This window comes from Acinetobacter sp. SFA, assembly GCF_001647535.1.
In the GTDB taxonomy this organism is placed as follows: Bacteria; Pseudomonadota; Gammaproteobacteria; order Pseudomonadales; family Moraxellaceae; genus Acinetobacter; species Acinetobacter pecorum.
The window spans coordinates 1-57,671 of the sequence record NZ_LSZI01000016.1; the positions used below are offsets into that span (position 1 = coordinate 1).

General features: G+C 44.8%; 45 protein-coding genes and 1 tRNA gene (1 of these 46 running past the window's edge). 24 read left to right on the forward strand and 22 right to left on the reverse strand.

What is annotated here, in order from left to right:
• The 8 genes from tuf to rplL all read left to right on the forward strand — a co-directional run.
• Positions 1–888 (forward strand): elongation factor Tu (gene tuf, locus AY607_RS06840; RefSeq protein WP_064102176.1); only part of this gene is annotated, 888 nt, incomplete at its 5' end.
• A 52-nt stretch (positions 889–940) separates the two neighbouring features.
• A tRNA-Trp gene (locus tag AY607_RS06845) sits at positions 941–1,016 on the forward strand.
• 74 nt (positions 1,017–1,090) lie between these two features.
• Positions 1,091–1,531 carry a preprotein translocase subunit SecE gene (gene secE, locus AY607_RS06850; RefSeq protein ID WP_064094976.1) on the forward strand — a complete coding sequence of 147 codons (441 nt, stop codon included), beginning with the start codon at positions 1,091–1,093 and terminating at the stop codon, positions 1,529–1,531.
• Between the two features lie 7 nt (positions 1,532–1,538).
• On the forward strand, positions 1,539–2,072 hold the full coding sequence (nusG, locus tag AY607_RS06855; RefSeq protein WP_064102177.1) for a transcription termination/antitermination protein NusG: 534 nt from the start codon (positions 1,539–1,541) through the stop codon (positions 2,070–2,072).
• A 119-nt stretch (positions 2,073–2,191) separates the two neighbouring features.
• Positions 2,192–2,620, forward strand: a complete 429-nt coding sequence (gene rplK / locus AY607_RS06860) for a 50S ribosomal protein L11 (RefSeq protein WP_004813566.1) — start codon at positions 2,192–2,194, stop codon at positions 2,618–2,620.
• A 3-nt stretch (positions 2,621–2,623) separates the two neighbouring features.
• Positions 2,624–3,319, forward strand: a complete 696-nt coding sequence (gene rplA / locus AY607_RS06865; RefSeq protein WP_064094974.1) for a 50S ribosomal protein L1 — start codon at positions 2,624–2,626, stop codon at positions 3,317–3,319.
• A 324-nt stretch (positions 3,320–3,643) separates the two neighbouring features.
• Entirely contained in the window at positions 3,644–4,150 is a 507-nt protein-coding gene (gene rplJ, locus AY607_RS06870; RefSeq protein ID WP_064094973.1) for a 50S ribosomal protein L10, read from the forward strand.
• Between the two features lie 48 nt (positions 4,151–4,198).
• Positions 4,199–4,564: a 50S ribosomal protein L7/L12 gene (rplL, locus tag AY607_RS06875; RefSeq protein WP_064094972.1), complete on the forward strand. Its 366-nt coding sequence runs from the start codon at positions 4,199–4,201 to the stop codon at positions 4,562–4,564.
• Positions 4,565–4,626: 62 nt separating this feature from the next.
• On the opposite strand, the gene AY607_RS06880 is transcribed toward rplL, so the two are convergent.
• Entirely contained in the window at positions 4,627–4,878 is a 252-nt protein-coding gene (locus tag AY607_RS06880; protein WP_064102178.1) for a hypothetical protein, read from the reverse strand.
• Here AY607_RS06880 and rpoB point away from each other — a divergent pair.
• The 3 genes from rpoB (at position 4,872) to AY607_RS06895 (ending at position 13,898) form a co-directional block, all read left to right on the forward strand.
• Entirely contained in the window at positions 4,872–8,960 is a 4,089-nt protein-coding gene (gene rpoB / locus AY607_RS06885) for a DNA-directed RNA polymerase subunit beta (RefSeq protein ID WP_064094971.1), read from the forward strand. The two genes, AY607_RS06880 and rpoB, sit on opposite strands and share 7 nt — an antisense overlap.
• A gap of 175 nt (positions 8,961–9,135) precedes the next feature.
• Entirely contained in the window at positions 9,136–13,326 is a 4,191-nt protein-coding gene (gene rpoC / locus AY607_RS06890; RefSeq protein WP_064094970.1) for a DNA-directed RNA polymerase subunit beta', read from the forward strand.
• Between the two features lie 206 nt (positions 13,327–13,532).
• Complete coding sequence (locus AY607_RS06895) at positions 13,533–13,898, forward strand: hypothetical protein (RefSeq protein WP_064094969.1); 366 nt, start codon at positions 13,533–13,535, stop codon at positions 13,896–13,898.
• A 58-nt stretch (positions 13,899–13,956) separates the two neighbouring features.
• Here the strand turns inward: AY607_RS06895 and AY607_RS06900 are convergent, their stop codons facing one another.
• Positions 13,957–14,451, reverse strand: coding sequence for a DUF4442 domain-containing protein (locus AY607_RS06900; RefSeq protein WP_191730312.1), 495 nt, complete (start codon positions 14,449–14,451; stop codon positions 13,957–13,959).
• Between the two features lie 117 nt (positions 14,452–14,568).
• Here AY607_RS06900 and AY607_RS06905 point away from each other — a divergent pair, with 117 nt between their 5' ends.
• The 5 genes from AY607_RS06905 (at position 14,569) to htpG (ending at position 20,459) form a co-directional block, all read left to right on the forward strand.
• Entirely contained in the window at positions 14,569–15,450 is an 882-nt protein-coding gene (locus AY607_RS06905) for an alpha/beta fold hydrolase (protein WP_064094967.1), read from the forward strand.
• Between the two features lie 101 nt (positions 15,451–15,551).
• Positions 15,552–16,916: a Na+/H+ antiporter family protein gene (locus AY607_RS06910; RefSeq protein ID WP_064094966.1), complete on the forward strand. Its 1,365-nt coding sequence runs from the start codon at positions 15,552–15,554 to the stop codon at positions 16,914–16,916.
• 330 nt (positions 16,917–17,246) lie between these two features.
• A complete protein-coding gene (locus AY607_RS06915; RefSeq protein WP_064102179.1) occupies positions 17,247–17,852 on the forward strand; it encodes an OmpW/AlkL family protein in 606 nt (201 codons plus the stop codon).
• Positions 17,853–18,043: 191 nt separating this feature from the next.
• The gene (locus tag AY607_RS06920) at positions 18,044–18,388 is read left to right on the forward strand and encodes a lysozyme inhibitor LprI family protein (protein ID WP_064094964.1); all 345 of its coding nucleotides are present in this window, start codon (positions 18,044–18,046) and stop codon (positions 18,386–18,388) included.
• A gap of 151 nt (positions 18,389–18,539) precedes the next feature.
• Positions 18,540–20,459: a molecular chaperone HtpG gene (htpG, locus tag AY607_RS06925; protein ID WP_064102180.1), complete on the forward strand. Its 1,920-nt coding sequence runs from the start codon at positions 18,540–18,542 to the stop codon at positions 20,457–20,459.
• A gap of 544 nt (positions 20,460–21,003) precedes the next feature.
• On the opposite strand, the gene AY607_RS06930 is transcribed toward htpG, so the two are convergent.
• From AY607_RS06930 to ompR, 9 genes are all read right to left on the reverse strand, one after another.
• Positions 21,004–22,113, reverse strand: a complete 1,110-nt coding sequence (locus AY607_RS06930) for a hypothetical protein (RefSeq protein ID WP_064102181.1) — start codon at positions 22,111–22,113, stop codon at positions 21,004–21,006.
• Between the two features lie 92 nt (positions 22,114–22,205).
• Entirely contained in the window at positions 22,206–23,606 is a 1,401-nt protein-coding gene (locus AY607_RS06935; RefSeq protein WP_064102182.1) for a hypothetical protein, read from the reverse strand.
• Between the two features lie 10 nt (positions 23,607–23,616).
• A complete protein-coding gene (locus AY607_RS06940) occupies positions 23,617–23,796 on the reverse strand; it encodes a hypothetical protein (protein ID WP_064094960.1) in 180 nt (59 codons plus the stop codon).
• 248 nt (positions 23,797–24,044) lie between these two features.
• On the reverse strand, positions 24,045–24,308 hold the full coding sequence (locus tag AY607_RS06945) for a hypothetical protein (RefSeq protein ID WP_064094959.1): 264 nt from the start codon (positions 24,306–24,308) through the stop codon (positions 24,045–24,047).
• 605 nt (positions 24,309–24,913) lie between these two features.
• Complete coding sequence (locus AY607_RS06950) at positions 24,914–25,609, reverse strand: DsbA family oxidoreductase (protein WP_064102183.1); 696 nt, start codon at positions 25,607–25,609, stop codon at positions 24,914–24,916.
• Positions 25,610–25,808: 199 nt separating this feature from the next.
• Positions 25,809–26,228, reverse strand: coding sequence for a GNAT family acetyltransferase (locus AY607_RS06955; protein ID WP_064102184.1), 420 nt, complete (start codon positions 26,226–26,228; stop codon positions 25,809–25,811).
• A gap of 125 nt (positions 26,229–26,353) precedes the next feature.
• Complete coding sequence (locus AY607_RS06960) at positions 26,354–27,871, reverse strand: acetyl-CoA hydrolase/transferase family protein (protein ID WP_064094957.1); 1,518 nt, start codon at positions 27,869–27,871, stop codon at positions 26,354–26,356.
• A 205-nt stretch (positions 27,872–28,076) separates the two neighbouring features.
• Complete coding sequence (locus AY607_RS06965; protein ID WP_064094956.1) at positions 28,077–29,537, reverse strand: ATP-binding protein; 1,461 nt, start codon at positions 29,535–29,537, stop codon at positions 28,077–28,079.
• A gap of 245 nt (positions 29,538–29,782) precedes the next feature.
• Positions 29,783–30,547 carry a two-component system response regulator OmpR gene (gene ompR, locus AY607_RS06970; RefSeq protein ID WP_064094955.1) on the reverse strand — a complete coding sequence of 255 codons (765 nt, stop codon included), beginning with the start codon at positions 30,545–30,547 and terminating at the stop codon, positions 29,783–29,785.
• Positions 30,548–30,882: 335 nt separating this feature from the next.
• Here ompR and AY607_RS06975 point away from each other — a divergent pair, with 335 nt between their 5' ends.
• Positions 30,883–33,237: a Tex family protein gene (locus AY607_RS06975; RefSeq protein WP_064102185.1), complete on the forward strand. Its 2,355-nt coding sequence runs from the start codon at positions 30,883–30,885 to the stop codon at positions 33,235–33,237.
• A 55-nt stretch (positions 33,238–33,292) separates the two neighbouring features.
• On the opposite strand, the gene AY607_RS06980 is transcribed toward AY607_RS06975, so the two are convergent.
• From AY607_RS06980 to AY607_RS07005, 6 genes are all read right to left on the reverse strand, one after another.
• On the reverse strand, positions 33,293–33,610 hold the full coding sequence (locus AY607_RS06980) for a hypothetical protein (protein WP_064094953.1): 318 nt from the start codon (positions 33,608–33,610) through the stop codon (positions 33,293–33,295).
• A 60-nt stretch (positions 33,611–33,670) separates the two neighbouring features.
• Entirely contained in the window at positions 33,671–34,747 is a 1,077-nt protein-coding gene (locus AY607_RS06985; RefSeq protein WP_064094952.1) for a patatin-like phospholipase family protein, read from the reverse strand.
• A gap of 154 nt (positions 34,748–34,901) precedes the next feature.
• Positions 34,902–36,521: an ABC1 kinase family protein gene (locus tag AY607_RS06990; protein ID WP_064094951.1), complete on the reverse strand. Its 1,620-nt coding sequence runs from the start codon at positions 36,519–36,521 to the stop codon at positions 34,902–34,904.
• A gap of 12 nt (positions 36,522–36,533) precedes the next feature.
• Positions 36,534–37,211 (reverse strand): SCP2 domain-containing protein, encoded by a 678-nt coding sequence (locus AY607_RS06995; protein WP_064094950.1) that lies wholly within the window; start codon positions 37,209–37,211, stop codon positions 36,534–36,536.
• Between the two features lie 12 nt (positions 37,212–37,223).
• On the reverse strand, positions 37,224–38,168 hold the full coding sequence (gene ubiE / locus AY607_RS07000; RefSeq protein WP_064094949.1) for a bifunctional demethylmenaquinone methyltransferase/2-methoxy-6-polyprenyl-1,4-benzoquinol methylase UbiE: 945 nt from the start codon (positions 38,166–38,168) through the stop codon (positions 37,224–37,226).
• A gap of 260 nt (positions 38,169–38,428) precedes the next feature.
• Positions 38,429–39,133, reverse strand: coding sequence for an FFLEELY motif protein (locus AY607_RS07005; protein WP_064094948.1), 705 nt, complete (start codon positions 39,131–39,133; stop codon positions 38,429–38,431).
• Between the two features lie 207 nt (positions 39,134–39,340).
• Here AY607_RS07005 and AY607_RS07010 point away from each other — a divergent pair, with 207 nt between their 5' ends.
• Positions 39,341–40,759, forward strand: coding sequence for a phosphate--AMP phosphotransferase (locus tag AY607_RS07010; protein WP_081406322.1), 1,419 nt, complete (start codon positions 39,341–39,343; stop codon positions 40,757–40,759).
• A gap of 53 nt (positions 40,760–40,812) precedes the next feature.
• Here the strand turns inward: AY607_RS07010 and AY607_RS07015 are convergent, their stop codons facing one another.
• Complete coding sequence (locus tag AY607_RS07015) at positions 40,813–41,313, reverse strand: hypothetical protein (RefSeq protein WP_064094946.1); 501 nt, start codon at positions 41,311–41,313, stop codon at positions 40,813–40,815.
• 177 nt (positions 41,314–41,490) lie between these two features.
• Between AY607_RS07015 and AY607_RS07020 the strand changes: the two genes are divergently transcribed.
• From AY607_RS07020 to AY607_RS07045, 6 genes are all read left to right on the forward strand, one after another.
• Complete coding sequence (locus AY607_RS07020) at positions 41,491–45,195, forward strand: exodeoxyribonuclease V subunit gamma (RefSeq protein WP_064102186.1); 3,705 nt, start codon at positions 41,491–41,493, stop codon at positions 45,193–45,195.
• A gap of 4 nt (positions 45,196–45,199) precedes the next feature.
• The gene (locus tag AY607_RS07025) at positions 45,200–49,324 is read left to right on the forward strand and encodes a UvrD-helicase domain-containing protein (RefSeq protein WP_064102187.1); all 4,125 of its coding nucleotides are present in this window, start codon (positions 45,200–45,202) and stop codon (positions 49,322–49,324) included.
• Positions 49,325–49,440: 116 nt separating this feature from the next.
• Positions 49,441–51,165, forward strand: coding sequence for an exodeoxyribonuclease V subunit alpha (gene recD, locus AY607_RS07030; protein WP_225215686.1), 1,725 nt, complete (start codon positions 49,441–49,443; stop codon positions 51,163–51,165).
• Positions 51,166–52,075: 910 nt separating this feature from the next.
• Positions 52,076–52,345: a 30S ribosomal protein S15 gene (rpsO, locus tag AY607_RS07035; RefSeq protein WP_004637724.1), complete on the forward strand. Its 270-nt coding sequence runs from the start codon at positions 52,076–52,078 to the stop codon at positions 52,343–52,345.
• Positions 52,346–52,594: 249 nt separating this feature from the next.
• Positions 52,595–54,682, forward strand: a complete 2,088-nt coding sequence (gene pnp / locus AY607_RS07040; protein ID WP_171254907.1) for a polyribonucleotide nucleotidyltransferase — start codon at positions 52,595–52,597, stop codon at positions 54,680–54,682.
• A gap of 264 nt (positions 54,683–54,946) precedes the next feature.
• Positions 54,947–56,179, forward strand: a complete 1,233-nt coding sequence (locus AY607_RS07045) for a magnesium transporter CorA family protein (protein WP_064102189.1) — start codon at positions 54,947–54,949, stop codon at positions 56,177–56,179.
• Between the two features lie 114 nt (positions 56,180–56,293).
• On the opposite strand, the gene AY607_RS07050 is transcribed toward AY607_RS07045, so the two are convergent.
• The 4 genes from AY607_RS07050 to AY607_RS07065 all read right to left on the reverse strand — a co-directional run.
• Positions 56,294–56,560, reverse strand: a complete 267-nt coding sequence (locus AY607_RS07050; protein ID WP_064094940.1) for a YdcH family protein — start codon at positions 56,558–56,560, stop codon at positions 56,294–56,296.
• Between the two features lie 86 nt (positions 56,561–56,646).
• Complete coding sequence (locus tag AY607_RS07055; protein ID WP_064094939.1) at positions 56,647–56,976, reverse strand: chaperone modulator CbpM; 330 nt, start codon at positions 56,974–56,976, stop codon at positions 56,647–56,649.
• 20 nt (positions 56,977–56,996) lie between these two features.
• Positions 56,997–57,332 carry a hypothetical protein gene (locus AY607_RS07060; protein WP_171255292.1) on the reverse strand — a complete coding sequence of 112 codons (336 nt, stop codon included), beginning with the start codon at positions 57,330–57,332 and terminating at the stop codon, positions 56,997–56,999.
• 149 nt (positions 57,333–57,481) lie between these two features.
• A protein-coding gene (locus AY607_RS07065; RefSeq protein ID WP_064094937.1) for a DUF2147 domain-containing protein crosses the window boundary here: on the reverse strand, positions 57,482–57,671 show its end. Its footprint extends 272 nt past the window's final position; the window shows 190 of its 462 coding nt (coding positions 273–462); its start codon lies beyond the right edge, outside the window; it ends in the stop codon at positions 57,482–57,484.

Here is a 57,671-nt window from a genome sequence, read left to right on the forward strand (position 1 = left end):
GCGATCCTTGTATGTGCTGCGACTGATGGTCCAATGCCACAAACTCGTGAACACATCCTTCTTTCTCGTCAGGTAGGCGTACCTTACATCGTTGTATTCTTGAACAAATGCGACCTTGTAGACGACGAAGAGCTTCTTGAGCTGGTTGAAATGGAAGTTCGTGAACTTCTTTCTACTTATGACTTCCCCGGTGATGACACTCCAGTGATCCGTGGTTCTGCTCTTCTTGCACTTAACGGTGATGACAGCCAATACGGCGAGCCAGCGGTAGTTGCGCTTGTTGAAGCTCTTGACTCTTACATCCCAGAGCCAGAGCGTGCAATTGACCTTCCGTTCCTTATGCCGATTGAAGACGTATTCTCAATCTCTGGTCGTGGTACAGTAGTAACTGGCCGTGTAGAGACTGGTATCGTTAAAGTAGGCGAATCAGTTGAAATCGTTGGTATCCGTGATACACAAACAACGACTGTTACTGGCGTTGAAATGTTCCGTAAACTTCTAGACGAAGGTCGTGCGGGCGAGAACTGTGGTGTTCTTCTTCGTGGTACTAAGCGTGAAGACGTACAGCGTGGTCAAGTATTGACTAAACCAGGTGCGATCAAGCCACATACTAAATTCGATGCGGAAGTATACGTACTTTCTAAAGAAGAAGGTGGTCGTCACACTCCATTCCTTAACGGTTACCGTCCACAGTTCTACTTCCGTACTACGGACGTAACTGGTGCGATCTCGCTTAAAGAAGGCGTGGAAATGGTTATGCCTGGTGACAACGTTGAGATGTCAGTAGAGCTAATCCACCCGATCGCAATGGACCCAGGTCTACGTTTTGCGATCCGTGAAGGCGGTCGTACAGTTGGTGCTGGTGTAGTTGCTAAAGTAACTGCATAATCATAGAATAAGACAGGCGAGTTGGGGTTTAGGCTCCAACTTGTTGTTTTGCAGGTCAGTAGTTCAATTGGTAGAGCGTCGGTCTCCAAAACCGAATGTTGGGGGTTCGAGTCCCTCCTGACCTGCCAAGTTTTTAAAAAGACGCTTGATGTCGGCAAAATTGGTCATATAATAAGTCGCGAAACCTACGACGAGTACAAAAATGTCGAATGAAAAATCACGCGACGCATTAGGCGAAGCGGCAATTCCTCAAAGAAATAATCCTGCAGTAGATGTAAATTCTGGTTCTCCATTAGACATAATTCTATGGGTTATCGCCTTGATTTTATTGGTGGGTGCAATGATGGTAAACCAATATTTACCAGCGTACTGGGCACCCGCAAATGATATTTGGGTGCGCGTTGGGGTGATTTTGGCTTGTATCGTTGCGGCATTCGGTTTATTATACGCCACCCATCAAGGCAAAGGCTTTATTCGCTTGCTGAAAGACGCGCGAATCGAGTTACGTCGAGTGACCTGGCCTACTAAACAAGAGACCATGACCACATCTTGGCATGTCCTTGTCGTTGTTGTCATTGCATCTATATTACTGTGGTGTTTTGATTATATTTTAGGCTGGTTAATCAAGTTTATTATCGGGTAAGAGAGCTATGAAACGTTGGTACATTATTCATGCCTATTCAGGCTATGAAAAACAAGTGATGCGTTCGCTTAATGATCGAATCCAGCGTAGCGCTGTAGCCGATAGCTTTGGTGAAGTCCTGGTTCCTACCGAAGAAGTGGTGGAAATGAAGGATGGCAAAAAGCGTAAATCAGAGCGTAAGTTCTTTCCTGGCTATGTTCTAGTCGAAATGGAAATGAACGATGATACTTGGCACATTGTTAAAGAATGTCCAAAAGTTTTAGGCTTTATTGGTGGGACGGCTGAAAAACCGGCACCGATTACGCAAAAAGAAGTAGATGCGATTCTTGCGCGTGTACGCAATACTGGTGAAGCACCTCGTCCTAAGACGATGTTTGAACCAGGCGAAGAATTACTCGTTATTGACGGTCCATTCACAGACTTTAAAGGTGTGGTGGAAGAGGTTCAGTACGAAAAGTCACGCTTAACGCTGACAATTAATGTATTTAACCGACCAACTCAAGTTGAATTGGAATTTCGCCAAGTCGAAAAATCAGTCTAATTTGTATGGGTTGAAAACGCCTGGCTTATTTATAAGTCAGGCATTGTTGTTGTAACGGTATCGTTACTTGAAATCATTGGGGAGCCTTCACCGGCGTTTGCACCCAGAGGTAATTTGAAATGGCTAAGAAGATTGACGGCTATATCAAGCTGCAAGTTCCAGCTGGTAAAGCGAATCCATCTCCACCGATTGGTCCTGCACTAGGTCAACGTGGTGTGAACATCATGGCATTCTGTAAAGAATTCAATGCTGCTACACAAAAACTTGAAGCTGGTCTGCCAATTCCAGTCGTGATCACTGTGTACAACGACAAGTCGTTCACATTCATCATGAAAACTCCACCTGCTGCTATTCTTCTTAAGAAAGCTGCTGGTATTCAAAAGGGTTCAGCTGTACCTAACAAAACTAAAGTTGGTAAGTTGACTCGTGCTCAGTTAGAAGAGATCGCGACTACTAAAGAACCAGATTTAACTGGTGCTGACTTAGACGCGCGTGTGCGTACCATTGCTGGTTCTGCACGTTCTATGGGCTTGGAAGTGGAGCTTTAAGACATGGCTAAATTAACTAAACGTCAAAAAGCGATTGCGTCTGCTGTAGAAGCGCACAAAGTTTACACACTAGAAGAAGCTGTTGCAGTTTTAGAGAGCCTTCCAGCTCCTAAATTCAAAGAGTCTCTAGACATCGCGGTAAATCTGGGTGTTGATCCTCGTAAATCTGACCAAGTTGTTCGTGGCGCGACTACACTTCCTGCAGGTACTGGTAAAACTGTACGTGTAGCTGTATTCGCTCAAGGCGCTGCTGCTGAAGCTGCTAAAGCTGAAGGCGCAGATGTTGTTGGTTTCGACGATCTTGCTGAAAGCATCCAAGCGGGTAACCTTGACTTTGATGTTGTAATTGCTGCTCCAGATGCAATGCGCGTTGTAGGTAAACTTGGTACAATCCTTGGTCCACGTGGCTTAATGCCAAACCCTAAAGTGGGTACTGTAACTCCTGACGTAGCAACTGCAGTTAAAAATGCAAAAGCTGGTCAAGCACGTTACCGTGTAGACAAAGCGGGTATCATCCACGCTGCGATCGGTCAAGTAGGTTTTACTGCTGAAGCTGTTCGTCAAAACGTTGAAGCACTTGTGGCTGACTTGAAAAAGTTAAAGCCTGCTACTTCTAAAGGCGTATACATTCAAAAGATCACTTTGAGCTCAACTATGGGTCCTGGTTTGATCGTTGATGTAGCAAACGTATCTAAGTAAGTCTCGACTTATTACAGAATTTTAAAGCCCTGAAGATGTCTCCTTCTCCCTCTGGGAGAAGGTCGGGAAGAGGGTTAAACCTCTCCCTAGCCCTCTCCTATAAGGAGAGGGGATAATTTAGGCAAACTTTGAATTGATAAATGAAAATTTATCAGCGTCAAAGACCGCAGGCGAGGGGAGTTTTATGCTTCGCTCTTAATAGCTCAGCCTGCGTAGACGCGGTGGTGTGATTTGTTCATCCTCCGCGTGTGAGTCCAGTGATGGTCTCGCGAATTGGGAGTGTACTTCGCGTAAGTACATAAATCACCATTAGGAGGTTTTACAATGGCTCTTCTTATCGAAGGCAAAAAACAGATCGTAGCTGAAGTAACTGAAGTTGCTTCTACTGCATTTGCTGCTGTTGTTGCTGACTATCAAGGTTTAACTGTTGAGCAATTGACTGCTCTTCGTGTTGAAGCTCGTAAACTAGGTGTTCACACACGTATCGTGCGTAATACTTTGGCTAAACGCGCTCTTCAAGATACTCCATTCAATATCTTGAACGACAACCTTGTTGGCCCAACAATCTTAGCTTTCTCGACTTCTGAAGACGACATGGGCGCTGCTGCTCGTGTGTTCGAAGAATTTGCGAAAACTAATAAAGCATTTGAACTTAAAGCTGCTGCATTTGATGGCAAAGTGTATCAAGGTGCTGAAGTTAGCGTTATCGCGAACCTTCCGAACCAAGAGAAAGCACTTACTATGCTTGCAAATGTACTTCAAGCACCTATTTCGAAATTGGGTCGCTTGCTTACAGCGCTTCAAGAGAAAAACGGTTCAGAAGCTGCATAAGCTCAAACTTACACACACATCATTCAATACCCATTTGGAGTTACTCTCATGGCTTTAACAAACGAAGAAATCCTAAACGCAGTTGCTGAAAAAACTGTTCTTGAACTTGTTGAACTTATTTCTGCTTTTGAAGAGAAATTCAACGTTTCTGCTGCTGCTGTAGCTGTAGCTGCTGGTCCTGCTGCTGCTGCCGCTGAAGAGCAATCTGAATTCAACGTTGAGTTGACTTCATTCGGCGCGAACAAAGTTGCTGTAATTAAAGCAGTTCGTGAAGTAACTGGTCTTGGCTTAAAAGAAGCTAAAGATATGGTTGAAGGCGCTCCAGCGATCCTTAAAGAAGGCGTTTCTAAAGAAGAAGCTGAAGAACTTAAAGCTAAGCTTGAAACTTCTGGTGCAACAATTACTGTTAAGTAATTTTGCCGGGAGCCGGTTTTTTTATAATCGGCTCCAAAAATTGGCTGATGGCTCTTGGGTCATCAGCCTTTTTGCGTTACAATAATCGGCTCGATTTTTGTTTGCATGATATAAAATTCATACAAATTAAAAATAAACATAATGAACAAACGCTTACCAATATTTTTCATTAAAAAAATATTGATAAGCGTTTTAATACCACTAAAAATTGCAGCATTTGTAAAGAGTGGTGGCCATATCGGCCAGCGTAATTCCTTCTGAGCCCGTTCTGCAGGCGGGCTTGGTTTACACTTTCCGAGGACTCCAGATGGCATACTCATATACCGAAAAGAAACGGATCCGTAAGAATTTTGGTAAATTGCCTAGCGTCATGGATGCTCCGTACTTGCTCGCGATTCAAGTCGACTCGTACAGAACATTCTTACAAGATGGCAAATCACCAAAAAACCGCGAAGATATCGGTCTCCAAGCCGCATTTCGTTCAGTTTTTCCTATTGAAAGTTATTCTGGCAATGCTGCTTTAGAATTTGTTGAGTATAGTCTTGGTAAGCCTGAGTTTGATGTACGCGAATGTATCCTTCGTGGCTCAACTTATGCAGCACCAATGCGTGTAAAAATTCGTTTGATCCTGAAAGATCGTGAAACGAAGTCAATTAAAGACGTACGTGAACAAGAAGTCTATATGGGCGAAATGCCATTGATGACGGATAACGGTACCTTTGTGATTAACGGTACCGAGCGTGTGATCGTGTCACAATTACACCGTTCACCAGGCGTATTCTTTGACCACGATAAGGGCAAGACTCACTCAAGTGGTAAAGTTCTTTATTCAGCACGTATCATTCCTTACCGTGGTTCATGGTTAGACTTTGAATTCGATGCGAAAGACCTGGTTTATGTACGTATTGACCGTCGTCGTAAATTACTTGCGACTGTAGTACTTCGTGCCTTGGGTTATAGTAACGAAAACATTCTCGACATGTTCTACGAGAAAGTACCTGTGTATCTTGACATGGGTAGCTACCAGATTGACCTGGTGCCTGAACGTCTGCGTGGCGAAATGGCACAGTTTGACATCCTGGACAAGGATGGCAAGGCAATTGTTGAGCAAGGTAAACGTATCAATGCGCGTCATGTACGTCAAATGGAAGCTTCGGGTCTTGAAAAACTTGCAGTACCTGATGAGTACCTATATGAGCGTATTACTGCTGAAGACATCCCATTAAAAGATGGTGATGTGATTGCAGCCAATACTGTATTAAGCCATGAAATTATGGTGAAAATTGCAGAAGGCGGCGTGAAGCAGTTCAATATTCTGTTCACCAATGATATCGACCGCGGTTCATTCATTGCAGATTCTCTACGTGCAGATACGACTACAAGCCGTGAAGAAGCATTGGTAGAAATCTACAAGGTTATGCGTCCGGGCGAGCCACCAACCAAAGAAGCTGCTGAAAACCTGTTTAACAACTTGTTCTTCTCTTCTGAGCGTTATGACCTGTCTCCAGTGGGTCGTATGAAGTTCAACCGTCGTTTGGGTCGTCCTTACGAAGTGGGTACAGACCAGAAGTCACGTGAAGTTGAAGGTATTCTCTCGAATGAGGATATCACTGATGTACTGAAAACATTAGTTGAAATCCGTAACGGTAAAGGTGAAGTCGACGATATCGACCACTTGGGTAACCGTCGTGTTCGTTCTGTTGGTGAAATGACAGAAAACCAATTCCGTGTGGGTCTGGTTCGTGTAGAACGTGCTGTTAAAGAGCGTCTGTCACAAGCTGAAACTGATAACCTGTCTCCGCAAGACTTGATCAATGCGAAGCCAGTGGCTGCTGCAATCAAAGAATTCTTTGGTTCAAGCCAGTTGTCCCAGTTCATGGACCAAAACAACCCGTTGTCTGAAATTACACACAAACGTCGTGTATCAGCGCTTGGTCCAGGTGGTTTGACACGTGAGCGTGCGGGCTTTGAAGTACGTGACGTACATCAAACTCACTATGGCCGTGTTTGTCCAATTGAAACACCGGAAGGTCCAAACATTGGTTTGATCAACTCGCTTTCTGTATATGCTAAAGCGAACGAGTTCGGTTTCCTGGAAACACCGTATCGTAAAGTGGTTGATGGTCGTGTAACAGACGAAGTTGAATACTTATCTGCTATTGAAGAAGTGGGTACTGTGATTGCACAGGCCGATTCTGCAATTGATAAAGATGGTCATTTAACTGAAGAATTCGTATCTGTACGTCATCAAGGTGACTTCGTACGTATGCCTCCTGAAAAAGTAACGCATATGGATGTATCTGCTCAGCAGGTAGTCTCTGTAGCAGCCTCACTGATTCCATTCCTAGAACACGATGATGCCAACCGTGCATTGATGGGTTCAAACATGCAACGTCAGGCAGTTCCGACGTTGATCGCTGACAAGCCGCTTGTTGGTACAGGTATGGAAGCGAACGTAGCACATGACTCTGGTGTATGTGTGATCGCGAAACGTGGTGGTCGTATCGAATATGTAGATGCGTCACGTGTGGTTATTCGTGTGAATGAAGACGAAATGATCGCAGGTGAAGCAGGTGTAGATATCTACAACCTGATCAAGTACACCCGTTCGAACCAGAACACTTGTATCAACCAGAAAGTTCTTGTGAACATGGGCGATAAAGTAGGTCGTGGCGATGTGCTTGCTGATGGTCCATCAACAGATGGCGGTGAGCTGGCACTGGGCCAGAACATGCGCGTTGCGTTCATGACCTGGAATGGTTACAACTACGAAGACTCGATCTTGTTATCTGAGCGTGTACTTCAAGAAGACCGTTTAACGTCTATTCATATCCAGGAATTGTCATGTGTTGCACGTGATACCAAACTGGGTGCGGAAGAAATCACTGCGGATATTCCGAACGTAGGTGAAGCTGCTCTGTCTAAACTGGACGAGTCAGGTATCGTTTACATCGGTGCTGAAGTAACTGCCGGTGACATCCTGGTTGGTAAAGTGACACCTAAAGGTGAAACGCAGCTTACTCCGGAAGAAAAATTGCTACGTGCAATCTTCGGTGAAAAAGCGGCTGACGTAAAAGACTCATCTTTACGCGTTCCATCGGGTACGAAAGGTACTGTGATTGACGTTCAAGTGTTTACACGTGACGGTCTTGAAAAAGACGAACGTGCTCAAGCAATTGAAAAAGCACAGCTTGATGCATACCGTAAAGACTTGAAAGAAGAGTTCAAAATCTTCGAAGAAGCTGCACGTGAACGTGTGATCCGTCTACTCAACGGCCAAGAGTCGAATGGTGGCGGTACAACTAAACGTGGCGACAAATTGTCTGAAGACGTGTTGTCTGGTTTAGAGCTCGTTGATCTTCTTGAAATTCAACCAGTTGATGAAGCAATTGCTGAACGTTTAACGCAAATTCAAGTGTTCTTGAAAGAGAAGGGCTTTGAAATTGACGAGAAATTTGCTGAGAAAAAACGCAAACTTTCTACAGGTGATGAACTGACTACTGGCGTATTGAAAGTTGTTAAAGTTTATCTTGCTGTAAAACGTCGCATCCAGCCGGGTGATAAGATGGCGGGTCGTCACGGTAACAAAGGTGTTGTATCTAACATCTTACCGGTAGAAGACATGCCACATGATGCCAACGGTGTACCTGTTGATATCGTGCTTAACCCGCTGGGCGTACCATCGCGTATGAACGTGGGTCAGATTCTTGAAACTCACTTGGGTATGGCTGCAAAAGGTCTTGGCGATCAAATCGACAAGATGATGAAAGAGCAACGTACTGTACTTGAGCTTCGTGATTTCCTAGACAAGATTTACAACAAAGTGGGTGGCGAGCAAGAAGATCTTGATAGCTTGACCGACGAAGAAATCTTGAAACTTTCTGGCAACTTGCGTGCTGGTGTGCCTTTGGCAACGCCTGTATTCGATGGTGCTGAAGAGGGTCAGATCAAAGAGTTGTTACAACTTGCAGGCCTATCTAGTACTGGTCAGACTGTATTATATGATGGTCGTACAGGTGAACGTTTCGACCGTCCGGTAACTGTCGGTTATATGTACATGCTGAAACTGAACCACTTGGTTGATGATAAGATGCATGCGCGTTCAACTGGTTCTTACTCGCTAGTAACGCAACAGCCGCTTGGTGGTAAAGCACAATTCGGTGGTCAGCGTTTCGGTGAGATGGAAGTCTGGGCACTAGAAGCTTACGGTGCAGCATATACGCTACAAGAAATGCTGACTGTGAAATCGGATGACGTTGAAGGCCGTACCCGTATCTACAAGAACATTGTAGATGGCAACCATTATATGGATCCGGGCATGCCTGAATCGTTCAACGTATTGACCAAAGAGATCCGTTCTTTAGGTATCAACATTGAACTGAAAAATGGTGACTAATTAGTTCCATTTAATCCCCCCAACCCCCTTTATGAAAGGGGGGGATTTGCTCCTCTTGCTTTGAGGAGTTTTCCCCCTTAGAAAAAGGGGGATCAAGGGGGATTAGTTCAGTTAAAAAACAATATTTGTGACCCAGTTGTTGAGTGAAAATCTCCACAACACACGGAGAAAAAAATTGAAAGACTTGCTCGATATCATGCGCAAAAAGACGGATTCAGACGGTCATGCTCCTGTAGAGTTTGATCGCATCCGTATTGGTCTTGCGTCACCAGAAATGATTAAGTCATGGTCTCACGGTGAAGTTAAAAAGCCAGAAACCATTAACTATCGTACGTTCAAGCCTGAACGTGATGGTTTGTTCTGTGCCAAAATCTTTGGTCCAGTAAAAGATTATGAATGCTTGTGTGGTAAATACAAGCGTATGAAATACAAAGGCGTCATTTGTGAAAAATGTGGCGTTGAAGTGACTACTGCGAAAGTTCGTCGTGAACGTATGGGTCATATTGACCTTGCTTCACCGGTTGCGCACATCTGGTTCTTGAAATCATTACCAAGCCGTATCGGTCTTCTTTTAGACATGACGCTGCGTGATATTGAACGTGTATTGTATTTCGAATCTTATGTAGTGACCGATCCGGGTATGACTCCATTTGAGAAATACCAGCTTCTAAACGATGAAGAATACTTCAATGCATTAGAAGAACACGGTGATGAATTCACAGCGAAAATGGGTGCTGAAGCGGTTCAAGACCTGTTGAAAGACATCGATCTTGAAGCTGAAATTGCACGTCTTCGTGAAGAAATTCCTGTTACAACGTCAGAAACCAAGCTGAAAAAGGCCTCTAAACGTTTGAAGTTGATGGAAGCATTCAACGATTCAAACAACAAGCCAGAATGGATGGTGTTGACTGTACTTCCAGTTCTTCCACCAGATCTTCGTCCGCTTGTACCACTTGAAGGTGGTCGTTTCGCGACTTCTGACCTGAACGATCTTTATCGTCGTGTGATCAACCGTAACAACCGTTTGAAGCGTCTTCTTGACCTTGCTGCGCCAGACATCATCGTACGTAACGAAAAACGTATGTTGCAAGAGTCTGTCGATGCATTGCTGGATAACGGTCGTCGCGGTCGTGCAATTACCGGTTCGAACAAGCGTCCACTTAAATCTTTGGCAGACATGATCAAAGGTAAACAGGGTCGTTTCCGTCAAAACTTACTTGGTAAGCGTGTTGACTACTCTGGCCGTTCGGTAATTACTGTTGGTCCAAACCTGCGTTTGCACCAATGTGGTCTTCCGAAAAAAATGGCACTTGAACTGTTCAAGCCATTTATTTTTGCGAAACTACAGGCATCTGGTCAAGCAACCACCATTAAAGCTGCGAAGAAAATGGTTGAGCGCGAAACCCCAGAAGTTTGGGACGTACTTGCTCACGTGATTCGTCAACATCCAGTGATGTTGAACCGTGCACCAACTCTTCACCGTCTGGGTCTTCAAGCATTTGAACCGATCCTGATCGAAGGTAAAGCGATCCGTCTACATCCACTCGTATGTGCTGCGTTTAACGCCGACTTCGATGGTGACCAGATGGCGGTACACGTACCATTAACACTTGAAGCTCAGCTTGAAGCTCGTGCGTTAATGATGTCGACAAACAACATCTTGTCTCCAGCGAACGGTGAGCCAATCATCGTACCGTCTCAGGACGTTGTCTTGGGCTTGTATTACATCACGCGTGATGCAATCAATGCTAAAGGTGAAGGCATGGTGTTCGCGGATACTCACGAAGTAAACCGTGCACTGGCGACTGGTCAGGTTGATCTACACGCTCGCGTTAAAGCACGTGTACACCAGACTGTGATCGACGAAGATGGTAACCGTGAACAGCAAACCATTATTGTAGATACGACGCCTGGTCGCTGCCTACTTTGGGAAGTTGTGCCTGAAGGTATGGATTTCCAGCAAATTAACGTTGAGATGACCAAGAAAAACATCTCGAAGTTAATTAACTCTTGCTACCGTAAATTGGGTCTGAAAGATACTGTTATCTTCGCTGACCAATTAATGTACTTGGGCTTCCGTCAAGCGACGCGTTCAGGTGTATCTGTCGGTATGGAAGACATGGTTATTCCACCGCAAAAACAAGCAATTATTGGTAAAGCGGAAGCTGAAGTTCGTGAAATCGAACAACAGTTCGAACAAGGTTTCGTAACTGCCGGCGAACGTTATAACAAAGTGGTCGATATTTGGGCACGTACCAATGACCAGGTTGCTAAAGCGATGATGGACAACTTGTCTTTCACCACTGTGAAGAACAAACAGGGTGAAGATGAGAAGCAAAAATCATTCAACTCGATCTACATGATGTCTGACTCGGGTGCCCGTGGTTCGGCAGCTCAGATTCGTCAGTTGGCGGGTATGCGTGGTTTGATGGCGAAGCCGGATGGCTCGATCATTGAAACCCCAATTAAAGCGAACTTCCGTGAAGGTTTGACCGTACTTCAGTACTTCATCTCGACACATGGTGCGCGTAAAGGTTTGGCCGATACAGCACTTAAGACTGCAAACTCTGGTTACTTGACTCGTCGTCTGGTAGACGTTGCGCAGGACTTGGTCATTACCGAGCCAGATTGTGGTACCTTCGACGGCCTAGTAATGACTCCGTTCATTCAGGGTGGTGATGTCATCGAGAACCTGGGTGCACGAGTATTGGGTCGTGTAGTTGCTGAAGATGTCAAGAAAGTGGGTACAGATGAAGTTCTGCTTCCACGTAATACTTTAATTGACGAGAAACTGGCTGCGTTTATCGAAAGCCAGGGTGTCGACGAAATTAAAGTGCGTTCAGTCGTGAACTGTGCATCTACCTTCGGTGTATGTGCGAAATGTTACGGTCGTGACCTGGCACGTGGTCATCAGGTGAACCCGGGTGAGTCTGTTGGTGTTATGGCAGCTCAATCGATTGGTGAGCCAGGTACACAGTTAACCATGCGTACCTTCCACGTGGGTGGTGCTGCGAGCCGAACTTCTGCTGCAAACAGCGTACAGGTTCGTAACCAGGGTACAGTACGTTTCCACAACGTGAAAACAGTACAACATGCCAAAGGTCACTTGGTATCGACTTCACGTTCAGGTGAAATCGGTATTGCGGATGACTTAGGTCGTGAGCGTGAGCGCTATAAAATTCCATACGGTGCATCTATCTTGCTCAAAGATGGCGAAGCTGTAGAAGCAGGCGGTATCGTGGCGACTTGGGATCCGCATACACATCCATTGGTAACAGAAGTTGCTGGTAAAGTGCGTTTCAGCCAGATTGCTGATGGCGTGACGGTTACTTCTAAAACTGATGATGCAACAGGTATGTCAACCATCGAAATCTTGCCAGTGACTTCACGTCCTGCGTCAGGTAAAGATTTGCGTCCTGCTGTTGTATTAGACACAGTCGATGGTGGTGAGCAGTTCTACTTCCTGCCACAAAACACGATTCTTTCTGTTCGCGATGGCGAAACAATTGGTGTCGGTGACGTAATCGGTCGTGTACCACAAGAATCTTCACGTACTCGTGATATTACCGGTGGTCTGCCACGTGTAGCTGACTTGTTCGAAGCACGTAAGCCGAAAGAGCATGCAATCCTTGCAGAAGTGTCAGGTGTTGTGAGCTTTGGTAAAGAGACCAAAGGTAAGAACCGTCTGGTGATTACGCCGGATGATGGCTCTGAAATCTATGAAGAGCTGATTCCGAAATGGCGTACCATTAACGTGTTCGAAGGCGAGCATGTAAACCGTGGTGAGACGATTTCTGATGGTCCACAAAACCCGCATGACATTTTACGTCTGAAAGGTGAAGTGGCATTGACGAATTACATCGTGAACGAAGTTCAGGACGTATACCGTCTGCAAGGTGTAAAAATCAACGATAAGCATATTGAAGTGATCGTACGTCAAATGCTGCGTAAAGTTGATATCACTGACGGTGGAGATACTAGCTTCATCAAAGGCGAACAAGTGGATTACATCCGTGTTGTTCAGGAAAACCAAGCAGTTCTTGCGCAAAACAAGTTCCCTGCGAAGTTTGAACGTCAATTGATGGGTATTACCAAAGCATCGCTTTCTACTGACTCGTTCATCTCTGCTGCATCGTTCCAGGAAACCACACGTGTGTTAACTGAAGCGGCTGTAACAGGTAAAGAAGATGATTTACGCGGCTTGAAAGAGAACGTGGTTGTAGGTCGTCTGATCCCAGCGGGTACAGGTTTGGCTTACCACTTAGAGCGTCGTCGTCAAGAAGCAGAAGCTGCAGAATTTGAACTGCATAATAACTTCTCTGATGTGGACCAAGCTTTAAGCCAGGCATTTAACGAAGAATTCTAATTCAAGTTAAAGCTTAAAAAAGAGACGCCTTCGGGCGTCTTTTTTTATACAAAACTCATCCAGATAGCTTCCTCAACATGGGAATTATCCACTGATACTTACAAAAATCAGCAGGAATACCGAGAGAAATAACACGCTGCAGATTTTAGTTCCATAAAATGAAGATAAGCTTAATTAAAACAAGACAAGACAGGAAGGCCAAGGTCATGAAAAAGTTAATCGGTGTTATGGCAGTTGCCACGCTTTCCACCTTTATGTTGGCAGGTTGTGAAAACATGTCGAGCAAAAATCAACGTATTGGTGCTGCTGCCTTAGGTGGTGCCGTCGGTGGTGGCGTAGGTAATAGTGTCGGTGGTGGTGTCGGTTCTGCGATTGGTGGTGGTGCCGGTGCTGCAGTAGGTAGTAAATCCCAAGGTGGTTCCAACCGTAATGCAACCTATAGTGGTGTAGGTGGTGCGGTAGGATCAGCAGTCGGTAAAAGCATCTTTGGTGGTAATGCCGGTGCTGCAATCGGTGGTGCCATCGGTGGTGGTGCCGGAGCTGCCATTGAACAGGATAACCGTCGTCGTTAAGTCCTGTTTCACTTGTAAAATAATCTAAATTTAAAAGCGCCATATGGGCGCTTTTATCTTATTTGACAGATAGGCTTTTCCCTTTGCTCTGTTTTCGCCGGATATAAACCGTTTTCTCTACTTCCGCAATCCTGACCCCGGCTTCATCATAGATATTTAGCTGATAATTGCGGTATACAGGTGCATTGTTGGCCGCCAAATTGATAATTGTGCTGATTTCTTCAGCAGAGATCCGGATGTCCGCGATCACGGTGCCGCGGCCAGGAGCCAAAAACTGAATACTGGCACCTTTATCCCAGACCAGATATTTCGGCCCCAAATGATGCATCAGCAGTAACATATAAAAAGGATCGACCATCGAATACAGGCTGCCACCAAAATGTACGCCGACAATATTCTGGTTTTTACGGGTTAGCGGCATTTTGACCCGCACGTGATAATTATTAAAATCAATCTTATCAATTTCGATACCTGCACCCCGGTAAGGAGCATAGCGGTTCAAAATAAATTTTGATACCAGCGGCAGTTGTTGAATTTTCTGGAATAGGTTCATACTGACATTCTTTTTGTGGCTTTGATTATGCATACTAGAGCAACAAAAATGCGCTAGCATTGATCAATCATGCCGATTTATAAACTAAGCGGTCAATAACAAGAACAGGATTAAAAGATGGAAATGCAAACACAATGGGTCGATACCACGGATCAGCAGCGGCTCTGTGTCAGAACTTATGGACAGCCCACACAGCCGGCATTGGTGCTGGTTCATGGCTATCCCGATCATCAGATGGTTTGGGAGCCAGTCATTCATTATTTAACTCAGAACTACTTTATTGTGACCTATGATGTACGTGGTGCAGGTGAGTCCAGTATTCCTAAAAAAATCTCGGATTACCGTCTGGCACGTTTAAGTCAGGATCTGGAAGAAGTAGTGAATAAGGTATTGCCGAATCGAGCTTTTCATTTGGCTGCACATGACTGGGGCTCAATTCAGTCTTGGGAATCTGTCACAGATTTTAGATTCAAAGGCCGAATTTTGTCTTATAGCACGCTGTCCGGCCCCTGTCTGGACCATGCAGCTTTCTGGATGCGCGAACAGTTCCAGCAAAACAGAACAAAATTCTTAAAGCAGATGAGCAAGTCTTGGTATATCGCGGTGTTTCAGCTGCCCTGGGTGGCACCTTTGGCCTGGAATTTTTTTAATCCGCAGCGTTGGGCCAAGATCGTTGAGCAACTGGAAAAACGCGATGATCTGCCGCTTAATCCCTATATTGTCAAAGATGGAAAATATGGTGTGAATCTGTATCGGGCTAACTTTTTGCCACGTTTAGCTCAACCACGGCAGCGCTTTGCAATCTGTCCTGTACAAGCGATTGTGTTGCAAAATGATAAGTTTGTCGGCCCTGATCTGATCGATGAAGTGTCTAAATGGGTGGATGATTTTTCGAGAGTAGAATTGGCTGCCAATCACTGGGCGATTCTGAGTCAGCCAGAGCAAGTTGCTCAATTAATTGATCATTTTATTCAGAAGAAGTCTGCGGTCATCGATTGAGAAGCCGCTTTGTGAAGCATGACCCGGCGAGGAGAAAGTGGCGGAATTTTTATCCGTATTTTCTGATAAAATAGCGGCTTTCTCTCTATCTCCGATTCATTATGTTCGCAATTCTTGCTGCTATTGGAGTCATGTTTGGACTCTCATTGGCACGTGTACCTGTGGTTTTTGCCCTGGTCATTGGTGCTGTTACAGGTGGTTTATTGGCAGGTCTTGGCCTGCAGGGTACCTTAGACGCATTTAACAATGGTTTGGGTGGTGGGGCCAAAATTGCCTTGGCTTACGGTATTCTAGGTGCATTTGCTTTGGCCTTGGCACGTTCGGGTTTACCGGATTTACTGGCCTATAAAATGATTAGCACCTTAAAGGGTGAGGCGGATTTTAAAGCACAGAACCGAATGAAATATCTGATCTTTTTCACCGTCGCTATTGCTGCAGTGTTCTCACAGAATGTCATTCCTGTGCATATTGCTTTCATTCCGGTACTGATTCCACCGCTATTGATTGTATTTAACCATTTACAGCTGGATCGCCGTCTGGTGGCCTGCCTGCTAACCTTTGGCTTGGTTGCAACCTATATGCTGATTCCAGTGGGTTTTGGTGCGATCTTCCTGAATGATATTCTGGGTTATAACATCAATACTTTTGGTAAGCCTTATGGTTTTGAAATCAGCTATGATCAGATTCCATCTGCCATGGCGATCCCGGTATTTGGAATGTTCGTTGGCTTATTGGTGGCTATATTTATCAGCTATCGTAAACCGCGTCAGTATAAAGACATTCAGATTGAAAAGCCGCAAAGTATTTCATCTGAACTCGGGGTAGAGCCACAGCTTAAACCTGAAATTTCGAAATTCACTATCTGGATGGCCGGTCTGGCTGTTATTTTAACCCTGGTAGTGCAACTGTACTCAGATTCAATGATTCTAGCAGGTCTGGTCGGTGTGGCGATTCTCAGCTGTGCCGGTATTTTCAAGTGGAAAGAAGCGGATGATGTGATAATTACCGGTATGCGCATGATGGCGCTGGTCGGTTTTATCATGATTGCAGCACAAGGTTTTGCAGCCGTGATTGAAGCCACCAATCAGGTGCCTGCGCTGGTCGAGGCATCGGTCCACTGGATTGGTAATAGTCAGGCACTGGCCGCATTTTTGATGCTGCTGATCGGTCTGCTGATTACCTTAGGTATTGGTTCGTCTTTCTCAACCATTCCGATTCTAGCGATTATCTATGTGCCGCTTTGTATCCAGTTCGGTTTTAGTCCTGCAGCGACTATTGCGATTATCGGGACTGCAGCAGCTTTGGGTGATGCCGGTTCCCCAGCATCGGATTCAACTTTAGGTCCGACTTCGGGTTTAAACATGGATGGTCAACATGACCATATGAAAGACAGCGTAGTCCCTACCTTTATTCATTTTAATATTCCGCTGATCATTTTTGGCTGGATTGCAGCTATGGTCCTCTAAGGAAATTTTAATCTGCCCTGATATAGATCAGGGCAGATTAATCTGGATTTAAAATAAATTATAAGATGTATTTTAAATATTTTTATTAAAGATTAAATTAATATAAACCTGATTGTTTTACTCTGAATAAAGCCTGTTAATCTGATTAATTCACTTGGTATTTAAAACCAACCTTTCCAGTCAATTTAAAATAAATTTAAAGTTAAAACAATATCTTAAATAATAATTGAAAATTAGTTTTATAATCTGTATTGCATATTATTTTCTATCGTGTTTATTATTAATTAGGGTTTATTTTTTAATAATTATTCTTCCAGTGGGGTGTTTAAAATGTTAAAGCAAATTACTTTAATTGCATTAATGGGTCTTTCTGCATCTGCGATGGCAGGTCCGTGGCAAGTTAAAGTGGGTGCGAGTTCTTTGGCACCAACAAGCGATACTGAAATTGCACCAGGTTTAGTCGTAGAAGCCGATCAGGAATATGGTTTTACTCCTTCTGTTGAATATTTCTTCAATGACAATATTTCGGCAGAATTATTATTGGCTGCCCCATTTAACCATGACATTTCTGCTCAGGGTCTAGGGAAAATTGCCAAGATTAAGCATCTTCCACCAACCATTACCGCAAAATATCACTTTAAAAACTCTACACGTTTTACGCCATACGTAGGTTTGGGTGGAACAGCCTTTATTGCTTGGGATGAAGAAGGTGCAGCAAAAGACGTCAAAGAGGAATTTGGTATTGCTGGACAAGTCGGTTTTAACTATCAACCGGCAGATGCTAAAAACTGGGGTGTATTTGTAGATGTGCGTTATGCGGATTTGAGTCCTGAAGTGACTTTAGATGATGCAACAGCTGCAGCAGTTGGAAAATCTAAATTTAATTTAGATATTGATCCGGTTGTTTATACATTGGGTTATAGCTACAAATTCTAAAAAGTTTAAGCTTCCACATTCCTGGATTGATTTTCCAATAGCCTCATCTTGTATGAGGCTTTTTTTTCAAAATAACAACGATTTATAACGTGTTGAAATTGAGCAGATCGGCAATGTTCAACTATATTAAAACGAATAAAGTAAACATTAATTGAATACGACTTAATAATTGAATAATAAGGAAGATCAGCATGAAGTTTTTAATCCAAGGTATTGTGATCTTCTCCAGTCTGCTGGCAGCATCTGCCTATGCAGCAAGCTTTGAGTGTCAGAAAGCTGTAACTGGTACAGAAAAAACGATTTGTGAGCATCGACTGCTCAATGATGCCGATGTCAAGATGAGCACCAGCTACCATATTTTACGCCGTATGGTACCGATGGGAACGCGCTCGGTGATTCAGCGCGATCAGGTCAAATGGTTGCAGTTTCGCGACCGCTGCCAGGAATCGGTGTCTTGTCTGAGTCAGGTCTATAACATGCGTCAGCAGCAGCTGGACCTGCAGTTTGAGCGTATCTATAAAATGGGACCTTATTAAGATTCATTGATTCAATCTATTAATCTGATAAAGATAAAAAATCTAAATTTTTTTGAGAAAAAATCCACTTCAGACTATTGAAAATTATTGAACTCACTCCATTCATATAGGCAGCAGTTAATATCTGTATTTACAATAATAGGAGTGATTCATGAGCGATTTAAACGTACAAAAACACAGTTTCCAGGCCGAGGTAGCACAGTTACTGCACCTCGTGACCCATTCGCTTTACTCAAATCCTGAAATTTTCCTGCGCGAACTGATTTCCAATGCCTCGGATGCATGTGACAAATTGCGTTTTGAAGGCATTAATCATCCTGAATATTATGAAAATGATCCAGACCTACATGTTCGGGTCAGCCTTGATCCAGAAAATAAAACTATTACCATTTCAGATAACGGGATCGGCCTGAGCCAGCAAGAAGCGATTGATAATTTGGGGACTATTGCAAAGTCTGGTACCAAAGATTTTATGTCTAAACTGACTGGAGATCAGAAAGCCGATGCCCAGCTGATTGGCCAGTTTGGGGTAGGATTCTATTCAGGTTTTATCGTGGCAGACAAGATTACGGTAGAATCGCGTCGTGCCGGTACAGATGCCTCAGAAGGTGTGCGCTGGATCAGCGAGGGCACGGGTGAGTTCGAAGTTGAACAGATTACAAAAGAAAGCCGGGGTACCGATATTATCCTGCACCTGCGTGAAGATGCCCTGGATTATCTGCAAAGTTATAAAGTAAAGCAGATCATCAACAAGTACTCGGATCACATCAGCTTACCAATCCAGATGCAAAAAGAAGTCTGGCAGGAAGATGAAGCTGCTGAAGGTGAAACACCGAAAGGCGGTCACTATGTGAAGACTGATGAATGGGAAGCCATTAACTCGGCCAGCGCGCTCTGGACCCGTAACAAGTCTGAAATTAGCGAAGAGCAGTATATCGAGTTCTATAAAAACCTGACGCATGATTTTGCTGCACCTTTGGCCTGGGCGCACAATCGGGTCGAGGGCAGCACGGAATACACCCAGCTGCTTTATATTCCAAGCAAGGCACCACAGGATATTTTTACCCGTGAAGCCAAAGCAGGCATCAAGCTGTATGTCAAACGCGTCTTCATTATGGATGACGCGGATAACCTGATTCCAAACTATCTGCGCTTTGTACAGGGTGTAGTGGACAGTGCCGATCTTCCGCTCAATGTCAGCCGTGAGCTGTTGCAGGAAAGCCGCGATGTGAAAACCATCCGTGAAGGCAATACCCGCCGTATTCTGACCACTTTAGATAGCCTGGCAAAATCTGAAGATGAAAAAGATCAGGAAAAATTCAAGACTTTCTACCATGAATTTGGTGCGGTACTGAAAGAAGGTCTGGGTGAGGACTTTACGAACCGTGAACGTATCTTAAAGCTGTTGCGCTATGCTACCTCGACCAACGACGAAGTCAGCACTTCATTGGCGGACTATAAGGCACGCATGAAAGAAGGCCAGAAGGCCATTTACTACATCACTGCAGAAAGCCTGAACGCTGCGAAGAATTCGCCACAACTGGAACTGTTCAAGAAAAAAGGCATTGAAGTACTGTTGATGTCTGAGCGTGTCGATGAATGGGCCATGAACTTCGTACATGAATTCGATGGTACGCCATTGCAGAACGTGTCCAAGGGTGCAGTTGACCTCGGTGATTTGCAAGACGCCGAAGAGAAAAAAGCGCTAGAAGCTGCGGCTGAACAGTTTAAGCCAGTAGTTGAGAAACTGACTGATTCTCTCAAAGACAAAACCAAAGAAGTGCGTGTGACTACTCGTCTGGTTGATTCTCCAGCCTGTCTGGTCACAGGTGAAGGCGAGCTATCTCCGCAGTTAATCCGTATACTGAAAGATGCCGGACAGCCTGTTCCTGACATTAAGCCGATTCTTGAAATTAACCCTGAACATCCGCTGGTGAAAAAACTGGAAGGTTCGGCCCAGTTTGATGATCTGGCCAATGTGATTTTTGATCAGGCCATGATTGCAGAAGGGGGGGTGCCAGAAAATCCGGCTGAGTATGTGAAACGTATTAACAGCCTGCTGTTAGGTTAATTTTCTAGGCTTCAAAAATCCCTCTTCGGAGGGATTTTTTCATAGCTTGAATTCATTCCTGAAAACTTTAATTTTCTTTGCATAATTTTAAAAAGCGTGAGCTCATATAAAGAAATACCTTTAATTTTATAATCTTTAAATGGGATAGATTATTGAATATTAATTCATAATGGAGATTATTGAGATTGAAGAGTTCTTCATGAAAAAATTGCTAGTAATAAGTCTAGGTACAGATCATGCTGATCTCAATGAGTGCATTAGCTTTGGCCGACACGGCATCTAAGAAAAGTGTTGCATAATGATCATATTGGCTTTCAGGCATCGGTCAAAAAAGACGTACCAAAATTACAGCGTATCCAGTGTGCTAATCGTGTGGAATTCAATATGTCACAGATGGGGCTCATCCTTGCAAGAAAAGCGCGTATAGGGGGCAGCAATCGTCTTGTCTCCACGACACATTACTCTCCTGAATAAGCATTGATTTTATCCAAACATGAAAAAGCCCATATTTTATGGGCTTTGATGTTTTCAGGACAGTTTGGGTTTAGAAAATGGCTTCCATACGCACTAACGCACCCAGATAATGGCTACGGTTCAGTCGGTCATCATTCAGGTAGTTCAGGTCAGCCTGTACAAAAAACCATTCGCGTAGAAACGGCTGTCTCCAAGATACATAAGGGCCCCAGCGATTCAGACGCAGATCTTTATCCTCCAGATAACCGCCTGTATAGATACCGTAATTGAAGCGGTTTTCCTGAAAAAATTGATGCTGTCTGAAGGTGTAATTGTCCCAGGTCAGATCATCTTCCTGTTCATCCGCATAAGTCAGACTCAGCTGATTGGAAAAAAAGGCCTGATTGGGCCGGGCATGGATCAGCTCAAGATTGGTCCGCAGGTAGTTTTCACTCTGCAATCCATAACGGTAAATCTGTTCCGCATGAAAGGAGAAGTCATTCTCCATGGTCCAGTCTCTACTGATTTTGGCACGTGCATAGATATCATCGCCAGAACGTACCCCGAGGTCCAGATCGGTATCGAAAGGCAGGCCATCGGCGAATTCTGACCAGCGCAAGGCAAATGAGCTGTTGTTTTCACGGGTACGGCGAATATCCAGATTTTTATCCCTGGCATTGTCAAGATTTTCATTGGTAATGGCAGCATTGGTGTCCAGTTCGTTATCCAGACTGTCATCACCAAAAACCAGACTTAATTTCTGCTCCAGAGTCGGAAGTTTAATTTTTCCTCGAATTCTGGGCTTGATCTCATAAGTTTCATATTTGTCCCAGCTATTATCCAGAATGATTCGTAAAGTCGCATTAGCTGGCTGGTCTGGGTCAGTCTTGCCAAACCAGTTGTCAATTTTATGTGCGGTCCGGTCTGCCCATTCACGGATTCCTTTCTGCCTTTTATCGGCCCATGAGTTATTTTCAGTTTCTGTCATGGAGGGCACAATTGCTTCATCAGACTGTTCCGGTAAGATCGTAGGTGTCGCATCGATCAAGCGCGGAATCTGATCCAGTAATCCTGAATGATTTGGCTCTGTATCTGCCGGATTGTCAGGAGCATCTGCTACTGAATTTGCCCAAGACATACTACTGCTCATTCCTATACCGAGAGAGAGCAGTAAGATTGGAGTAATCCTGTTTATTTGCATGAGTTATTTGTTGCTCTTGTATTCTTATATCTAGGTGTAGTTTTCTAAAAAATGGCCTTGAAAAGCAAGTTAAAGCTACAAAATAACAGCAATTATTCAATCATTTGAGCCTGAATCTCCCGATAAAGATCCATCACTTGGATGGGCTGTGGCATTGATAAAATAATATTGTGAATATTCTGCCAATTTAGCTGTTTGTCACGTTGTAGCAACAGGTGCGGATAGGCCAGCTCATCTTCTGCAAGCGATATACGTGCTTCACCATGAATCACTCGAATTTTCTGATGTTCTTGTAGTAAAAGTATTGGGGTAGAAAAATCTGCAGCAGCTTCTTTAAATAAGATAAATTTCTGCTTCTGGATTAAATGCGCAAATATAAACGGGTAATAATCTGGCGATGTCCAGACCGTTTCTGCCTGTTGCAGGTAAGCTTTTGAAAAGAGCTCCACTTGCAGGAAACTGGTAGCTAAAGCAGACCATGCCAGTGATTTAATTGCAGCAGCCTGACGTTGATGCTGGGCCAGCCAGTGCTGGATGCAATAGTGTGCCTGCAACTGACTTGGTACGCCTAAAAGCATCAGATATTTGACAAACTGGCCTTGCAGATTCAATTGCTCAGCCACAAAGACCTGACGTGCCTGCCAGTTGTCTTCTGCGGCATAATATAGGGCAATATCCAGGTAGGCGGGATGTCCGTCATCGGGTGCCAGTTCTAAAGCACAGAGCCGTTGTATATTGGCTTCTTCTAAGCCCAAAGAGCGAACCTGGGCGATCATGCTACCTATCTGGATTTCTGCAGGAAACTGAATGAGTTCCATGGCTAGGCCCGGTTCTTGATGACTTATTGTTTCTGTTTCTGGATGAGGATTAAGATCCTCAAGTAGGGTTTTTACTTGAGTAGCTGGTTCATTAGGGTGACTTGATTCCGGCACCTGGATTATTGCTCTTGGCTGACCACGATGGTATTTGCTTTTTTCTTCCACTTTTAAGCTGCTTTCAGCCTCATTCAGGGATAGAGCCGGTACCGTCAATAATGGTGGATCTTCTTTCAGACAAGCCGACTGCTGCTGTTGTTGCAACAGCCAGATATAACATTGTTGCAGTTCAGCCCATGGACTGTGCAGGGCAGGAGAGTGGGGAGCCGGAATCAGCCAGAGCTGCCAGCCATGTTCAGGACGATGTAAAAGTGCCCAACCTGAATCCGGATAGGCATACAAGGCTTTTTCCAGCACCTGGCTTTCGATGAAATAACCACGGAAGCTGAGATGATAGGCGGTATTTTCAGAAAACTGGTAGGCGACAAGCTCAGGTTGGGTGCGGGCTTTAAAAGCTAGAATCTGGGCTCTGAAAATAGGCTCATCACATAGATCAAAAATATCGCGTATTCTTTTTTTTGAGCGTGCAATTTCATACAAAGGCAGGGCTTTATACTCAAGTTGTCGTGTTAGTTGCTGTAATTCTTTAATTAATTGTGCTTTTTCTAAAGCATTCATTTTTAGATCTCTAGAGATGTTGCAATGCCTGATCCAGTGTGTGGGCGAGTATCATGTTGACTGCCAGTTCGATCAGCTTATATTCAGCAGAATTTAGATTTGTATGGCGTTCAGCCATTTCAATTAAAAAATCAACAGAAATCGCCTGAGGTGGAATTTTGCCCTGTAGCAATGCTTGAAGTTCATGCATAGCAGAATTTCTTGATATCAGTATATTTATGCTGCAATTATAAGCAGGGATCATATAAAATAGTGATTTATTTTGAATATTTTATAAACAAAATTTTTAATAAAAAGTGATAAAAATCAATAGAAAAAAATCAGAATGAGAAATAGTCGAAATTTTTAGCTTGATCGGTTTTTAATCTGGATATGATTCACCTGATATTAAAACAGGCTGAATCAATCAGCCTGTTTTAATACAAATAGCTTCTGCTTTTAAGCTGTATATTTGGCGCCTATATTCGCAGAATCTGAATTTACTGTTTCAGCAGGCGCTTTGGTCGCCGGAAAATCTGGCAGATAAACGACTTGTGCTGTTTGCAGGGATGCCTGAACAGGAGTGGAATCTGAATTCACTGGTTCAGCAGGTGCTTTAGTCACCGGAAAATCTGGTAGATAAACCACTTGAGTCATTTGCGCTGATGCTTGAACAGAAAAAGCCATAATGATTGCTGCGAAAGCAAATTTAAGAGCATTCATAAGATGACCTCTAATATCAGGGCGTTCAATAACTTGAACATGGGAGAATATTTAAACTTACTGCGAGTAAAATAATAGCAAATCAGCCTGAATAGAAAATGATAGTTTCGGCAAATTTAAGCAGTAAATTTTAGATTAATTACTCTATAAAACAATGAATTAGTGGATTTAAATTATTCAATTTTTTACGATTTTACAGGGCATTATGCTTTGTTTTTATAGTCAGAATATGGATCTGGTTGAGTACTAAAAAAGCAGCTAGCTGTTTTTTTTAATATCACAACTTAAAGCTGATTTTCGAGATTCTACAATTTTTTAGGAATGGACTAAGCGGGACTTTTATTTATTTTCAGCCTGAGCGTTTTATGGGGTTTATAGAGCAATCCTAAAAGCTATGGCAATCAATTCATTGAGTAATCAAGACTTTTAGGCGGCAATTGAAAATATTCAGTTAACCTGAGTTGAGGTAGAGAAAATTGTGTTTAATGACAATAAAATTACGGATTACTCTGTCAATCTAAAGATGAATTCTTTGATGGAATAAATTTATAAAAAGCATAAAAAATCCCCATCTTGGATGAGGATTTCTCTAGTTGAATTGATCTTTATTCAGGCTTCACCGGAACATCACAGGTTTCTGTAGTGCATTGATTGGCAGATGATTGTTGCTGCGGCTGCTCTAATGCTTTTTCAAGAACTTGCAGGAAAACTTCCTTAGGCTGAGCACCCGCCAAAGCAATGCGCTGATCAAAAACAAAGAAAGGGACGCCTGTGACCTTAAGCTGGTCATGGGCCACTTCCTGATCAAATTTAACAAAGTCAGCAAATTCATCCGAATCAAGAAGGTCATCAACTTCGACCGGATTCAGGCCAATTCGCGCTCCAACATCTTCCAGCGTTTCACGTTCACCAATCGGCAGGCCTTGAGTCATATAACTGTAGAATAACGCTTCCTCAGCTTCATTGCCCAGACCTTTGCTTTGTGCCAGATGAATCAGGCGATGTGCATTAAAGGTATTGCCTGAGTTGGCACCTTCCCAGTTAAATTCAATGCCTTCTTCTTTGGCCATCGCAGCAATATTGCGCTGCATCTCTTCGACTTCAGCCACGGTGCGGCCATATTTTTGCGCCAGACGCTCAGAGTTGGACACTTCCTGACGAACTGGTGCTTCAGAATCGAGCTGGAAACTGTGCCAATGTACTTCCAGTTCAATACCGGCTTCTTGTGCAGCAGCTTCCAAACGTTTTTTACCAATATAGCAGAAGGGGCAAACCACGTCAGACCAAATATCTACACGCATGATAAATCTCTATTCCATATTCTTTAGGAGTTATGGGGGCAAATCCTAAATTTTAAAGCCAAGGAATGCAAACCCTTTTTGATCTTCGGCTCATCTCTAGAAAATGTAGAATTAATCCATTTTCAAGTACACAGTGATTACTATTGCACATCAATTTTGTGATGCAAAGTAAGGGTGATTAAATAAAATTAGACAGGCTTTAATCTTGAATTAGGCGCTTACCTAAACAAATGACTTCAATTTCGTTATAGCCCAATTGTTCATAAAAGCTTTGTACATCAATATTATCTTTACGTATAAGCAGTTGAAGCTTTGGACAACCTAAAGCAATCAAACGTTTTTCTAGTTGTTGCACTAATGCCGTTGCAACACCATTACGTTGAAAATTGGGATGAACAGCCAAGTAGTTGACCCATCCGCGATGACCATCGTAGCCCCCCATGACGGTTGCAATCAGTTGGTTATCTTTGACCGCCAATAAAAACAGTTGATCGCGCTGTGCCAATTTACGAAAGATATCTCTTTCAGGGTTATTCCACGGACGGGTCAATCCGCACAGTTCCCAAAGTGCAATGACATCATCTAAATCGGATTCTAAATAGGGGCGAATAATAAACATAATTATAGTTTTGCATTTATTTTGAGCAATTTAGATTAATCGATTTTTGAGCCCTTGATAAGCCATGTTGAAAAATAAAAACCATAAAAAAACGCCCCGTAGGGCGTTTTTTTGAATGCAGTTAATTATGCAGTTTTTACCGCAGCTTCAACAGCAAGCATATGACCATTTTCTTCGAAATTTGAGTGCCAAGACAGCGCTTCACGAAGAAGGTGAGGCGTATGTCCGCCTTTTGCACATGCACGGTCAAAGTAATCATTCAATGCATCACGGTACATTGGATGTGCACAGTTATCAATCACTGCACGTGCACGCTCACGTGGTGCCAGACCACGAAGATCTGCCAGACCCTGTTCAGTTACCAGGATATCTACATCGTGTTCCGCATGGTCGATATGTGAAGCGAACGGTACCACAGAAGAGATGTCGCCACCTTTCGCGATTGATTTGGTCACGAAGATCGCCAGGTGGGCATTACGTGCGAAGTCACCTGAACCACCAATACCGTTCATCATTTTGGTACCACATACGTGGGTCGAGTTCACGTTACCGTAAATATCAAACTCAAGTGCAGTGTTGATGCCGATAATGCCTAAACGGCGTACCAGCTCAGGATGGTTTGAAATTTCCTGTGGACGTAATACCAGTTTGTCTTTGTATTGCTCAAGGTTGTTAAATACTTTCTCGCCGTATTTTGCAGAAAGCGTAATAGAAGAACCTGAAGCAAACTTCATTTTACCTGCATCGATCAATTCAAACGTACAGTCTTGCAGAACTTCTGAGTACATGATCAGGTCTTCGAAGTTTGAATCTTTCAGACCGGTCAATACCGCATTTGCGATTGAACCAATCCCTGCCTGAAGAGGCCCGAGGTTTTTCGGTAAACGCTCTTCAGCCACTTCTTTTTCAAAGAAAGCGATCAAATGGTTGGCAATGCTTTGTGTCTCATCATCTGGCGCAGTTACAGTAGATGGAGAGTCATGTAATTCGCTGTTAAATACGATACCCACAATTTTAGATGGATCGATATTGATCGCATGCGTACCGATACGCTCATCAACTTGAGTCAATGGAATCGCTTGACGCGTTGGACGATACGTCGGGATGTAGATATCGTGCAAGCCTTCAAATGCCGGGCTTAGGTTGGTATTGATTTCTACAATCACTTTTTCAGCAAAAATGGCAAAGCTTGCAGAGTTGCCAACAGATGTTGTTGGAATGATGCCGCCATCTTCAGTAATCGCTACAGCTTCAATGATCGCAACGTCTGGTTTTTTCAACTGCAGGTTACGCATTTGCTCAACGGTTTCAGACAAATGCTGGTCAATGAACATCACTTCGCCATTGTTGATGGCTTTACGTAAAGTGTTGTCCACTTGGAAAGGTAAGCGACGTGCCAATACGCCGGCTTCAGTCAATTGTTTGTCTAGATCGTTTCCTAGTGATGCACCAGTAATCAACGTGATCTTTAATGGATTTGCTTTTGCCTGTTGAACTAAAGCTAGAGGAACCGCCTTCGCTTCACCAGCGCGAGTAAAGCCACTCATACCCACAGTCATGCCATCTTTGATGAATTCAGCCGCCTGTTCTGGGCTGATGACTTTGTTGTGTAGGGAGGCTAAACGGATACGATCTAAAGACATTTTAACTCTCATTAATTCTTAAACTATGATACGGATTGTACCGCTCAAAAAAAGTATTGTGCATAGGTGTTAGGCTAAGGTCTAATTTTTTAGCTAAATGTAGGTATAATAAAAAATGATGATTTTTAAATTATTGATTTAATGAAATATAAAATGAATTGTATAGAAAAACTAAAAAGTTGTTTGTTGGATTATTGATCACTTCTTAAAAGTGATCAGTCAAGGTTTGTCGGATTTTATCGAGTGTGGTGGCAGGGGGAGGCGTCTCTGTACCAGCCTGATTTAAGGGCAATGAAATGATGGCTTCGAGTCCGCCTTCAGGACGATTATGAATACGCAACTGACCATGGTGAATATCGACAATCCGTTTAGCAATCGCCAGGCCCAAGCCGCTGCCTTGTACAGTCCGTGCAGAATTACCCCGTACAAAGGGCTGCATCAGGGCTTCAATCTGATCTTCCGGGATACCTTCTCCATGGTCTGCAACACAAATCAACAGGTGCCCGTCTTCTACATGAGCAGACAGTTCAATCGGTTCTGAACCATAACGTTTCGAATTATTGATCAGATTACCAATCAGTCTTTTTAGCGACATGCTGCGCGCCTGAATGGTCGGGATGTCTTGTGGCGTAAAGCGGATATCCAGCGGTTTAAACTGCTTGACCAGTTCCTGGAGCAGCACATTGACATTGGTATCCTGCGGCTCTTCATCAGAACCATCACGCATATAGGAGATGAACTGATTCAGGATGGCATCCATATCTTCGACATCATAAATCAGGCCTTCTTTGAGAAAGTCTTCATCCGGCATCATTTCGGCACTCAGGCGAATCCGTGTTAGCGGCGTGCGCAAGTCATGTGAAATACCGGCCAGCATGATGCGGCGTTCGCGTTCAGTCTGGTCCAGCGTGTAAATCATCTGGTTAAAAGCATGATTGACCTGACGGATTTCCAGTGGACCATGATTGGTATCCAGATAGGGCGCCGAACCGATACGACTATAACTGTTGGCAGCATCCTGCAAACGGCGTAAAGGCCGGTTCAGCTGACGTACCAAAGTCAAAATAATGATGCCGACAATAATCGGTGTACCGAGCAGCCAGCCCAAAATCAGTTCATTGCTATAATTGGCATAGGTCTTTAAAGGTTCCTGTACCCAGTGACCATTCATTTCAGGAGTCTGGATCCAGATACGAGGACTTGGCTTGAACTGGAAATAGACCGTAGCTTCCTTAATGCGTAACTCTTTGGCCAGTTTGGTTTCGATCTGGCGGGTAAAAAATTCTGCGATCAGTTTTTCACGGACTGTAGGATATTCTGCCGGATTGGTGACATATTCAATGCCGACCCGATTTTTTAACCAGTCATCGATATCGACTTCCTGCTGTTTGTGATACAGGCGTAGATCCGGATTATTGAGAATTTCCAGTTCCATGGCCAGATAACGCGCATGTTGCTGAATTTCAGGTAGAAACAAGGTACGCCAAAAGAACCACAAAGACATAAACAGGCTGAAACAGACCACAAAAACCACCAGTACTGTGGTGCGCATGGCCGCAGAACGCGGTTTGATCTTGTCCATAAAGCGTTCCCAGCGGGTACGTTTTGTTTCCGAGTAGCTGACAAAATCGGTAAATTTTTGCGGGTCGATAGGATCGAGTTTCACGCCAGCTTCCTATGGGCAATTTTGTTCTGAAAATCAGCAGTGATGTTCTGGGTGGAGTATTACTGCATTGACATTTAATTGAAGGATTTTCTCATGTTACTTTCTTAAAAAAGTAACCAAAAAATCTTGCCATTCGCTAAACTCACATATTTCCATGCGAGCCTGTGAAGTAGTCGATGCTCAAACAGCGGCGAATGGCTTGATGGACAATAAATCGAAGTGATCTTTATCCTATAATTTTTCCTTTATTCCGCACCATCTGGAACAAAGACATAACCCACTCCCCATACGGTCTGGATATAACGTGCACGCGCCGGGTTTTCTTCAACCAGACGACGTAAACGTGACACTTGCACATCAATCGAGCGTTCCATTGCACCCCATTCACGGCCACGGGCCAGATTCATCAACTTGTCGCGGGTCAGGGGTTCACGTGGATGCTGAACCAGGGCTTTTAGTACCGCAAATTCACCGGTAGTCAAAGTCACCACTTGACCTTCACGGGTCAGGGTGCGGGTAGACAAGTCGAGCGACCAGGGACCAAAGGTGACCACTTCCATTTGCTGGCTTGGTGCACCGGGTACTTCGCGCACCTGGCGGCGCAATACTGCACGAATACGTGCCAGTAATTCATTCGGGTTAAATGGTTTAGGCAGGTAATCGTCGGCACCCGCTTCCAGACCAGCAATACGGTCAGAATCGCTACCACGAGCAGTCAGCATGATAATCGGGGTATCGATGTTGGATTGGCGTAGGCGACGGCAGATACTCAAGCCATCTTCGACAGGCAGCATAAAATCGAGTACGATCAGAGAAAACAGTTCCCGCTGTAAAAGTCGATCCATCTGTGTGGCATCATGTGCGGTTTTAACCACAAAACCTTTGTCTTCGAGGAAGCGCTGCAATAGAGTACGCAGACGAACATCATCATCAACTACTAATATCCGTTCGACTCGGTCCGTTTCGGTATGTACGGCATCGGATTTTTCAGCAGGCACAACTAAACTCATGAGATGCTCCTTTATTCTTTATTGTCGTCATAAACAAAAATCAGATAGGCTTTGAGTATACGATTCATAGATATTAATTGACTATGCTCTAAAGCACCAAATATTGCAGTTAAAATCAAGACATAGATACCAAATATATACATCTATATGCGAAAAAAACCGTCTTGGGAAAAGAATAAAATGCAAAGTTCATGCAAATTTTAGCCAAAAAACTGAAAATCGATCGTATGCCTTTATCTGAAGCTTATATAAATTAATAAAAACAATGGTGGATTTTATAGACCCGGTCTTTATAATCATGCCATTTAGTACTTATCCTTGTGGGATCAAACACGATGACTGACTTAGTTCAGCAGTTGGCAAAAGAACTTGCCGTACGTCCAAATCAAGTTGAGGCTGCCATCAAGCTTATTGATGAAGGTGCCAGTGTTCCTTTTATTGCACGTTACCGTAAAGAAGTAACGCAAGGCTTAGACGATACGCAACTACGTCAACTCGATACGCGTTTATCATACTTGCGTGATTTGTATGAGCGCCGTGAAAAGGTGATTGAATCACTCAAAGAACAAGATAAATTGTCTGATGATTTATTGGCGCGTGTGAATGCCGCTGAAACCAAAAATGCATTAGAAGAAATTTACGCGCCGTACCGTCCAAAACGGACCAGTAAATCATTCAAGGCCAAAGAAGCTGGTTTAGGGCCAATTGCCGAAAAAATCTTTAACGAAGCCGTTGATCCAGCTGAAGCTTTGGCGGGCTTTAGCCATGAAGATTATCCAGATCAAGAAAGTCAGCTTGATGCGATCCAGCACATTCTGATTGATGACTGGGCACAAAATATTGCTTTAACTACCGAGCTCAAAGCAATGTTTGCCAAAACTGCCGTGCTGAAAAGTCTGGTGGCGAGTGAAGAGAAAAAAGAAGTTGGCAAGAAATTCCGTGATTATTTCGATTTCTCTGAAAACCTGAACAAAGTTCCTTCACATCGTTTACTGGCAATGCTGCGTGGCCGTCAGGAAAATGTCCTGGGCTTGAAAGTGGATGGCGAAGATGACGCACCATTGGCGCGTATTGAAACCGAATATAACCTGGATGCCATTCAGCCACAGTCTCGTCAGGATTTCCTGAAACAGACTGCAAAGCTGTTCTGGCTGGGTAAAGTCCGTCCAAGCATCGAACATTCTTTATTGACTGAAAAACGTCTGGCTGCTGAAGCAGAAGCGATGCAGGTCTTTGCTGAAAACCTGCGTCATTTGCTGCTTTCTGCACCCGCTGGTGCTCGTACGACATTAGGTGTAGACCCTGGCATCCGTACTGGTGTGAAACTGGCAGTCGTAAATGAGTCAGGCGATGTTCTTGCATACAGCACCATTTATCCGTTTGCACCAAAAGATGATAAAGAAGGTTCACTGGCCGAGCTGGCACGTTTATGCCGCGAGTTCAATGTCGACCTGATTGCGATCGGTAATGGTACAGCAAGCCGTGAAACTGAAGCGCTTGTGGCTGAAATGATGGCTGCCAATAGCGACCTGAAACTGACCCGTGTGTCTGTATCGGAAGCTGGTGCATCAGTATATTCAGCATCTGAACTCGCATCACAAGAATTGCCAGATTTAGACGTCTCAATTCGTGGTGCAGTTTCAATTGCACGCCGTTTACAAGACCCTCTTGCTGAGCTGGTCAAAATCGATCCTAAATCAATCGGTGTAGGTCAGTATCAGCATGACGTGAACCAGACTGGTCTGGCGAAAACGCTGGAAGCAGTGGTTGAAGACTGTGTGAACTCGGTCGGTGTCGATGTCAATACTGCCTCTTCTGCAATTCTGGGTTATATCGCCGGTCTGAATAAATCGATTGCACAGCAGATTGTAGAATTCCGTAAGGAAAATGGCCGCTTTGATAACCGTCAGTCCTTGAAAAAAGTGCCACGTTTAGGTGAGCGTACTTTCGAGCAGGCTGCAGGTTTCTTACGTATTCAAAATGGTTCTGAGCCACTGGATGCTTCTGCAGTTCACCCAGAGTCTTATCCACTGGTATCTAAAATTGTTGAAGCGAAAGCAACAACTGTGAAAGACATCATTGGCAATACTGAAATCATTCGCCAGGTAAATCCTGAAGAATTTGTGGATGATAAATTTGGTCTACCAACGATTCAAGACGTATTGAGCGAACTTGAAAAACCGGGTCGTGATCCGCGTCCAGAATTCCGTACCGCCAAGTTCCGTGATGATATTACTGAAGTTGCACAATTGACTGAAGGCATGCAACTGGAAGGTGTAGTGACCAATGTGACTAACTTTGGTGCTTTTGTCGATGTCGGTGTACATCAAGATGGTTTGGTGCATATTTCTGAACTGGCCAATGAATTTGTCGCTGATCCGCATAAAGTAGTGAAACCGGGTCAAATCGTGCAAGTACGTGTTTTGAATGTGGATGCTGAACGTAATCGCGTGAATTTGTCGATGCGTCCTGAAGGTTCGGCAGCCCCAGCGAAAGCACCACGTCAGCCACGCCGTGAAAACAATGAAGCACGTGGTGAACGTAAGCCTCAAGGCAAACGTCCACAGCAAGCACGTCCGCAAGGTGATCGCCCGCATGGCAAGAAACCGCAGGCGGCTAAACCACAAGAACAAAAAATTGGTGGTTTGGGTGCATTGTTATTGCAAGCCGGGATTAAAGGTTCGAAATAATCTTTAATTAACCAATAAAAAAACCTCCCAATAGGAGGTTTTTTTATGTCTGATTTTATGAATTGATCATCGGCACAATCCAGCTGGTAATAATCAGTAAAATACCAAGATGCCCCAGTTTTCGTGTCACATAGACCAGCTTAGACGGTGGCTGTTCCAGTCTTTTTGCATATTCTTCCATGCTAATGCCAGACTTACCTTTACTGGTATATAAAAACACCCCCAAATCCAGACAGATCAGGATGGTACCAATATCGGCCACCAGTTCCATCAGCTCAAATTGCTGGGTATACAGCGACATGCCGACGCTATACATCAGATAAAGACCAAAGGCGATACAGGCATATTGCAGGACAACTAAAAACTTCTGCATAAATCTCAACAGCTCAAAAAATTAAGGCAATTATACAAATAATCGGGCAGCTGCGGCCAATTACAAGGTCTGTATCACTTCAGCAAAATTCTGCTTTTCGACCAGTTCCAGAAACTCATCTCCCAGGCGCTGGCTTTCAGCAATACATTGTTTCCAGAGCTGAATCCGCTGGGTTTGATCTAAACCTTTTAAAGTGAAGTCTTTACGGTCCGGTAAGCGACCCAAAGGCAAACTTTGCAGATATTCCTGAGAAGGAGAGATGAGCAAAGTTCGTGCCTGATTCTCCGGATTTGAGGTACGTTTAAATAATTTGTCAAACCAGCCGGGCGTGATACTGTCGGTAAAATGCGGATACAGCACAATGCCTTTGCTCTGGAAGGGCAGGTCTATGTGATAGTCGATCAGGCCACCATCACGGTAATAGCCCTGCGGTGCATCCGGGATATTATTCACCGCTGCCATCACACCCGGAATGGAGGCAGAAGCCATCAGCCAGGACAACACACTTTGCTCGGTCAGGGGATGGTAATGCGTAGTGAAGCCATCATCGGTAATTTTAAACTGTTCACCGATATTCGGCTGGCTGATGACCCGCTGCATGAAATGCCGGCTATGTTTGCGCGCCACTGCTGTGGTTCCGACAATTCCCGCTACAGAAGCCAGTAATGGTAAAGCTTTATCACTCTGGAAAATATGCTGGGCCTTGATCGACAAAACTGTCAGATGGTAATCAGGATGATTAACCAGATCAGTTTCCTTACCCTGGACCAGATCCAGCAGCATGCCACGGCAAACTTCGCTGACCTCTTGGCGGGTCATTTTTTTATGAAAATAAAGGTTTGTATACAGCTCACCCAAGCGTTCGGTTCCCTGTTGAGCTCCATGTGCGGCAATACTGGCAAAACGCCAGCTACCAATGGATGAGCCCACCAAAGTTCTACGCTGAGGAGCACGTGAAAAAAACTCGCCAAAAATGGCCTGATCCAGTCCTTGAATACCGATGCCTTTGGGGCCGCCTGCCGCACCTGGCACAATATCGACCTGTTCGGGTTGCAAACCTTGTTCCAGAATCAGCTCACGTGCCAGATGTCCGGCCCGGATTCTCAGGGCAGGCGCATGTTTTTGTAAAATCTGCATAGAGGTTCAACCCATATTCGATCAGTGAGGCTTATTTTAAGCCTCTGCTTACCAGACCCAATGGCAAGATGTGCCCGAAGGTGACTTTGCAGTCATGCTATGTCCAGAAAACAAAAAACCTGAACAGTGTCAGGTTTTTTTAAAGCTCATTTAGTTATTTCGCAATCCGCCAGACTGCCAGAACGCTTGCCAGCGCAATCAGAATGACTGAGACAAACCAGGGTGAAATAATTGCAATTGAAAGCAGAATCGCCATGATACTGCCAAACATCCAGCTGCGTTTCTGCTGATGTTCCATTTGCAGACGCATGCTTTGCAGTTCATTGAGCTGTTTGGCATGCCAGGCCGACTGGTTTTTCAGACCATTCAGGCTGTCGATCATCAGGGTGGGTAAATCCTGCGCCCCTAACAGTAGATCCGGGATTTTCTGTCCCAGTTCTTTCAGGTTCTTTTGTGGATTTACCTGAGCCTTGATCCAGTCCGTCAGAATCGGTTTGGCCAGACTCCAGATATCCAGTTCTGGATAAAGATCCGTACCCAAACCTTCCACATGAACCAGCGTTTTCAGTAACAGCATCAGTTGTGGAGGAATTTCCAGGTGGAAACGACGGGCAATATCCATGACCTGAATCAGAATACCGGCAAAGTCCAGCTCATGCATCGGTTTGGAGACCATTGGGCCAACAGTACGACGCATTTCGCGGGCCAAGGCATCCTGATCGGTACCTGGTGGAATCCAGCCTGCCTGATGCACAATCTGGATCAGCTGCATAAAGTCACTGTTCATGACCGCCAGCAGCATACGCGCCACAGTCATCTGGTCATGCTTGGACAGTTCACCCATAATCGCGCAGTCCAGCGCAATAAAGCGCGGATTGGCCGGATTGATGGTTTCCACAAAGACATTGCCTGGATGCATGTCGGCATGGAAGAAGTTGTCACGGAACACTTGGGTAAAGAAAATGGTCAGACCTTTACGCGCCAGATCAGCACGGTCCATGCCCAGTTCATCAAAGGTGGCAATATCTGAAATCGGCACACCGGTAATCCGTTCTGCGACCAGTACATCCTTGCTGTCCATATAGACTTCAGGCACATACATCATGCTGGAGCCGGTGAAGTAATGACGCATCCGGCGGGTATTATCGGCTTCCAGCGTCAGGTCCAGCTCGTTCAGAATAATCTGTCGATAGTCCTGAATGATCTCCGACAAATGTAGGGCACGTGCTGCTTCCAGACGCTTTTCCAGAAAATCACCCAGCCAGTTCAAAATCTCAAAATCCTGCAAGATCTGCTGGCGAATATTCGGGCGGGTGACTTTGACCACGACTTCCCGGCCATCATGCAGTGCTGCGGTATGTACCTGCGCAATTGAAGCAGCTGCCAGAGGCTGGGCATCAAAACGGGCAAACAGGGTATTTACATCGGCCTTTAACGATTCCTGAATACGCATTTTGGCGACGTCGTTGTCAAAGGGCTTGACCTGGTCTTGCAATAACACCAGCTGCTGTAAAACTTCAGGTGGAATCAGGTCACGACGGGTCGAAAGCAATTGCCCCAGCTTGATCGCCAGTGGCCCCATTTCCTCTAAAGCTTCTTTAAGCTTGAGTGGATTTTTACGCTCACGGCTAGACCAGGCTGCCGGGTGCATACGAATCAGGGACAGGACATGACGGCTTTTTTCAGGGAGTTCTTCCGCAGGAAACAACGTGTCGAGTCGATAATGCGCGGCAATGCGCCAGAGTTCGAGTAAACGTGAAACATGCGGAATCATAAAGTGGTGTACCTAGTTCTGAGTTGAATCTTGCTGATTTTCAATCTGGGCCTGAAGCTGATGGATTTTGGCTTCGACACGGTCTAAATTCTGGTTCAGGATACGGGTATCCTGATTCAGGTCATCCATTTGCCAGCGTGGAGCAAACAGGCCACTGTCTTCTTTCAGGGCATCTTCGACAAAAAATAACTGGCTTTGCAACGTACGCTTCAAATATTTTGGCGCAAGTTGCAATTTGCCGATTTCATGTGCCAGCGCAGGGCCAATCCAGGGGCTTAAATGCGTTGCCAGATCAGGTTCAGCCTGCTGCATGATGCGCTGGATCTCTTGCAAGAGCTTATAGTCGCCTTGCAGTGGAATATTACCGACTTCGTCAGCAAGCAGCAGCTTGAGCAGTTCTACGACATTGCTGACCTGTAAAGTCGCTGTTGCTTCAGAAATCTGCGCACTGTTCGCTTCATAAGGCCGCTGTTCGAAGATGGAAGATACTTCAGAATGACCGGTTGCGGTCGGTTCCAGACGAACCTTGCCGTCATCGAAAAAGACATCGACTGACAGTTGCGGTGAGGCGATCACCACCCGCAACATTTTACCGGCCAAGGCATTGAGCTGAATACGGGTAATTGCATCCAGATCAATCACATGATGAATCACGCGTTCAATAGTACCTAGGGCGAGAATTGACCACATTGGCTAAGGCCCTTAAAGCTTGAAGCCACGGTGAACGGCAACAATACCACCAGTCAGGTTGTGGTAGTCACAGTTCTGGAAGCCGGCATTTTCCATCATGCCTTTCAGGGTGCGCTGATCTGGATGCATACGGATCGATTCAGCCAGATATTTATAGCTTTCTGAATCATTGGCAATGATTTTACCCATGATTGGTAGCGCGGTGAACGAATACAGGTCATACAGTTTCGAAAATGGTTCAAACACCGGTTTAGAAAATTCCAGAATTAGCAAACGGCCGCCTGGCTTAAGCACACGGTACATTGCAGCCAGTGCCGCATCTTTATCTGTTACGTTACGCAGGCCAAAAGAAATCGTCACCAGGTCAAAGCTGTTGTCGGCGAACGGTTCTAAAGTTTCAGCATTGGCCAGGACGAAGTCGACATTGGTGCAACCTGCATCGATCAGACGGTCACGACCAACATTGAGCATTGATTCGTTGATGTCAGATAACACCACATGACCGGTTGGGCCGACTTCACGGCTAAATACTTTTGCCAGGTCACCCGTACCCCCTGCGATATCCAGCACATGCTGGCCACGGCGCACACCTGACATATTAATCGCAAAACGTTTCCATAGGCGGTGAATACCAAAAGACATCAGGTCATTCATGATGTCATATTTGCTGGCGACCGAATGGAACACTTCAGCCACTTTCTGGGCTTTTTCATCGCTGTTTACGGTCTGGTAGCCAAAATGCGTGGTAGTTCCGACATTGCCGGTATTGGCACCGCGTGGCAGGTTATATTTAGGGATAGTGCCCGTCACAGGCGTATCGGTCAGGCGTTGTTCTAGAGATTGTTGCTGACCTTGTGGAGCACCTTGTGGAAGCGGAGTGGTTAAGAATGGGCTCACTTTGTCTGTCTGTTGTGCCGACTCGGGTGTAGGGGTAGGCGTTGTATTTTCATTTGACATTGGAGTCACTCCTAACATATCAATCGGGTTAATCTTGCATTGTCTGCATAATGACAGATTCTTGGATGTTATTCAGCAGTCATGATGCAATTGTTATGAATAATATACAGAAAAATAGGAATGTGGGCGGAAATCTTCATGGCCAGTGATCGAATAATTCATATGATTTGTCACTTGCGCTGTCCTGCCACAAAAACCTGAAAATATCAGGATCAGACAGGACGGTGAATAGCATCCATTGTAGATCAGCAAAGAAGCTATTATTGGAAGGGTAATGGATCGCCTGAATGTACCTTGTCAATGATACCGCGTTCGATTGCAGTAAAATCGGTTACAAATTTTTCTGCCGACTTTAACGGTTTCATAGCCTGAAATCCGTCCTGCATAAACTCATACATCACCTGAAAATGATACTTGTTGGCCGCGCTTTTACACATTTTAAAGGCAGTATAGACCACAAAAGAACGCATATATTTATCCAGGCTGACCCCTAGCTGGTCCAGTAGAGCCAGCTGTTTTAAGCGTGCTTCACCCTGATCCAGTTTCAGGTAGGTCAGGCGCATCATTTCATCAGTTAATGCTGTGTGGGCTGGGTAATCCTTTAGCAGCTGAATCGCGACCTGTTCGTCCAGCTGCACCGCCAGGATCGCCAGTTCTACGCCTGAAGTTCCAGTTTTAATTGCATTTTCTGGAATAATTTTTTCTGCCTTGTGTGCATATTTCATCAGCCGTGCAATCTGTTCAGCCAGTGCATCAAAGTCTGAGCCACCATAAAGCCGGTTCAGGAAATATTCTGCCATCAGCTGATTGTTTTTTTCAGAAAAATGCTGCTGATGGGTACGCTGCATTCGTGCTTTCTGCCATGCCTGTACATCCTGTAAACGGCTTAAAATTTCAGGCTGAGTGTGATACTTGAGCTGATAATATTGTTCTAAAAGTTCATCTAATCGGGCAAGTTTGGACATGAATTTTTCAAATATGATTTTTGCGATGTCAGAATCTTAGAGGGTGTGGCTCAATCTCGCTATGACAAATTGGTCAATGATTACTTATTTGAATGTCAATTTGTTGTTTAAACAGGCAATCTAATCGTGTGAAAAACGTTGCCAACGCTATTTTTGGCCCAAAGCTCCTCGCTATACTGCAACAAGAATAAAAGATAAAGGTTGAAGATACAGATGGAACAACCACAATTCCAGTTAATGGATGAAGATCAGTTATCGGCCGAGCTAATTGATGCCCAATACGATTTAAGAAAAACGCGCGGCCAGAAAAATGCTAAAAGTCTGCTTATTCTGGTCAATGGTATCGAGTTGGCTGGCAAGGGCGAAGCGGTCAAACAGTTGCGTGAATGGGTCGATCCACGTTATCTGAGGGTGAAGGCCGATGAACCACAAGCGGTCAGTCCCAAACAGGTGTTCTGGCAGCCTTATGCGCAATTTATTCCAGCCGAAGGGCAGATCGTCGTGCTGTTTGGCAACTGGTATACCGATTTACTTAACAGTGCAATGCGGGTATCTGACCCAATTAATGAAGCACAGTTTAATGAATACCTGAAAGAAATGCAGGACTTTGAGCAGGATCTGAAAAATAACCATGTGGATGTAGTCAAGGTCTGGTTCAATCTGTCATGGAAGGACCTGCAAAAACGTTTGAAGGCCATGGACCCAAGTGAAACCCACTGGCATCAAATGCAGGGGGTAGACTGGCGGAACAGAAAACAGTACGAGAACTTGCAGCGTTTGCGGCAGCGCTTTACTGAGGACTGGTTTGTTATTGACAGCAAAAATGAAAAATGGCGCGACCAGCAATTTGCCCAGTACGTTCTGAATGCGATGGAAAACTGTCCCGAACATCGAGTCAGAGCCAGCGGGAAATGGAAACAGGCCAAGATTCCCGAGCAGTTGAAACATCCTGCCAATACGCGGGCTGCACCAGAAGAATATAAACCGGAACTGAAAAAGTTAAGCGCTAAGGTTGCCCAAGCCATGCGTTCCGATCCGCGTAATGTGGTAATTCTGTTTGAAGGCATGGATGCTGCGGGGAAGGGGGGAGCCATCAAGCGCATTGTAAAAAAACTTGATCCGCGTGAATATGAAATTTACAGTATTTCGGCACCAGAAACATATGAACATAGCCATCCCTATTTATGGCGCTTCTGGACCAAACTGCAAACCGATGATGACATCTGTATTTTTGACCGTTCCTGGTACGGGCGGGTCCTGGTCGAGCGGGTCGAGAGGCTGATCAGTGCGGCAGAATGGCAGCGTGCCTATGGAGAAATTAACCGTTTTGAGCAGAGCCTGGTCAAGCATCAAACCGTTATCGTAAAAATCTGGTTGGCGATCTCCAAAGATGAACAGGCAGTACGTTTCAAGGCACGTGAAGAAACACCGCATAAACGTTTTAAAATTACCGACGAAGACTGGCGAAACCGGGCACGTTGGGATGATTATCTAAAAGCAGCAGCGGACGTGTTTGAACGTACCTCAACCGATTATGCGCCTTGGCATATTATTGCCACCGATGATAAAAATACCGCACGGGTCGAAGTGTTAAAGGTCATTTTAAAACAGCTTCAGGCAGAATAAATCTGCCTGAAGTAAAGGAAAGCAATTGTCTAAAATATTCAGCTTGCGCAGGATTAAGCCTGTGCTACCTGTTTTTGCTGGATACTTTTGGCCGTGCGATAGCAGTCTTGCACATGGGCATCGGCAATTTTTTTCATGACAAAATAACCCAGACTTGCAGCAACCAGTTGACCCCCTAGCGGAATGAATTTTGTGACTTGCTTTATCAGCACTTTCGCTGCAACATTGTTCAAAGATTTTTTAACTGCCGTCCGTGCGACCACCAGACCAGAAAACTCTACGCCACGTTTACGCAGCTCCTGCCAGTGGATCTGACGGGTTTTTGGATCGTAAACACTGATCTGGTCAGGGGCCAAGCCAAAGCGGGCATTGATCTCGGGAATTAATTGCGACAAGATACCGACATCAATGACCACGTCCATAAAAGGTACCGGAATAACAGCGGCACCGGCAGAATAGTAGGCGCGTTTTTTGGTGAGTTCCAGGCATTCGTCGCGGATTTTTTCCAGATCCAGGTTCGCGTCGAGACGTTCAGGAATTTTATCTAATTTCATGGGCACTACCTAAGCTCTATGTTGTTTTTTTCCATTCAAGCATCTTTAAGATGCTTTTTTCAAAGAAATTTTTCGACTGAAGTGTGGTTTTAAGGTGTCATAGCGCGCTCGGGATGTATAGTAAATAATCTTTATCGTTTTGTAGTAAAAACCACATTCAGCAGTTCAGGGGAACCAATGGCCATCCATGTTATTCAGAGTCAACGTATTGATGTACTTTTGGATAGTATGCTGCATATTGTCAACCAGACTGCCCGAAATCCGTTTGAAGTGTTACAGACCCGGCACTTTATTGTGCCGTCTCCGGCAGTAGAAAGCTGGCTGACCCAGAAAATTGCCGAGAAAAAAGGCATTAGTGCCAATACCCAGTTTCATCACCGGATTCGCGCCTTTCAATGGGCTTCCTATCAGTGGGTATTGAATGCACCCAAAGAGGTGGAACAGGTGCGCGAAGCCAATATTCCGCGCATTATCATCAAATGGCGGGTATTTCAGGCGCTACGTAAATATATTCTGCCCGAACAGATTTCCTTAGACATGGATCATCCGCTGTATTCTATTATCAAACGGATTTATGACAGTGCTGATCGGCTGGAGCAGGGTACAGAGAAGCAGCTGAAAAAACAGAGCATGCTGTACTGGGTAGCCGAGCAGGTATCGCGTTTGTTCAGCCATTATATGGATTATCGCGGTTATTGCGCGCGTAACTGTCCTCCAAAACACTGTAGCTGCCCGACCAACTGGCTCGAGGCCTGGGGGCAGGATATTGCGCTTGATATCGAACAGATGCTCTATAGCCCCAAAGATGAAAATGGTCATGAGATGCAGGTGGCGGATTTTGTCAAGATTCAGGCACGTGAACTGGAAGCTTGGCAACGCTGGTTGTGGCAGCATGTATTTCAAGATGATTATGCCAAAATCCTGGAGATTGAACGCCTGTATTGGGAGCGGCTGGAGAATGCAGAAACCCGCGCCCAGGCTCTAAAACGCCTGCCGGCCCAGATTGTGGTATTTAGCCTGCTGGAACTACCACCGAGCCAGCTGGATTTTTTACGTCGTCTGGGGCAATACATTGATATCTATATTTTTCACTTCAACCCCTCGCAGGAATACTGGGCGGACAGTGTCGATCCTGACTGGAAAGCCAGATTTGATTTGCAGCGCGAAGAGCGCTTTATTCAGCGTTTTGAAAAAACCCGTCAACGTAAACCAAATGATGCGGAAATAAAAGACTTCAGGATCAAGCAACTGAATTTTAATGCCGAAGACCGGGAATCGCGGCATCCGCTTCTGACCCGATTCGGCAAGCAGGCACGGGATCATTTTTCTCTACTCTCTAAACTGTCTTCGGGGGAAGAGGGTCTCTGGGCCGATGTCTTTGTCGATGAATATCAGGACAGGCTGCTGGCCAAAATCCAGTCGGATATCCTGTATTTATTGGAACCCCAACAGCATCAATATGCTTTAAGCCCTGACGATGATTCAGTACAGATTCATGTCTGTCATTCTTCATTACGTCAGCTAGAAGTCCTCAAAGAACAGCTAATTCACTGGCTGGCTCAAGATACGAATGACGCGCCGCGTCAGCCCAGTGATATTCTGGTGCTGACGCCAAGTCTGAAAGAACTGGAACCGGCAATTCGCAGTGTCTTTGCCCCGCCACCGCGTGAGCGCGAGACTGGCAGCAAACGCCTGCAGAAAGATAACCTGTATTTACCGATCCAGATTGCCGGGGTATCACGTCTGGATGTCAGCAATGCCTGGCGCGCGGTACTGGGCCGGATTCAGTGGGTACGGCGCCGTTTCAGTATTGAGGACTTTGCCGACTGGCTCAGCCTGAATGCCACCCAGCAGTATTATGGTCTGGACTATAGTCAGGTAGAACGGATGTTGCAGTTGCTGACAGATGCCGGTTTCAAGCGTGGACTGGACCAGCAGCATTTACAGCAAAGCCTCAGCGCAGGCGATGAAGATTACCGGTTTAGTTTTAAATTCGCGCTGGACCGTCTGGCGTTGGGGCTGGCGATTCCTGAACATACCCTGTTTCAGGATACCTTGAGTTATGCCAAGGTTCTGACTAGTGATTTTCCGCTGATTTCGACCCTGATCCGGATTTATCAGGATCTGGTACAGCGCCGTGACTGGCTGACTTTGCATGAAACTGGACAACGTACGCCAGTCAAAACCTGGCTGGAATATCTGCGTGCCGATCTGAACGAGTTCCGTGATGCCGGGGTAGAATCACTCAAAACCGTTGCCGAAATTATCGACAAGCAAATGCGGATGCTGACCCTGGCCGATTATCATGACCAAGATGATCCGCATGCCAGTCAAGAGCTAGTGGCACTCAGTCTGCCTCTGCCTTATGTGCTGGAAGAAATTCAGAATACCCTGGAGATGCAGCTGGATCAGGCCGAACCGACCGGACAGATTACTTTTAGCCAGATTGGCCAGATCCGACCATTGCCTTATAAACTGGTGGTGATGCTGAATCTGGATAGCGGTAAATTTCCGAGCCGCAATCAACAGGTTCCGTTTGACCTGATGCGCAGCCTGAAGCCGCAACTTGGTGACCGTTCCCGTCTGGATGACGAGCAGGGCGCTTTTCTGGATGCCTTGCTGCTGGCACAGGAAAATCTATGGCTGTTCTATAATGGCTTTGATCTGGAGGATGGTGAAGCTCGCGATCCATCCACTGCCTTGCAGGAACTGGTTCAGCATCTCGCGCTGATCTGCCAGTCTGAACAGCCGGATGCCGAAGTCGATCCGATGGTGGATATGCATGGTCTGTCCGTGGCTCAACATATCCAACAGCTTTATCATGTACATCCCTTGCAGCCTTTTGATCCGGCCGGATTTACAGATATGCAGACACCACGTTATCAGGATCAGTGGTTTGCGGTAGCAGAGTATATCCGTAGTGCCGAAGGCAAACGCAGCAGTTGGATTAATGCACATTATCCGGCATTGGAACAGAAAGAAATCTGGGTACTCAAAGGCGATGAATGGATCCGCGATATGATTTTCCCGGCACGTCTATTCCTGAAAAGTGTCGGGGTTTCCACAATTCGCTATGCCGATTTGCCGAGTTCCCGGGAACCTTTATTATTGAACAAGCTGGAACAGTATCAGGTACGGGATTTCCTGTTGCAACAAGAACAGGAGATTGAGCCAAACCTGATGCTGGACCGTTTGCCGGTGGGCAAAACCCAGCAAGCCACCTGGCTGGGCAGCCAGCAGGAACAACAGTTATTGCAAGAACGTTTGCTGCAGTTGGGCAAAGAACTGACGCCAGTTACCCAGCAATCCTTGCAGTTCAGTCCTGAACTGATCATTCATATTAACGTGCCTCAGGTTCCACACAGCAGCTACTGGCTGAGTATGCAGTCCTCTTCGGCCTCGGAAAAACGCCGCGCCCAGATCTGGCTGGAGTATCTGCTGTGGCTGGCTTACTTAAATGATGATACACGCTCACCAGAACTGGAGCGCATTGTCATTTTTAGTAATAAAACCCTGAAGTTTTCTGGCTTGAGTTCGAGCAAGGCACATGAGTATTTGCAGCTCTGGTTAAAGGCCTGGGAAATTGGTCAACAGCAGCCGCTGGTCTTGCCGGCAGAATTACTAATGAAAAAAGAGTGGCAGTGGGCCGAGAATGAACAGGGCAAGATGACCATTGTGGAAATGCCGGAATTGCTAAAGGCCTGGAACAACAGCTATGAGAGTGCCAAACCTTTGGCTTCGGATGAATCCAGTCTGCTGCATCAGGACTGGCAATTTATTTTGCAGGATCAGGATCCGGATCTGGCCTTGCAAAATTGCTGCCATGATTTTGCCCATGGCCTGTATGCGCCGATTCATCAACATCTGGAGTGGGTGAAATAGCCGTATGACTTTATTAAAGCAGCAGATGCAAAAAGCCATTTCCACCAATCCGATTCAGGACATGAAATTCCGTGGCCTGCACTGGATTGAAGCCTCCGCAGGAACCGGCAAGACCTATACGCTCTCCAGTCTGATGGTGCGGATTTTTCTGGATCAGTATTATCCGCATCAGGTGATTGCGACGACATTTACCCGTAAGGCCACGGCTGAACTGAAAAACCGGGTACGGCTCCGGGTTGAGGAAACCCTAGCTTATATCCAGCATCATCAGCAGCTCAATTCAGTTGAAATCACAGCAAAAATCCAGAATGAAACCGATCCCTTATTTCAGCAGGTACTGAAAGATTATGGTTCACGGCTGGATTATGCCCGTCGCCGTTTACGTCTGGTGCTGAACCAGTTGGATGAACTGTTTGTCGGCACCCTGGACAGCTTTAGCCAGAAACTGTTACGTGAATTTGCCTTTGAAAGTGGCAAGATTGAACGTGCAGAACTGACCGAAGATCAGGATCTGTATATCCAGCAGCTGATTCATGATGTACTGCGTGACTGGATTCAGCAACAGCCGCAATATATGGTCAATCATCTGTATGTTCAGAATCTGCTGAAACCGGTGGAGCATTATACCGGGCTGGTACGTGATGCACTGAATTTCAGCAAGCAGCATTTCCGCAAGATCGAACCGGCTGAATGTGACCTGAACAAATTGGAAGCCTGCATCAGTCAATTAGTGAATATTCAGGAGCATGATCTTGCCGTCATGCGGCGTTATTGTCAGGAAAGTCCGAAGTATTTTCACAAGAGTTTTTTGACCAAGTTAACCGAAATTTGTGAAAACTTTATGACCTGGAGCGCAGCCCTGCAAAATCAGGGGGGCATGAGTTTCTTTGATGCTGAATTACAGCCGATTATACTGAATCTGTGCCATTTGCGCCGCAAGAAAACCGATTTCCAGCCGACCACTCAGGTCTTTAACAAAAGCTGTCCGGATGCAGAGCAGCAGCTGATTTTGCAACATGGTCTGATCGTGGCAATTGATGCGCTGTGCGAGGTCAAACAGTATCTGGATGAGCAGCTGCAACAGCTTACGACCCATCTGGAATTTCATATTATTCAAAGTGTGCAGACCCGTTTGCCGCAAACCTTGCAGCAGCAGGGTGAAACCACTTTTTCCCAGCAAATCCGTACATTGGCGGAAGCATTGCAAGGCCAGCAGGGACAGCGTTTTGCCCAGTTTGTGCAGGCACGTTATCCGCTGATTCTGGTCGATGAATTTCAGGACACCAATCAGGATCAGGATGATCTGCTGGCCAAGATCTGGCGTGATGCCAACCGGGTGCAGTCCGGCTGCATGATTATGGTCGGCGATCCGAAACAGGCAATTTACGGTTTCCGTGGCGGCGACATGCTGACTTATAACAAGGCACACGCTGACGTACGTCACAAGCAGGGTCGTGAATATACCCTGATGCAGAACCATCGTTCAGTCAAACCGCTCGTAGAAGTGGTTGATGCGCTGTTCCAGCGGCAAATGGATTTTGGCGAACAGGTGCAGTACACCCTGATTCAGGCCGGTAGTCGTCCGCATCCAGATCTGGTCGAGATGGGCAGGATCAACCCGCAGCCCTTACGATGGATTCAGCTAGGTGAATCGGATCTGGAAGCAGATCAGGTGGCTTGGAAAATCCGTGCATTGCTGAATCAGTCTGCCCAGCAGCAACTGTACTTTCAGCAGAAAGAGCACCAGCAAAGCCTGAGCGCAGATGATATCGCCGTACTGGGGTTTGGACATTTTGCTCTGGAACAGGTGAAGCAGCGTTTGCAACGTATGGGTATTCCCTGCTATAAAGAATCCAAACAGAGCGTGTTTGCCAGTCCAGTCGCTCAGGATGTCGCGGCAGTATTGACGGCGATCATGGATCCTTTCAATGAGGCCAAGGTCAAGCGGGCTTTACTAACTCGTCTGCTGGGCTTCAATCTGAAAAAACTGATTGATTTGCAAGGCCAGAGTGAAGGCGTCAGTCGCTATATTGCGGATCTGGATATCATTCGGGAAATGTGGTTTGAGAAAGGCTTTTTGACCGCATGGAATTATGCACTGAACCTGTTTCAGGTCTGGACCAATCTGGTGGCCAGTCAAAGTCTGGATAATGAGCGGGTGGTGGTCAATCTGCGCCATCTGACTGAGATGCTGAGCCAGCAGAGTGAATATTATCAGGGGGCGCAAAAACTCTATCACTGGTATTTGCGCCAGCTTCAGTCACCTTCAGGTAAGGACAGCGAAAAAGAACGCAAGCTGTCTGGGGATCATGGGGTGCAGCTGATGACCATTCATGCCTCCAAAGGGCTGGAATTTAAAGTGGTGTTTTTATTGGGAGCCGATGCTGCTTTTGATGTGAATAAAGGTAACCTGAATTTTTCCCTGTCTGTGCCTGAACAGGACAATATTCTGGAACAATCCCGGGTGATTGCAGTCAATCACAAGAATTTGCATGAGCAGACGATTCAGCAGAACGCAGCGCGTAATGCCGCTGAAAACCACCGGCTCTGGTATGTGGCGCTGACCCGTGCCAGTCACCGGGTATATGCCATGCTGCAGGACCAGAACGCACAGTCCGATTCCGGGCTGGCCTTCTGGCGTGGTCAGGGAGATCAACTGTTTCAACATGCTTTAAGTCTGGTCGAGCCGTCTCTGTCTCAGGAACCACCGCGTCTGGTCGAGCCATCGAACCATCATCAGGTTGACATGCGGGCGCAACCTTTGCCAGAGCGGCAGTTTTATCCGCGAACCAAAACCAGTTTTACGGCTTTGTCACAGCATCAGCTACATGGACATATCTTGCAGGACGATCTGGTCACGGCTTCTGAACAGCCCGATAGTGCCGCTGATGAAATTCATTTTACCGGTCTGGAAGAACAGCCAGCAGCCGTGCCTTTAGACTGGATTAGGCTTAATTTTCCCAAAGGCACCGTAGCCGGAACATTCTTGCACAGCATTTTTGAACATATTGATTTTCAGGACAGCAGTTACTGGAATCTGGAAATCCGGCGCCGTTTTAAAAATACCGCACCGCAAATCTGGCAGGAACTGAAAGAAAAATTTGAACAGGCTTTTCATATACGTAGTGTACTGGAGCAGGTCTTTTCCCTACATTATCAGGCCGCTGTAGTGAATCTGCGAACCCTGTTTCAGGCCACAGCTCAGGCAGATTTCAAAGCCGAGGAATTGCGTCATAGTATGCAGCGCGTATTGTCCAGCCTGAACTATAAGTTATTGACCGGAATTCGCCTGCATGACCAAAGCAAAGCTTATCGCCAGCAATGGCAGCAGCTGTTTCACTCGGCACAACAGCTCGAGCGTTCGGCTCTGCTGGAATTTTTAGGTCAGTTTCAGGTGTATTTCGATGGGCTGGAGGATGACGCCTTTATCCAGTTTTTTGAACAGGAAATGGCCCAGCTCACACGCTCTGCAAGCACTGAATCGCTGAATGTGGACAGTATTTTCCAGACTGCTTTTGAGGGATTGCTGGACGAGATCACGGAAGATATTTTGCTGAACCTGATGCATGACTGGGTATATGACATTCTAGCCACTCCGATCCAGGCAGATTTTGCGTTGGCACAGCTGGAGGCTAAACAGTATCTGTCAGAATTTCCTTTTTATATGTCCTTGACCGATGCCCCTTTGCAGATTCGGCAAATCCATCAGCTTTTTCTCGAACATGACATGGTCATGAGCGATTTTAATGAGGCCAAATCGGCGCGATATCTGACCGGTTCCATCGATCTGGTGTATTTCGATGGTCAGCGCTACCATATTGCCGATTATAAAAGTAACTTCCTCGGGCCGGATCAGCAGCACTATAGTGCTGAGGCGATTCAGCAGAATATGAGCCAGTCCAGTTACTGGTTGCAGGCTGCTTTGTATTTGGTGGCGCTGCATCGGTACTTGAGTGCCAATATGCAGACTTATTCGATTCAGCAGCACTTGGGCGGCGCAACCTATCTGTATTTGCGCGGGATGAATGGACAGGCGCAGCAAGGAGCCTATCATTGGCAACCGGACTCTGAATTCATAGAAAGACTGGATCAAATATTGGGCTATTGTGAGCAGAAAAAATCAGCATGATTTTGCGATTTTATAAAATATGTATAGATTAAACATGAAATTATCCTGTGGATAACTTTGAGGATAACTGTGTGGAAAATGAGCAGAATCACGTGTCACAGCAACATTCCGATTTAATGGCCTGGATTGACTATCTGTGTCAGCCTCCATTCAGTACAGCTGCATTTGATCCGGCAGCAAAATTATTGATCGAGCAACTGCTGGAAGCGATGCAGGCGGGAGATAGCTGTATCGAAGTTAATCCTCAGCAGGTTGCCTTACTGCATAATCTGGTTCTAGACCGCCATCAGCAGAGTGCAGGAATTGCACCATTTATTTGTGCAGATCAGCATTTATATCTGTACCGCTACTGGCAACTGGAACAGGCAGTGGCTACACAGTTGGTACGGATCAAGTCACAAACGGTGACTCCGGTGAATTTAAGCGAGCATAATCGCAATCTTCTCTCAGATCCACAGCAGAAACTGGCACTGGAAATGGTTGCGCAGCAGGCGCTGAATATTATTACCGGTGGGCCTGGAACAGGTAAAACCTATACCTTGGCGCATATTATTGCTGTGCTGTATGAAGCCTTGCCGCATATACGGATCGCTATGGCAGCACCTACCGGAAAGGCCGCGCAGCGAATGAAAGAAGCACTGCAAAAAGCCTTGCACAGTGAAGCGTTACAACAGTTTGAGCTAGAAGCATTAAAACAGTTACAACCAGTGACCCTGCATCGCTTACTAGGTCTGGGTACTCGCGGACAGCCACGCTTTCATGCCAAACAGCCTTTGCCCTATGATGTGATCGTGGTCGATGAAGCCTCAATGCTGGATTTGAATCTGTCCCAGATGTTGCTGGCCGCCGTACCGTCTCATGCACGGCTGATTTTACTCGGTGATGCAGACCAGCTGGCCTCTGTGGATGTCGGAACGGTACTGGCAGATTTACAGCAAGTGACGACTCTGGAGGATAACCGGGTCAATTTAATCACCACGCGACGTTTTGCGGCTGGAGCCAGGATTGGGGCAATGGCAGAGTTTATCCAGCAGAGTCATGAGCCTTCAGCAGTACTACAGAAATTTGAGCAGCAGATTGTGGCAGCCAGTGAGTTACAAGCGATCGATTTGGATCAGGTTGAGATCGACCAGTTGCAGTTGCAATACCTGCTCGCTGGCGCCGAACAGACCGCGCATAACTTGAATCAGTATTATGACCAGCTTATGTATGGTTATCAGGCTTATGTACAGGCCATAAAAACAGAAGAAAACTCAGCTGATTTTGAGCAGTATGTACAACAGGTAGTCAAAACTTTTGATCATTACCGGATTTTAACTGCAATCCGTTCTGGTGATCTGGGTCTGCTCAAGATCAATTTGCAGATTGAGCAACGTTTTCTGGCAGCCCAAGGTCAGTTGAAACAGGGCGACTGGTATGTCGGACGACCCGTGATGATGGGGTATAACGACTATCAGTTGGGGCTGTCCAATGGTGATATTGGCATCTGTTTTTTACGTGAACAGTCTGGTCAGCGTCAGTTTGAAGTGTATTTTCCGAGTCTGGAAAAATGGGTATTAGCCACCCGTTTACCTAAAAGCATTGAAACTGCTTTTGCGCTGACCATTCACAAATCTCAAGGTTCAGAGTTTGCCCATACCGCAGTGGTACTGGATCAATATGCAAAAAACTTATTGAGCAAAGAGTTGATTTATACCGCAATTACTCGAGCTAAAAAGGTGGTCAGTTTATTGGTGGATTATGACGCTTTTACACAAGCACTATGTGTTAGAAGCATAAGAAAAAGTGGTTTGAGTCAGAAAATTATTGAACAATCTAGTAATTTGGTTGGCAAAAAATAATCAAATCGTGTAGGTAAAAGCTTACAAGGATTCAGGAAATTGACGCATAGAGCTTTTACTCAGTATTTGAGAAGATTGGTCCTACAAAATAACTCAACATGGAAAGTTGAGCATAATCGCATAATGATAATAATAATGTCGGTAGACAGCGAACTTACAGTGAAGTAAGTAAAAGAGGAAACTTACAGCCGCTAAGCCTTGTAGTTTTGGGAGAGACTACAAGGCTTTTTTATATCCTGTTATTTTTTAACTTCTAAGTTGTTAGATTATTATCTTAATTCCTTAACCTAATTTATATAATTTATTGAGTAGATTTAGGTAACTAAAGTTAAATAAAACGAGATTAATGTAACATTGTGCAACTTTCAGGCGAGAAATTGTACGCAATGGCTTACACCGAGATGCGCTAAATACCTCTATGTGTCTGGAGAGAGTGTGGCAAAATCTACCATACACGGAAGATGAATTTTCAACAGGATGTTTGAAAATAATAATAAGCGTAAAACGCTATATAACAATACAATAAATAATAATGATAAGAGAAAGAACTACAGCGCCAAAAAGCCCGAGTTTACTCGGGCTTTTTTTTATTCATTTTTTCGGAGCAGGCTGACGATGCGGGTAAATTACATCACGCTTGAGCTTTACAGAAAAATTTCAGTCACATTCATTTCATCATTTTTCCCTTAATCATACTGCAGTATATAAATACTTCATGAACCGGAGCTTAACGGATCAGCACCCAGAAAATGAGCGACCAAAACTATGCGAAAGTATGGATCTCTTTTTGCAATTTGACGCATTTTCCCTTAAAATATGCAACTTGCTGTAGTGATGCACGGCAGTCAAGGTTTTGAATTCTCATTACTTTGATTTTTATCAAAATATATAAGCATCTCGGAGAAATCGAATGGCTTTAACTAACGCAGATCGCGCAGAGATCATTGCTAAATTTGCTCGCGCTGAAAACGACACTGGTTCACCAGAAGTTCAAGTAGCTCTTTTAACTGCTCAAATCAATGACTTACAAGGTCACTTTAAAGAGCACAAACACGACCACCATAGCCGTCGCGGTTTGATCCGTATGGTTAACCAACGTCGTAAGCTTCTTGACTACCTAAATGGTAAAGACCACGGTCGTTATGTAGCTTTGATCGGTGCTTTAGGTTTACGTCGTTAATTCGATTTAAACTTTATTTTCGGGTTTATTGCATGCTTTGTGCTGTATTGCTGAAAACTAAAGTTGGCTTGGCTTATGGCTAGGTCTGTGGAAGGGGCGAATATTTCGCTCCTTCTTTGTGTTTAAAAATAGTATTTAATCTGGTGAGGTCGGCTTCTAAGCTTTGTCATTTATTCGTCCAGTTGGTCGTGAATGCCAAACCTTAGGGGTCTCCACTAGAATAAAATTAGGAAAAAATAAAACATGTCGATGTTTAATATTGTTCGTAAAGAATTTCAATTCGGTCAGCACACTGTAACTTTAGAAACAGGTCGTGTGGCCCGTCAGGCAAACAGTGTTGTAATCACCATGGGTGGTGTACAGGTGCTTGTAGCAGTTGTTGCACAGCCTAAAGCAAAAGCAGGTCAAGACTTCTTCCCATTGACTGTAAACTATCAAGAAAAGCAATATGCTGCTGGTCGTATCCCGGGTGGTTATGGCAAGCGTGAAGGCCGTCAGTCTGAAGCTGAGACTTTAATTTCACGTCTGATTGACCGTCCAATCCGTCCGTTGTTCCCGGAAGGTTATTTCAACGAAATTCAAGTAACCGCAACCGTTATTTCTTCTGACAAAACGATGGATGCTGACATTGCTGCAATGTTAGGTACATCTGCTGCATTGTCTATCGCTGGTACACCATTCCGTGGTCCAATCGGTGGCGCACGCGTTGGTTTGATCAACGGCGAATACATTCTGAACCCGAACCTTGAACAACTCAAAGAGTCTGATCTTGATCTTGTGGTTGCCGGTACAGAATCTGCAGTGTTGATGGTTGAATCTGAAGCGAAAGAGCTTTCAGAAGACCAGATGCTGGGCGCTGTATTGTTTGGTCATGACGAAATGCAAATCGCGATCCAGGCGATCAAAGAATTTGCTGCCGCTGCGGGTGCAACTGAGTCAACTTGGGTTGCTCCGGTTAAAAATGAAGAACTTCTTGGCAAATTGAAAGAAGCATTCGAAGCGAAAATTTCTGAAGCATACACCATTGCAGTTAAGCATGAACGTTATGCAGCACTTGATGCACTTCAAGAAGAAGCATTGGCTCAATTCGTTCCTGAAAATGACGAAACTGGCATTGCTGATGAAGTTAACGAATTATTCGAAGATCTTAAATACCGTACCGTACGTGACAATATCCTGTCTGGTAAGCCACGTATTGATGGTCGTGATACCAAAACTGTTCGTGCAATTGACGTACAAGTGGGTGTTCTAGATCGTGCACACGGTTCTGCATTGTTCACACGTGGTGAAACTCAGGCGTTGGTAACAACAACTTTGGGTAATACTCGTGATGCACTGATGGTTGATACCCTTGCAGGTACCAAAACTGACAACTTCATGTTGCACTACAACTTCCCTGCATACTCTGTAGGTGAAACTGGTCGTGAATCTGGTCCTAAGCGTCGTGAAATCGGTCACGGTCGTCTGGCACGTCGTGGTGTTCAAGCTGTACTTCCTGCGGCTGACCGCTTCCCGTACGTGATCCGTATCGTTTCTGACATCACAGAGTCAAACGGTTCGTCTTCAATGGCGTCTGTATGTGGTGCTTCATTATCGTTAATGGATGCAGGTGTTCCACTGAAAGCACCAGTTGCGGGTATCGCGATGGGTCTTGTGAAAGAAGGCGAGCGTTTCGCAGTGCTTTCTGACATCTTGGGTGATGAAGATCACTTGGGCGATATGGACTTTAAAGTAGCTGGTTCTGCAAACGGTATTACTGCGCTACAAATGGACATCAAGATCGAAGGCATCACTGAAGAGATCATGGAATCTGCATTGAACCAAGCTTATGCGGGTCGTATGCACATCCTGAATGAGATGAACCAGGTGATTTCACGTGCGCGTCCTGAAATTTCGATGCACGCACCGACATTCCAGGTAATCAACATCAATCCGGATAAAATCCGTGATGTGATCGGTAAAGGCGGCGCGACCATTCGTGCGATTACTGAAGAAACCAAAGCGGCAATCGATATCGAAGATAACGGTACAGTTCGTGTATTTGGTGAAACTAAAGCGGCTGCGCAAGCGGCAATTGCAAAAATCCAGGCACTTACTGCTGAAGTTGAGCCAGGTACCATCTATGCAGGTAAAGTCATTCGTATCGTAGAATTTGGTGCGTTTGTAAACATCCTTCCAGGTACGGACGGTTTACTTCACATTTCTCAAATCTCGAACGAGCGTATTGCGAATGTGGCAGATGTTTTAAAAGAAGGTCAGGATGTGAAAGTACAGGTTGCGGATGTTGATAACCGTGGTCGTATTAAACTGACTATGAAAGACATCGAACAAGCATAATTGATTGCACATTCACATGGCTGAGTCCATGTGAATAAAAGATCAGTAAAAGCCCTGTACTTTGCCAAGGTGATTGCTTTGGCAGGTACAGGGCTTTTTTGTACCTTATTTTAAGCTGCGTAGTCATGAAGACTTATAAATAAAAGCATTATGTGATTGCTTAAGGTTTCAGCCCGACTCATAATTTTAAGGCTGATAGATAAAGTGGCTTAAGTTTCTATTCAGTCATAGAGCAATTAAAATAGTGAATAGAGAATAGTTTTAATGAAAATTTATTATTTTTATCAGCATCTTTCAGATCATTATCTTTCTGTACAAAAAGAACGCATTACAGATGCTGAAACTCAACTTGAATTTATCTGGATTGATTGCACCCGCATAGATGTTGTAAATCGTGTAGAAACTTGGCAAAAAGAAATATATCAACATGCTCATATGTCTTTAAATGAATTTCATGTAAAAGATATTTTAAATTTAGAGCATCCCTGTTCATTTGATACGATGGATGATTATAACTTGCTGATTTTCCGTAAGCTCATTACTCCGGATGATGAGATAGGGACGACAGATGAACAGCATGAACAAATGTTTGGTCTGGCTACCACACCTGTCAGTTTTATTATCACGCCGCAAGTTCTGGTTACGGTACGTGAACAAGGAAATAAAGTCCTACAAAACTATATTTCCCGGATTGAGCTAAATTTTATTCATTCTAACAGGGAACAGAATAAGTCACGTAAACTTCCAGCTTCACCTTTTGATTTGTCCTTGCGCCTACTAAACAGCATGGTGGATGGTTATCTGGATTTGCGTGTACCGCTGACCCGACGGGTTGGATTCTGGCAGCAAGAATTATTGCAAGGGCGTCGCCGATTTAAGAAATGGGATCAGTTATTACAAGAAAGCATCTCGTTTCAGCAGGTTGAAGATTTATGTGAAGAGCAGATTGATACTCTACAAGAATTCAGGGATGAAATTATAGATAATTACCCACATGCGAAAGGTAAGAAAAAGTCTGAACGACTGGATATATTGCTAGTCCGTATCAATGATTTGATCAGTCATGTGGAGCGAATTCAGAAACATATTGTTCGTCTGCGTGCTTCGATCCAAGCTACTATAGATTTACATTTTTCTGCAATCGCCAACCAAACCAATGAAAACATGCGTATATTGGCCATTATCACGGCCATCTTCGCACCTTTGAGCCTGTTAACTGGTATTTATGGGATGAATTTTGAGTTTATTCCAGGTTTGAAATCTCCCACCGGATTTTGGATAATGCTAATCGTCATGGGTATTACGACCATATTATTAATCTATTATTTTTATCGCAGACACTTGGTGGGTTTGGGCGAGAAAAGCGTGATTGATCTGTTAGCACAGCAAAATAAAGATCAACACATCAACCTGCTCTGGTTGCTGGACTATAAGCCCATTAGGCAGTCTGTCAAAAAAACCGTAGAAAAAGTCGAAAAACTGACCAAATTAAAATAAAAACAGTGACATCTTTTTTGTATACAAAGATAACATTTTTAAGCATAGCCAAGCGGATTCAAACATCAGGCACAATGTGCAGGATGATCCTGGCTTGGCTTGCCTGGCTCCTACTTAAGACAAGTTTCCTGCCTCAGCCGTTTGCGTCAGTATTTTATATATTTCGTCTTTTATTTTTAACTTCTTACGCTTAATCAGTTCAATATCGCTATTGATCTGATTGACTGGATCCAGTTCCAGCTGAGTGATTTGCTTGTCCAGTTCACTATGCTCCTCAAATAACTTGGCAAAGTGTGGATCTTCCTCCCGAAGCTGGACAATTAAATCGCGATATTCGGGGAACATATATTTGATTTTCTTATTACAATCTTTGGTTTTCATAGTAACTCTAATACTCTCATTTTAAAATTAAATAGATAGCTCTGAGCTACCGCAAAAGCCTGCAGATAGACAGAGCATTAGAGGATTTACTTGAGTTGCAAATGTTTAACCTCACGGCGTAACTCTTGCACTTCATCGATCAAATCCAGCATCATGGCAACTGCAGTAAACGAAGCATCGAAATCGCGTTGCAGACGGTAGGCGCGTTGTGCGCGTGATATATCTTCACCCAGGAAGATACTGTGCTGGGTTTTGGAACGGTCCGGCAATATTCCATATTCAATCAGTTGCATGACCCATTCCGGGCTTTGTCCGCATGCTTCGGCAAAGTGAGCCAGGTCAAATGAACGATCATCCACAATTTCCGATGGAATATAACCGTGTGAAAAACTTTCTTGGTATTGAATCGTAGTCATGGATCTACTCCTTAAACCGCCTAACTATGCAAAATAAAAGGAAAATTACGGTGCTGATATAAAGCACCATCTTTTTCCTGATCTGCATATTTGGCATGATGATTCAGCTGATCATAAATGCAGAGAGAATATACGGGAGCATGCAATGATGCGGCCTCTCTGACCAAATCTGCTTCAGTAGCATCTAAATACAAAAGATACAAAAGGATGGAGGCTGAACCTGTTTTTATAGTTTTATATTCGATCAGCAGGGCACGTATATTGACAAAGCTGCGATGAACAGGTGGCACCAAATGAGGATGACATAACAGCCCGAAAGGCAGAATTGAGGTTGAACGAGGCTGAAGATTGATCATCATATATACATGAATAAAAAATAACCGTCTTCAATCCATTATTATAATTTTCCGCCCTAGGAAACAGTTTTTATTTGTACCTTCTTGTTTCAAATCATGACAAAGTAAAAAGCCCCTGAAAACAGGGGCTTTAAAATCTATATTTTAAATTAATATTTTACCCAGGTTACACTGCGTCCGATCACTGATACGCCGACGTAACCACGTAAGGTCAGACGTTTACCATTCGTGCTTAAGCGTGCTTTACCTTTGTATACTTTGCCGCTGATCGGATCGAGCACTTTGCCATCATGGTATTCACGCGGTTTTTTTGGATCTGCTTTAAAATCCCAGATAAAT

Bases quoted from the DNA above. Each gene is read 5' to 3' on its own strand.
- secE (WP_064094976.1), top strand. From the start codon at position 1,091: ATGTCGAATGAAAAATCACGCGACGCATTAGGCGAAGCGGCAATTCCT.
- nusG (WP_064102177.1), top strand. From the start codon at position 1,539: ATGAAACGTTGGTACATTATTCATGCCTATTCAGGCTATGAAAAACAA.
- rplK (WP_004813566.1), top strand. From the start codon at position 2,192: ATGGCTAAGAAGATTGACGGCTATATCAAGCTGCAAGTTCCAGCTGGT.
- rplA (WP_064094974.1), top strand. From the start codon at position 2,624: ATGGCTAAATTAACTAAACGTCAAAAAGCGATTGCGTCTGCTGTAGAA.
- rplJ (WP_064094973.1), top strand. From the start codon at position 3,644: ATGGCTCTTCTTATCGAAGGCAAAAAACAGATCGTAGCTGAAGTAACT.
- rplL (WP_064094972.1), top strand. From the start codon at position 4,199: ATGGCTTTAACAAACGAAGAAATCCTAAACGCAGTTGCTGAAAAAACT.
- rpoB (WP_064094971.1), top strand. From the start codon at position 4,872: ATGGCATACTCATATACCGAAAAGAAACGGATCCGTAAGAATTTTGGT.
- AY607_RS06880 (WP_064102178.1), bottom strand. From the start codon at position 4,878: ATGCCATCTGGAGTCCTCGGAAAGTGTAAACCAAGCCCGCCTGCAGAA.
- AY607_RS06895 (WP_064094969.1), top strand. From the start codon at position 13,533: ATGAAAAAGTTAATCGGTGTTATGGCAGTTGCCACGCTTTCCACCTTT.
- AY607_RS06900 (WP_191730312.1), bottom strand. From the start codon at position 14,451: ATGAACCTATTCCAGAAAATTCAACAACTGCCGCTGGTATCAAAATTT.
- AY607_RS06905 (WP_064094967.1), top strand. From the start codon at position 14,569: ATGGAAATGCAAACACAATGGGTCGATACCACGGATCAGCAGCGGCTC.
- AY607_RS06910 (WP_064094966.1), top strand. From the start codon at position 15,552: ATGTTCGCAATTCTTGCTGCTATTGGAGTCATGTTTGGACTCTCATTG.
- AY607_RS06915 (WP_064102179.1), top strand. From the start codon at position 17,247: ATGTTAAAGCAAATTACTTTAATTGCATTAATGGGTCTTTCTGCATCT.
- AY607_RS06920 (WP_064094964.1), top strand. From the start codon at position 18,044: ATGAAGTTTTTAATCCAAGGTATTGTGATCTTCTCCAGTCTGCTGGCA.
- htpG (WP_064102180.1), top strand. From the start codon at position 18,540: ATGAGCGATTTAAACGTACAAAAACACAGTTTCCAGGCCGAGGTAGCA.
- AY607_RS06930 (WP_064102181.1), bottom strand. From the start codon at position 22,113: ATGCAAATAAACAGGATTACTCCAATCTTACTGCTCTCTCTCGGTATA.
- AY607_RS06935 (WP_064102182.1), bottom strand. From the start codon at position 23,606: ATGAATGCTTTAGAAAAAGCACAATTAATTAAAGAATTACAGCAACTA.
- AY607_RS06940 (WP_064094960.1), bottom strand. From the start codon at position 23,796: ATGCATGAACTTCAAGCATTGCTACAGGGCAAAATTCCACCTCAGGCG.
- AY607_RS06945 (WP_064094959.1), bottom strand. From the start codon at position 24,308: ATGAATGCTCTTAAATTTGCTTTCGCAGCAATCATTATGGCTTTTTCT.
- AY607_RS06950 (WP_064102183.1), bottom strand. From the start codon at position 25,609: ATGCGTGTAGATATTTGGTCTGACGTGGTTTGCCCCTTCTGCTATATT.
- AY607_RS06955 (WP_064102184.1), bottom strand. From the start codon at position 26,228: ATGTTTATTATTCGCCCCTATTTAGAATCCGATTTAGATGATGTCATT.
- AY607_RS06960 (WP_064094957.1), bottom strand. From the start codon at position 27,871: ATGTCTTTAGATCGTATCCGTTTAGCCTCCCTACACAACAAAGTCATC.
- ompR (WP_064094955.1), bottom strand. From the start codon at position 30,547: ATGAGTTTAGTTGTGCCTGCTGAAAAATCCGATGCCGTACATACCGAA.
- AY607_RS06975 (WP_064102185.1), top strand. From the start codon at position 30,883: ATGACTGACTTAGTTCAGCAGTTGGCAAAAGAACTTGCCGTACGTCCA.
- AY607_RS06980 (WP_064094953.1), bottom strand. From the start codon at position 33,610: ATGCAGAAGTTTTTAGTTGTCCTGCAATATGCCTGTATCGCCTTTGGT.
- AY607_RS06985 (WP_064094952.1), bottom strand. From the start codon at position 34,747: ATGCAGATTTTACAAAAACATGCGCCTGCCCTGAGAATCCGGGCCGGA.
- AY607_RS06990 (WP_064094951.1), bottom strand. From the start codon at position 36,521: ATGATTCCGCATGTTTCACGTTTACTCGAACTCTGGCGCATTGCCGCG.
- AY607_RS06995 (WP_064094950.1), bottom strand. From the start codon at position 37,211: ATGTGGTCAATTCTCGCCCTAGGTACTATTGAACGCGTGATTCATCAT.
- ubiE (WP_064094949.1), bottom strand. From the start codon at position 38,168: ATGTCAAATGAAAATACAACGCCTACCCCTACACCCGAGTCGGCACAA.
- AY607_RS07005 (WP_064094948.1), bottom strand. From the start codon at position 39,133: ATGTCCAAACTTGCCCGATTAGATGAACTTTTAGAACAATATTATCAG.
- AY607_RS07015 (WP_064094946.1), bottom strand. From the start codon at position 41,313: ATGAAATTAGATAAAATTCCTGAACGTCTCGACGCGAACCTGGATCTG.
- AY607_RS07020 (WP_064102186.1), top strand. From the start codon at position 41,491: ATGGCCATCCATGTTATTCAGAGTCAACGTATTGATGTACTTTTGGAT.
- AY607_RS07025 (WP_064102187.1), top strand. From the start codon at position 45,200: ATGACTTTATTAAAGCAGCAGATGCAAAAAGCCATTTCCACCAATCCG.
- recD (WP_225215686.1), top strand. From the start codon at position 49,441: ATGGCCTGGATTGACTATCTGTGTCAGCCTCCATTCAGTACAGCTGCA.
- rpsO (WP_004637724.1), top strand. From the start codon at position 52,076: ATGGCTTTAACTAACGCAGATCGCGCAGAGATCATTGCTAAATTTGCT.
- pnp (WP_171254907.1), top strand. From the start codon at position 52,595: ATGTTTAATATTGTTCGTAAAGAATTTCAATTCGGTCAGCACACTGTA.
- AY607_RS07045 (WP_064102189.1), top strand. From the start codon at position 54,947: ATGAAAATTTATTATTTTTATCAGCATCTTTCAGATCATTATCTTTCT.
- AY607_RS07050 (WP_064094940.1), bottom strand. From the start codon at position 56,560: ATGAAAACCAAAGATTGTAATAAGAAAATCAAATATATGTTCCCCGAA.
- AY607_RS07055 (WP_064094939.1), bottom strand. From the start codon at position 56,976: ATGACTACGATTCAATACCAAGAAAGTTTTTCACACGGTTATATTCCA.
- AY607_RS07060 (WP_171255292.1), bottom strand. From the start codon at position 57,332: ATGATCAATCTTCAGCCTCGTTCAACCTCAATTCTGCCTTTCGGGCTG.